52 protein-coding genes and 1 pseudogene (2 of these 53 only partly in view) are annotated in these 57,671 nt (G+C 48.8%); 10 read left to right on the forward strand and 43 right to left on the reverse strand.

What is annotated here, in order from left to right; translation table 11 throughout:
- The 24 genes and pseudogenes from lysA to ACWJJS_RS12060 form a co-directional block, all read right to left on the reverse strand.
- Positions 1-343, reverse strand: partial view of a diaminopimelate decarboxylase gene (gene lysA, locus ACWJJS_RS11945; RefSeq protein ID WP_454023598.1) — the start only. 977 nt of this gene lie to the left of the window's left edge; only the first 343 of its 1,320 coding nucleotides appear in the window; it begins with the start codon at positions 341-343; its stop codon lies beyond the left edge, outside the window.
- Positions 344-467: 124 nt separating this feature from the next.
- Positions 468-1,949 carry a spore germination protein gene (locus ACWJJS_RS11950; RefSeq protein ID WP_003153360.1) on the reverse strand — a complete coding sequence of 494 codons (1,482 nt, stop codon included), beginning with the start codon at positions 1,947-1,949 and terminating at the stop codon, positions 468-470.
- Complete coding sequence (locus ACWJJS_RS11955) at positions 1,903-2,511, reverse strand: stage V sporulation protein AE (protein ID WP_102422741.1); 609 nt, start codon at positions 2,509-2,511, stop codon at positions 1,903-1,905. Before ACWJJS_RS11955 ends, ACWJJS_RS11950 begins: the two co-directional genes overlap by 47 nt.
- 3 nt (positions 2,512-2,514) lie before the next feature.
- Complete coding sequence (spoVAE, locus tag ACWJJS_RS11960; protein ID WP_003153356.1) at positions 2,515-2,865, reverse strand: stage V sporulation protein AE; 351 nt, start codon at positions 2,863-2,865, stop codon at positions 2,515-2,517.
- On the reverse strand, positions 2,866-3,882 hold the full coding sequence (spoVAD, locus tag ACWJJS_RS11965) for a stage V sporulation protein AD (protein ID WP_025649812.1): 1,017 nt from the start codon (positions 3,880-3,882) through the stop codon (positions 2,866-2,868). It lies immediately after the preceding gene.
- A gap of 11 nt (positions 3,883-3,893) precedes the next feature.
- Complete coding sequence (gene spoVAC / locus ACWJJS_RS11970; protein ID WP_003153353.1) at positions 3,894-4,346, reverse strand: stage V sporulation protein AC; 453 nt, start codon at positions 4,344-4,346, stop codon at positions 3,894-3,896.
- A gap of 12 nt (positions 4,347-4,358) precedes the next feature.
- Positions 4,359-4,784: a stage V sporulation protein AB gene (locus ACWJJS_RS11975; RefSeq protein WP_003153350.1), complete on the reverse strand. Its 426-nt coding sequence runs from the start codon at positions 4,782-4,784 to the stop codon at positions 4,359-4,361.
- A complete protein-coding gene (locus ACWJJS_RS11980) occupies positions 4,774-5,394 on the reverse strand; it encodes a stage V sporulation protein AA (protein WP_070082055.1) in 621 nt (206 codons plus the stop codon). Before ACWJJS_RS11980 ends, ACWJJS_RS11975 begins: the two co-directional genes overlap by 11 nt.
- A gap of 126 nt (positions 5,395-5,520) precedes the next feature.
- Positions 5,521-6,288, reverse strand: a complete 768-nt coding sequence (gene sigF, locus ACWJJS_RS11985) for an RNA polymerase sporulation sigma factor SigF (RefSeq protein ID WP_102422740.1) — start codon at positions 6,286-6,288, stop codon at positions 5,521-5,523.
- An 11-nt stretch (positions 6,289-6,299) separates the two neighbouring features.
- Complete coding sequence (gene spoIIAB / locus ACWJJS_RS11990) at positions 6,300-6,740, reverse strand: anti-sigma F factor (RefSeq protein WP_003153347.1); 441 nt, start codon at positions 6,738-6,740, stop codon at positions 6,300-6,302.
- Complete coding sequence (gene spoIIAA / locus ACWJJS_RS11995) at positions 6,737-7,090, reverse strand: anti-sigma F factor antagonist (protein WP_065180567.1); 354 nt, start codon at positions 7,088-7,090, stop codon at positions 6,737-6,739. The genes spoIIAB and spoIIAA overlap by 4 nt, the downstream gene beginning before the upstream one ends.
- Before the next feature lie 95 nt (positions 7,091-7,185).
- Positions 7,186-8,355: a D-alanyl-D-alanine carboxypeptidase family protein gene (locus ACWJJS_RS12000; protein ID WP_003153342.1), complete on the reverse strand. Its 1,170-nt coding sequence runs from the start codon at positions 8,353-8,355 to the stop codon at positions 7,186-7,188.
- A 136-nt stretch (positions 8,356-8,491) separates the two neighbouring features.
- Positions 8,492-9,310, reverse strand: a complete 819-nt coding sequence (locus tag ACWJJS_RS12005) for a purine-nucleoside phosphorylase (protein WP_003153340.1) — start codon at positions 9,308-9,310, stop codon at positions 8,492-8,494.
- An 11-nt stretch (positions 9,311-9,321) separates the two neighbouring features.
- Positions 9,322-10,506 carry a phosphopentomutase gene (deoB, locus tag ACWJJS_RS12010; protein WP_071391665.1) on the reverse strand — a complete coding sequence of 395 codons (1,185 nt, stop codon included), beginning with the start codon at positions 10,504-10,506 and terminating at the stop codon, positions 9,322-9,324.
- Positions 10,507-10,674: 168 nt separating this feature from the next.
- The gene (gene xerD, locus ACWJJS_RS12015) at positions 10,675-11,565 is read right to left on the reverse strand and encodes a site-specific tyrosine recombinase XerD (protein WP_012117897.1); all 891 of its coding nucleotides are present in this window, start codon (positions 11,563-11,565) and stop codon (positions 10,675-10,677) included.
- Between the two features lie 7 nt (positions 11,566-11,572).
- Positions 11,573-11,800, reverse strand: a complete 228-nt coding sequence (locus tag ACWJJS_RS12020; protein WP_003153331.1) for a YqzK family protein — start codon at positions 11,798-11,800, stop codon at positions 11,573-11,575.
- A gap of 114 nt (positions 11,801-11,914) precedes the next feature.
- The gene (fur, locus tag ACWJJS_RS12025) at positions 11,915-12,364 is read right to left on the reverse strand and encodes a ferric iron uptake transcriptional regulator (RefSeq protein ID WP_003153330.1); all 450 of its coding nucleotides are present in this window, start codon (positions 12,362-12,364) and stop codon (positions 11,915-11,917) included.
- 112 nt (positions 12,365-12,476) lie between these two features.
- A complete protein-coding gene (spoIIM, locus tag ACWJJS_RS12030; RefSeq protein WP_007409404.1) occupies positions 12,477-13,121 on the reverse strand; it encodes a stage II sporulation protein M in 645 nt (214 codons plus the stop codon).
- Between the two features lie 76 nt (positions 13,122-13,197).
- Complete coding sequence (locus tag ACWJJS_RS12035; protein ID WP_003153326.1) at positions 13,198-13,425, reverse strand: hypothetical protein; 228 nt, start codon at positions 13,423-13,425, stop codon at positions 13,198-13,200.
- A gap of 58 nt (positions 13,426-13,483) precedes the next feature.
- Complete coding sequence (locus ACWJJS_RS12040; protein ID WP_003153325.1) at positions 13,484-13,774, reverse strand: hypothetical protein; 291 nt, start codon at positions 13,772-13,774, stop codon at positions 13,484-13,486.
- Positions 13,775-13,886: 112 nt separating this feature from the next.
- On the reverse strand, positions 13,887-15,200 hold the full coding sequence (locus tag ACWJJS_RS12045) for an NAD-dependent malic enzyme (protein WP_070082058.1): 1,314 nt from the start codon (positions 15,198-15,200) through the stop codon (positions 13,887-13,889).
- Between the two features lie 12 nt (positions 15,201-15,212).
- Positions 15,213-16,618: pseudogene (nhaC, locus tag ACWJJS_RS12050) on the reverse strand (Na+/H+ antiporter NhaC).
- A gap of 141 nt (positions 16,619-16,759) precedes the next feature.
- Entirely contained in the window at positions 16,760-18,187 is a 1,428-nt protein-coding gene (gene aspA / locus ACWJJS_RS12055; RefSeq protein ID WP_003153322.1) for an aspartate ammonia-lyase, read from the reverse strand.
- Between the two features lie 37 nt (positions 18,188-18,224).
- Positions 18,225-19,214: a type I asparaginase gene (locus ACWJJS_RS12060; protein ID WP_003153321.1), complete on the reverse strand. Its 990-nt coding sequence runs from the start codon at positions 19,212-19,214 to the stop codon at positions 18,225-18,227.
- A 176-nt stretch (positions 19,215-19,390) separates the two neighbouring features.
- Here ACWJJS_RS12060 and ACWJJS_RS12065 point away from each other — a divergent pair, with 176 nt between their 5' ends.
- Positions 19,391-19,744, forward strand: coding sequence for a helix-turn-helix domain-containing protein (locus tag ACWJJS_RS12065; RefSeq protein WP_003153320.1), 354 nt, complete (start codon positions 19,391-19,393; stop codon positions 19,742-19,744).
- A gap of 10 nt (positions 19,745-19,754) precedes the next feature.
- Here the strand turns inward: ACWJJS_RS12065 and ACWJJS_RS12070 are convergent, their stop codons facing one another.
- Positions 19,755-20,918: a TIGR00375 family protein gene (locus ACWJJS_RS12070; protein ID WP_017418076.1), complete on the reverse strand. Its 1,164-nt coding sequence runs from the start codon at positions 20,916-20,918 to the stop codon at positions 19,755-19,757.
- Positions 20,918-21,472, reverse strand: a complete 555-nt coding sequence (locus ACWJJS_RS12075; protein ID WP_003153317.1) for an NUDIX hydrolase — start codon at positions 21,470-21,472, stop codon at positions 20,918-20,920. Before ACWJJS_RS12075 ends, ACWJJS_RS12070 begins: the two co-directional genes overlap by 1 nt.
- A 78-nt stretch (positions 21,473-21,550) precedes the next feature.
- On the opposite strand from ACWJJS_RS12075, the gene mciZ reads away from it, so the two are divergent.
- Together mciZ and ACWJJS_RS12085 are read left to right on the forward strand one after the other, a co-directional pair.
- Positions 21,551-21,673 (forward strand): Z-ring formation inhibitor MciZ, encoded by a 123-nt coding sequence (gene mciZ / locus ACWJJS_RS12080; RefSeq protein ID WP_003153315.1) that lies wholly within the window; start codon positions 21,551-21,553, stop codon positions 21,671-21,673.
- 62 nt (positions 21,674-21,735) lie between these two features.
- Positions 21,736-22,656, forward strand: coding sequence for an aldo/keto reductase (locus ACWJJS_RS12085; RefSeq protein ID WP_077722550.1), 921 nt, complete (start codon positions 21,736-21,738; stop codon positions 22,654-22,656).
- A 32-nt stretch (positions 22,657-22,688) separates the two neighbouring features.
- On the opposite strand, the gene ACWJJS_RS12090 is transcribed toward ACWJJS_RS12085, so the two are convergent.
- The gene (locus ACWJJS_RS12090) at positions 22,689-22,913 is read right to left on the reverse strand and encodes a YqkE family protein (RefSeq protein ID WP_070082061.1); all 225 of its coding nucleotides are present in this window, start codon (positions 22,911-22,913) and stop codon (positions 22,689-22,691) included.
- Positions 22,914-23,035: 122 nt separating this feature from the next.
- On the opposite strand from ACWJJS_RS12090, the gene ACWJJS_RS12095 reads away from it, so the two are divergent.
- Positions 23,036-23,950, forward strand: coding sequence for an alpha/beta hydrolase (locus tag ACWJJS_RS12095; protein ID WP_025649815.1), 915 nt, complete (start codon positions 23,036-23,038; stop codon positions 23,948-23,950).
- A 39-nt stretch (positions 23,951-23,989) separates the two neighbouring features.
- On the opposite strand, the gene ACWJJS_RS12100 is transcribed toward ACWJJS_RS12095, so the two are convergent.
- The 5 genes from ACWJJS_RS12100 to ACWJJS_RS12120 all read right to left on the reverse strand — a co-directional run bounded on the left by ACWJJS_RS12100 (position 23,990) and on the right by ACWJJS_RS12120 (position 26,431).
- A complete protein-coding gene (locus ACWJJS_RS12100; RefSeq protein WP_003153307.1) occupies positions 23,990-24,229 on the reverse strand; it encodes a DUF2552 family protein in 240 nt (79 codons plus the stop codon).
- Positions 24,204-24,566: an iron-sulfur cluster biosynthesis family protein gene (locus ACWJJS_RS12105; protein WP_014305346.1), complete on the reverse strand. Its 363-nt coding sequence runs from the start codon at positions 24,564-24,566 to the stop codon at positions 24,204-24,206. The genes ACWJJS_RS12100 and ACWJJS_RS12105 overlap by 26 nt, the downstream gene beginning before the upstream one ends.
- A gap of 72 nt (positions 24,567-24,638) precedes the next feature.
- Positions 24,639-25,607, reverse strand: coding sequence for a bifunctional GNAT family N-acetyltransferase/GrpB family protein (locus ACWJJS_RS12110; protein ID WP_070082063.1), 969 nt, complete (start codon positions 25,605-25,607; stop codon positions 24,639-24,641).
- Complete coding sequence (locus tag ACWJJS_RS12115) at positions 25,604-25,948, reverse strand: antibiotic biosynthesis monooxygenase family protein (protein ID WP_003153298.1); 345 nt, start codon at positions 25,946-25,948, stop codon at positions 25,604-25,606. The genes ACWJJS_RS12110 and ACWJJS_RS12115 overlap by 4 nt, the downstream gene beginning before the upstream one ends.
- A gap of 12 nt (positions 25,949-25,960) precedes the next feature.
- A complete protein-coding gene (locus ACWJJS_RS12120) occupies positions 25,961-26,431 on the reverse strand; it encodes a GNAT family N-acetyltransferase (RefSeq protein WP_353575116.1) in 471 nt (156 codons plus the stop codon).
- A gap of 215 nt (positions 26,432-26,646) precedes the next feature.
- Here ACWJJS_RS12120 and ACWJJS_RS12125 point away from each other — a divergent pair, with 215 nt between their 5' ends.
- The 5 genes from ACWJJS_RS12125 to ACWJJS_RS12145 all read left to right on the forward strand — a co-directional run bounded on the left by ACWJJS_RS12125 (position 26,647) and on the right by ACWJJS_RS12145 (position 29,941).
- A complete protein-coding gene (locus tag ACWJJS_RS12125) occupies positions 26,647-27,873 on the forward strand; it encodes a DNA polymerase IV (RefSeq protein WP_124692862.1) in 1,227 nt (408 codons plus the stop codon).
- Between the two features lie 14 nt (positions 27,874-27,887).
- On the forward strand, positions 27,888-28,232 hold the full coding sequence (locus tag ACWJJS_RS12130; protein ID WP_071391657.1) for a YolD-like family protein: 345 nt from the start codon (positions 27,888-27,890) through the stop codon (positions 28,230-28,232).
- Between the two features lie 99 nt (positions 28,233-28,331).
- On the forward strand, positions 28,332-28,538 hold the full coding sequence (locus ACWJJS_RS12135; RefSeq protein ID WP_003153294.1) for a YqzH family protein: 207 nt from the start codon (positions 28,332-28,334) through the stop codon (positions 28,536-28,538).
- Between the two features lie 73 nt (positions 28,539-28,611).
- Positions 28,612-29,682, forward strand: a complete 1,071-nt coding sequence (locus ACWJJS_RS12140) for an AI-2E family transporter (protein ID WP_454023599.1) — start codon at positions 28,612-28,614, stop codon at positions 29,680-29,682.
- 91 nt (positions 29,683-29,773) lie between these two features.
- On the forward strand, positions 29,774-29,941 hold the full coding sequence (locus ACWJJS_RS12145) for a DUF4083 family protein (protein ID WP_024085556.1): 168 nt from the start codon (positions 29,774-29,776) through the stop codon (positions 29,939-29,941).
- Position 29,942: 1 nt separating this feature from the next.
- Here ACWJJS_RS12145 and ACWJJS_RS12150 read toward each other — a convergent pair whose 3' ends face one another.
- The 5 genes from ACWJJS_RS12150 to ACWJJS_RS12170 all read right to left on the reverse strand — a co-directional run bounded on the left by ACWJJS_RS12150 (position 29,943) and on the right by ACWJJS_RS12170 (position 34,499).
- Complete coding sequence (locus ACWJJS_RS12150; protein WP_454023684.1) at positions 29,943-30,332, reverse strand: VOC family protein; 390 nt, start codon at positions 30,330-30,332, stop codon at positions 29,943-29,945.
- A 24-nt stretch (positions 30,333-30,356) separates the two neighbouring features.
- Positions 30,357-31,316 carry a type I pantothenate kinase gene (gene coaA / locus ACWJJS_RS12155; protein ID WP_003153290.1) on the reverse strand — a complete coding sequence of 320 codons (960 nt, stop codon included), beginning with the start codon at positions 31,314-31,316 and terminating at the stop codon, positions 30,357-30,359.
- A 75-nt stretch (positions 31,317-31,391) separates the two neighbouring features.
- A complete protein-coding gene (dsdA, locus tag ACWJJS_RS12160; protein WP_454023600.1) occupies positions 31,392-32,741 on the reverse strand; it encodes a D-serine ammonia-lyase in 1,350 nt (449 codons plus the stop codon).
- 16 nt (positions 32,742-32,757) lie between these two features.
- The gene (locus ACWJJS_RS12165) at positions 32,758-33,534 is read right to left on the reverse strand and encodes an SDR family NAD(P)-dependent oxidoreductase (protein ID WP_416405674.1); all 777 of its coding nucleotides are present in this window, start codon (positions 33,532-33,534) and stop codon (positions 32,758-32,760) included.
- Between the two features lie 5 nt (positions 33,535-33,539).
- Positions 33,540-34,499 (reverse strand): MBL fold metallo-hydrolase, encoded by a 960-nt coding sequence (locus ACWJJS_RS12170; protein ID WP_077722556.1) that lies wholly within the window; start codon positions 34,497-34,499, stop codon positions 33,540-33,542.
- 395 nt (positions 34,500-34,894) lie between these two features.
- Between ACWJJS_RS12170 and proC the strand changes: the two genes are divergently transcribed.
- Positions 34,895-35,737, forward strand: a complete 843-nt coding sequence (gene proC, locus ACWJJS_RS12175) for a pyrroline-5-carboxylate reductase (RefSeq protein ID WP_243662220.1) — start codon at positions 34,895-34,897, stop codon at positions 35,735-35,737.
- Positions 35,738-35,770: 33 nt separating this feature from the next.
- Here proC and ACWJJS_RS12180 read toward each other — a convergent pair whose 3' ends face one another.
- The 6 genes from ACWJJS_RS12180 to ACWJJS_RS12205 all read right to left on the reverse strand — a co-directional run.
- The gene (locus ACWJJS_RS12180; RefSeq protein ID WP_077722557.1) at positions 35,771-36,517 is read right to left on the reverse strand and encodes a polyketide synthase; all 747 of its coding nucleotides are present in this window, start codon (positions 36,515-36,517) and stop codon (positions 35,771-35,773) included.
- A gap of 49 nt (positions 36,518-36,566) precedes the next feature.
- Entirely contained in the window at positions 36,567-37,814 is a 1,248-nt protein-coding gene (locus ACWJJS_RS12185; RefSeq protein ID WP_070082069.1) for a hydroxymethylglutaryl-CoA synthase family protein, read from the reverse strand.
- Positions 37,815-37,870: 56 nt separating this feature from the next.
- Positions 37,871-39,025, reverse strand: a complete 1,155-nt coding sequence (locus ACWJJS_RS12190; protein WP_070082070.1) for a cytochrome P450 — start codon at positions 39,023-39,025, stop codon at positions 37,871-37,873.
- 81 nt (positions 39,026-39,106) lie between these two features.
- On the reverse strand, positions 39,107-45,322 hold the full coding sequence (locus ACWJJS_RS12195; protein WP_454023601.1) for a beta-ketoacyl synthase N-terminal-like domain-containing protein: 6,216 nt from the start codon (positions 45,320-45,322) through the stop codon (positions 39,107-39,109).
- The gene (locus tag ACWJJS_RS12200; protein WP_454023602.1) at positions 45,319-51,474 is read right to left on the reverse strand and encodes an SDR family NAD(P)-dependent oxidoreductase; all 6,156 of its coding nucleotides are present in this window, start codon (positions 51,472-51,474) and stop codon (positions 45,319-45,321) included. The genes ACWJJS_RS12195 and ACWJJS_RS12200 overlap by 4 nt, the downstream gene beginning before the upstream one ends.
- Before the next feature lie 22 nt (positions 51,475-51,496).
- Positions 51,497-57,671, reverse strand: the 3' portion of a protein-coding gene (locus tag ACWJJS_RS12205) for an SDR family NAD(P)-dependent oxidoreductase (protein ID WP_454023603.1). Its footprint extends 1,541 nt past the window's final position; only the last 6,175 of its 7,716 coding nucleotides appear in the window; the start codon falls outside the window, past its right edge; the stop codon is at positions 51,497-51,499.

The following is a 57,671-nucleotide window of genomic DNA, read 5'->3' on the forward strand; positions in this document are numbered from 1 at the left end:
CTTTGCTTTTGTTGTTGCCGTGAAAATGAATCCTGTCAGCCGGAAAACCAGCCGCAACCGCCGTGAACAGCTCTCCGCCGGATACAACGTCCAATGAGAGCCCCTCCTGCTCAGCGAGCTGTATCATCGCAACGGAAGAAAACGCCTTGCTCGCGTACGCGACCTGCGCCTTTAAATCCGCGTCAATGAATGCCTGTTTAAAGCTTTTAGCGCGCTCACGTATTAAAGCCACATCGTAAACATAAAGAGGCGTGCCGTAATGCTCCGCTAAATACAGCGCGTCCACACCTCCGATTTCCAAATGACCTAGTTTGTTTTGTCTGCTTGTGCCATGTAAGAACAATGCTCATTCCCTCTTTCTGATCCGCCTATGGGTGAAAAGGACAGCTTCTTTTGAGCTGTCCTTATACAAGTCCCGTATAAGTTAAGACATACAATATCATAATCTTCTGTCGGTTTCAATGCGATTATGAACCGCTTGGCTGTCTTTGACGGTCTTTCGGGTGAACAATGCTCGGTCTGACTTTCGCTCCCGGCACTGTCGTCCGGACGAGCACCTGCCACAGCGCCTTGCCGTTAAACGGTAAAAACGGCCATAAATACGGCGTATGAAACGAGCGGATATTCGCCATTATGATCAGCAGCAATGTAAAGCCTATCACAAAGCCTTTCACTTGGAAAATGGCCACGAGCACCATTAAGATGAGGCGTATCATTTTATTGGCGAGGCTGAGCTCATAGCTCGGCGTGGTAAATGATCCGATGGCGGCGATCGATACGTACAGAATCACTTCTGCTGAAAACAGCCCCACCGCTATGGCGATTTGACCGATCAGCACCGCCGCAATCAGACCCATGGCGGTGGATAAAGCGGTCGGCGTATGGATCGCGGCCATCCTGAGAAACTCAATCCCCAAATCGGCCAAAAAGATTTGCAGAATGATCGGGATATGCGTATTTTTATTTAAACCGATAAAATCCAATCTTTCAGGCAGAAGAGACGGTTCAAGAACAAAGAGGAACCAGATCGGAAGCAGAACCGTTGAAGCGATAATACCGAAAAACCTGATCCATCTTAAAAATGTTCCCACTGAAGGCGCCTGCCTGTATTCTTCCGCATGCTGAACATGGTGAAAAATCGTTGTCGGCGTTATGATCACGCTCGGTGACGTATCAACGACAATGATGACGTGCCCTTCCAAAATGTGATTGGCGGCCACATCCGGCCGCTCCGTGTATCTGACCATCGGAAACGGGTTGTAGCCCTGTTTGACGATGAATTCTTCCACCGTTTTATCAGACATCGTCAATCCGTCAATGTCAATCGCATTCACTTCGTTTTCGACGATGCTGACAAGGTCCGGGTCCGCGATGTCTTCTATATACACAATGGCAAGATCGGTCTTAGAGCGCTCGCCGACTTTCGTAATTTTGACGCGGAGCCTTTCGTCCCTGATTCTTCTTCTGATCAATGCTGTATTAATGACAATATTTTCGATAAAACCGTCTCTTGCCCCGCGGACGACCTTTTCCGTATCCGGTTCTTCAGGTGTGCGTCCGGGGTAACTTCTGACGTCAACGATAAAGGCGAAGCCCGCGTCTTCAACGATAACGGCCACAAGTCCGGAAAGCACTTGATCTGTTGCTTCGTCGAGCGTTTTGACTTTTTGGACCTGCTGATTGACAAGCCTGTTTTCAACAACGTCAATCGCTTCATCCGCATTCTCGTCATAATTATTAACGTCGACGAGCTGTTCCATTAAATGAATGATAAACAAAGTATCGGTTAATCCGTTGACAAAGTAAATCTGGACTTCCCGGTCTAATACTCGAACTTTGCGGACGCCGACATCATAGCTCGTTCCCATACCGACGCGGTCTTTAAAAAATTGTTCATTTTTTCTAGGATCCCGGTATACCTTGATCATATTTTCCGGTTTTTCCGGCATGGCTTTCGCTCCTTTCTAAAATGAATTCGACCGCCTTCATCGTAATCGGCGAGCCTTTGGATATGTCATCTTTTCTCCCCATCTTTCCTATGTCGCCGATGCCCACAATGAGGGGAACGTCCAATTTATCCAGACAATACACCGTATCTCCGTTCATTCTGTGCTCGTCCATTTCTCTCATTCCGGTTTTATCGACGCCGTACTCCGTCACTTCTCCATCACGGTCAATGGAGACATCGACTTTCGTCCATTCAGCCTGATGGGTCTTAGAAGCGACCGCAATCACCCCCAGCACTTCAATGTCCTGATGTGAGGCGACATATTTCAGCGCCGTTTCGCCCGGCCCTTCCCCTTGCAGGCCTGAATCGTCAAACATGACAAACACCGGGTCATTCGGCGCGGCTTTAATCAGCTGAACAAGTTCGGGGCCGCTTCTGGTTGACGGATTGCCCTTTGATTGGGAAATACACCGTCCGCCTGCTTTTTCCGCGGCATATTCAATTGTTTTGGCGGCGTATACGTCCCCGTCTGTCACAAGAATGACCTTCCGTTTCGTCATCAGGCATTATCCTTTCGGTTTAAAAATAATGGCTACAAGAAATGCGAATAAAATCGCTGAAGATATACCGGCGGAAGTAAGTTCAAAAATCCCCATGGCGATCCCGATAAATCCATGCTCGTGAGCTTGATGCATGGCGCCGTGCAATAAGCTGTGACCGAAGCTGACGATGGGAACCGTCGCGCCCGCACCTGCAAATTCGATAAATTTGTCATATATTCCGAACCCATCCAACAAGGCGCCGATGACGACAAAAGTTGTCATCACATGGGCGGGTGTCAGTTTAAAAATGTCAAGCAGCAGCTGACCGATAATGCATATGATTCCCCCGCAAACAAAAGCCAACAGATATTCCATTTATGATGCACCTCCCGCCCGCTCAAATACCACACCGTGCGCGATGGTCGGAATGGTTTCTTTCTGCTGGATCATTGTCGGACTTAAAAGCGCTCCTGTCGCGACAACGAGCACCCTGTTCAGAGCCCCTGATTTTAATTGATTAAAAATATGTGTGTACGTAACAAGCGCGGAGCAGGCGCAGCCGCTTCCGCCCGCAAACACCTGCTGGTCCGGCGTATAGATGAGAAGACCGCAGTCATCGTGTTTCGTTCCGACGGGATAGCCTTCTTCTTTGAGCAAATCTTTCACGATCGGCGAGCCGACGCCTGAAAGGTCTCCCGTTAAAATCAGATCATAATCATCCGCCGTGCGGTTTAAGTCCTGCAGGTGCTGTTTGATTGTGTCGGCGGCAGCTGGCGCCATGGCGGATCCCATATCGAACGGATCTGTTATTCCGAGGTCGCTTACTTTTCCCACTGTTGCGCTTGTAATCTTGATATCAGAAGGGTTTTGGCTGATGATGACCGCCCCGCCCCCCGTGACCGTCGAAGTGGCGGTATCCGGTTTTTGCCCGCCATATTCCGTCGGATTGCGAAATTGCCGTTCTGCGGTCGCGTTATGGCTGCTCGTGGCTGCGATCGCCCGGTTCGCAAAACCGCCGTCAATGAGCGCGGATGCGACGGCAATCGTTTCCATTGATGTCGAACAGGCGCCGAACAGACAGAGGAACGGGATTTTCAGATGTCTGGCGACGTAGTTGGCGGTCACATTTTGATTTAAAAGATCCCCCGCGAGTAACAAATCAATATCGCTCTTTTTCAAATTCTGTTTTTGCAAAGCTGAGTTGATGGCATCTTCCATTAACTGACGTTCCGCCATTTCCCAGTTTTTCTGATTGCAATGCATTTCATCGTATGTCTTATCAAACAGCGAACCGAGCGGGCCGTCTTTTTCTTTCGGTCCGGCTGCCGTCCCCGCCGCATTTACAAATAACGGGTTTTCAAACACCCAGGTTTGCTTTCCGGTTAATTTCATTTTTTCTCCTCCTACGAAAACAGTTTTTCACAAGCAAACCGTATCAGGCCTACGATATAGGCTGCCACGACGCCGAATACAATGACGTTTCCCGCCAATTTAAACATGTTTGTCGCTACTCCGAGCACGAGTCCTTCACTTCTGTGTTCCAGAGCCGCGCTTGTCATACTGTTTGCAAAACCCGTCACCGGCACGGCTGAACCCGCTCCGGCAAACTGCCCGAGTCTGTCATAAATGCCGAATCCGGTCAAAAGAGCGGAAATTAAAATAAGAGTGGCGGCCGTCGGGTTGCCCGCTGTTTTTTCATTAAAATTAAAAAAGTGGATGTAAAAGTCTTGAAGAGCCTGCCCGATCAGACAGATCAAACCGCCGATCAGAAAGGCTTTGACGCAATTCCAAACATATGGCGGTTTCGGCTGATAGTCTTTCACTTTTGTTTTGTAATTTTCTTTTAAGTTTGTCACGTCGGTTCCTCCTTATGAATGATGGATAAAATACAGCCAATGAAATAAAGAGCCGGCTATTTTGCCGAACACAATGGCCATCAGCAATATGATGATTTTGCTGCCGAAGCCGATCCGTTTGGCAAGAATGGGAAGCACATTCAGCACTTCTGTAAGCGCTGCGGCCAGCATGCCGATAAACATGCCGGCCAAAAGCCCGACCGGAACGGCCAGCCATTCAGATAAAAAAAAATGATTCATATTTAAGGTTTCCCAGCCGCCGAACACAGCTCCTGAAATAACAGCTCCTTCGTAGGCCTGTACAAAGCGCATTGTTTTTGTCAGCTGCATAAGGCGGGGGACGATTCCCATAACGGTTAAAAAAGCCACAAAGCCCGCGCCCACGGTCAGCCCTCCGCCAAGCCCGACAAATATAACGAAAAGAATGCTAACGATCATGCAGATCTTTCATCGTCTCTTCATTTTCGTGCATTGCGACATAATGATCGAGATCAATCTGATAATTAAACATCTCGACTTCCAGCGGGCTTGGCTCTTCATTCAGGCGTTTTTTGAAGATGTGATTAAAAAAGACGATCATACCGAGACCGAGGCCGATGCTGTATGGAATTTGAAGCAGATACGGGTATTCATTCCGTTCGCCCGTTATGATTTCATATAAGGCGATATGAACTTCTCTCATACTGACATCTTCATGAAAATTCATAATGGCAAGACATGAACCGATAAAAAGCAGGAGCCAGACACCGACGAATAAAACGGCTGACAGCTGCTTTTTCTGGTAATGGATTTCCACTATCGTTTCAGCGCCGCCGACGGTCTGTACATCAAGCGCGGGAAAAGCGGTATGAATGGTTTTCAGCACTTTTATGATGTCCAGCACGACGATATTTTTGTCTTTTTTCGTGACCTTATACAGCGGCAGTGCCGACAGTTTTTTTTTCAGCTTTTGCTGTCCCGCAATCTGCGCGGCGTCGCCGACTGTGATGATATCTCCGGTATGAGCCTTCACGCGGTGGCGAAGTCTGAGAAATATTCGTCTTTCCATCTTGCATCACCATCTTTCGGGTGGTTATATATGTAGTATGTGGTTCACTTTTGTTCTCATTCATCAGCGGCAAAAGACCATAAATTACCACCGATGCACAAATAAAAAAAGCCGGCCCGTAAAAGGTCAGCTTTCCGTATGATCCATCTGCACTTTAATCTGCTTTAATATTTTTTTCTCCAGCCTCGATACCTGAACTTGGGAAATCCCGAGCCGTTCGGCTACTTCCGACTGTGTCTGATCTTTATAATATCTCAGATAGACAATGAGTTTTTCCCGTTCTTCCAAATCACTGATCGCTTCCTTGAGGGCGATTTTCTCAAACCACTTCTCTTCTGAATGATCAGCGATCTGATCAAGCAGGGTGATCGGGTCTCCGTCATTTTCATACACGGTCTCATGAATGGATGAAGGCGCCCGCACCGCTTCCTGCGCAAGCACCACATCCTCCGCATCAATTTCTAAATGATCCGCGATTTCCTGGACGGTCGGCACTCTTCCGTATGTTTTTGACAGTTCATCTTTCGCCCGGCGTATTTTATTGCCGAGCTCTTTTAAAGATCTTGATACTTTGACGGTTCCGTCATCGCGGATGAAGCGCTGGATTTCCCCGATAATCATCGGCACGGCATAAGTTGAAAAACGGACATCATAGGACAAATCGAATTTATCAACGGATTTTAACAATCCGATACAGCCGATCTGAAACAGATCGTCCGGCTCATAGCCTCTGTTTAAAAACCTTTGAACGACGGACCACACAAGACGCATGTTTTTTTCTATGAGGAGGTCTCTTGCCTGCTGGTCGCCCTCTTGGCTCTTTTTGATTAATTCTTTGACTTCATGGTCCTTGAGCTGCGCGTTTTTGCTGTTTTTCTTAACCTCCACATCCATAACAAATCTCCTTAATTACAAAGCGCTTTGCTTTTTGATAGGTGTTTTGTTAAGCGTATCGTCGTTCCCATCTCCGGCGAGGAATCAATCGTGACATCATCCATAAAGTTTTCCATAATGGTAAAGCCCATTCCGGAGCGCTCAAGCTCGGGTTTTGTCGTAAAGAGCGGCTGGCGCGCTTCCTCAAGATCCGTGATCCCGAGGCCTTCGTCACGTATGGTCAAATAGACGACATGATCCTCCAGTGTAACGGAGATGTACACCTTTCCGTCGCAGTTTTCTTCATAGCCGTGGATGATTGCGTTTGTTACCGCTTCTGATACGACGGTCTTGATTTCCGTCAGCTCATCCATCGTCGGGTCGAGCTGCGCGATAAAAGAAGCAACCGTTACGCGCGCAAACGATTCGTTCTGACTGAGGGCTGAAAATTCAAGATGCATCTCGTTTTTCATGATGCCACCCCCAACGTTAAAAGCGCTTTTTGTTCCGATTGTTCGAATCTGATGATTTTAAACAGGCCGGACATGTCAAACAGGCGTCTCACCGCGGGCGAAATCGCGCACACGACCATTTCTCCGCCGAGCTGTTTAATTTGTTTATAACGCCCTAAAATCACGCCGAGGCCGGAGCTGTCCATGAAGGTAAGATCTTCAAGGTTCAGCACAATGTGACGGATGCCGTCAGCCTCCAGCGATTCAGTAACCCTTTGTTTTAATGATTCTGCCGTATGATGGTCGAGTTCACCTGTTAATCGAATACAAAGCACGGATTCTTTGACATGAAAGTCAATTCCAAGGCTCATGCTCATTCCTCCTTGATATGATCGGATAATGAGTGTTTCGATTTTTGGGAAAGCAATTCCTTCACTATGACAAAACTAGTGCCCGTTCGCCACGATTATTTAAATTTTGTCCAATCTCCCATCGTCCGCTTCAGAAAAGTGAGAAAACCCGCTTTTTCCATGTCGTCTTTTGCCGTGACCGGGCTTTCAACGAGCACCTTTCCGTCTTTTTTCAGAACGAGGCTGCCGAGCACCTCTCCTTTTTTAACCGGAGCGGTTACATTGCCGTTGATTTTCACTTCTTTTTTTACTTTGTCCATGTTCTCTCCCTTTTTGGCCAGAAGAGAAATCGGCTCAGATGTGGTCAGCTTGATCAGTTTCTGTTTTCCTTTTTTTACCTTTACCGTTCCGACGATTTGATTCCGTTTGTACAGCGGGTGTGTTTTGAACTGGCTGAAGGCGTAATCAAGCATTTTGGTCACTTGGGCGTTTCTTTCTTTCGGGGTGCTGGCTCCGAAAACGACAGCGATGACCCTCATATTTCCTTTTTTAGCGGTGGCGGTTAAACAATACTTCGCTTCGCCTGTAAAGCCCGTCTTCACGCCGTCTACACCCGGATAAAATTTGATCAGCCGGTTTGTATTGACGAGCCAGAACTTTTTGTCTGTATTTTCTCTTAAATAATCCTCATACGTTCCCGTAAATTGAGTGATTTTATCATACTTTAATAATTCCTTCGCCATTTTCGCCATGTCATAAGCAGAGCTGTAATGGTCTTTTTCAGGCAGTCCCGTCGGGTTTTTGAAGGAGGTATCTTTCAATCCCAATTCTTTTGCTTTTTTGTTCATCCGGCTGACGAAATCCTCTTCTGAACCGGCGATATACTCCGCCATTGCGACAGATGCGTCATTACCGGAAGCTATCGCAATTCCTTTGAGCATTTCTTTTACCGTCATTTCTTCTCCGGGTTCAAGGAAAATCTGTGATCCGCCCATAGACGCGGCGTGTTCACTCGTCCTGACTTTATCGCTCATCTTTATTTTCCCTTTGTCAAGCGCTTCCATGATTAAAAGCATGGTCATGATTTTTGTCATGCTTGCTGGCGCCAGACGCTCCCGGCTGTTCTTGTTATAAAGAATGCTTCCCGTATCGCGTTCAATCAGCACGGCGCTTTTGGCTTCATGAGCGAGCTCCGATGTATGTTTTCCGTCCGGCTTTGCAAAAGCGGACGGTGCTGATGCCGTTAATAAAATGCCAATCAACAAAGTGGATATAAGACGTTTCATCTCCAAAGCCCTCCATTTCATAATCCTTTTTATTTTTTCCAAATCCGGTGGTTTTATACGCCTCATCTGGAAAATGTTTCGTGTTGAGGGCACAAAAAAACAGCTGCTTCCGAAGAAACAGCTGACTTATGCTGACTTATTTTTGAGATCGTGCGACTACGGCTTTTACAAGCTTCAAAAAGCCGCCTTTTACTTTTTCCGTCATTTCCATTACTTCTTCATGGGATAACGGCTGGTCAAGAATACCCGCCGCCGCGTTGGAAATGCATGAGATGCCGAGCACGCGCATCCCCGCGTGGTTGGCGACGATGACTTCCGGCACGGTCGACATGCCGACAGCGTCAGACCCCATCGTTCTTAAAAACCGAACCTCAGCAGGCGTTTCGTAAGACGGCCCCGTAACAGCTGTATACACACCTTTTTGAACAGGAATGCCCAGCTCATCGGCCGTTTTTTCAGCCAAGCTTGACAGCTCTTTGTCATAGGCTTCTGACATGTCCGGGAATCTCGCTCCGAATTCAGCTTCGTTCGGCCCGATTAACGGGTTGGTGCCTGTAAAGTTGATATGGTCTGTAATAATCATCAGATCGCCGGCGCGGAATTCAGTGTTGATACCGCCGGCTGCATTCGTCACGACGAGAGATTCAACGCCGAGCGCTTTCATCACGCGGACTGGGAATGTGACCTGATCCATTGAGTAGCCTTCATAGTAATGAAAGCGGCCCTGCATCGCGATGACCTGCACGCCTTCAAGCGTTCCCATCACAAGCTGGCCGGCATGGCCTTCTACCGTTGAGACCGGAAAATCAGGGATCGTTTCATATGTAAGCTTGACGGCTCCCTCAATTTCATCGGCCAATACGCCGAGCCCTGATCCTAAAATCAGACCGATCTTTGGTGTTTCTTTCACGTGTTCTTTAATAAATGCAGCAGCACGTTCGATCTTTTGTTTCAAAAAAAGTCCCCCTACTGTAATCTTGATAAAAAGCTTTTTCCGTATTCCGGCTTTTCCGTTTTGAAATTATCCGCAATGGTTGCGCCGATATCGGCAAATGTTTCCGCAAGCGGCAGCTGTTCAGTGTGTTTGTGCTTTTTGCTGTAAACAAGAAGCGGCACATACTCCCGCGTGTGATCCGTGCCGTGATGGACAGGATCATTGCCGTGATCCGCAGTGATGATCAGCAGATCGTCTTCTTTCATTTTTTCAAACACTTCCGGAAGCCTCGCGTCGAATTCCTCAAGCGCTTTTCCGTACCCTTCCGGATCGCGGCGGTGTCCGTACAGCGCGTCAAAATCAACGAGGTTGGCAAAGCTCAGGCCCGTAAATTCTTCACCGAGCGTTTCAATCACTTTGTCCATGCCATCCATATTAGATACCGTGCGGCGGGAAGATGTAATGCCTTCTCCGTCATAAATATCAGAAATTTTGCCGATGGAAATGACGTCTAATCCGCTGTCTTTCATTCCGTTCATTACCGTGCGGCCGAACGGTTTGAGCGCATAATCATGACGGTTCGGCGTGCGTTTGAAGCTGCCCGGTTCTCCGACGAACGGTCTTGCGATAATCCGGCCGACCATGTACTTCGGATCAAGCGTCAGTTCTCTGGCCGTTTCACAGATGCTGTACAGCTCTTCCAGCGGAACGACATCTTCGTGAGCCGCAATCTGCAGCACGGAATCTGCTGATGTATAAACGATCAGCGCACCCGTTTCCATATGTTCTTTTCCGAGCTCGTCCAGAATCGCCGTGCCTGAAGCCGGCTTATTTCCGATGATTTTCCGTCCTGAACGCCGCTCAAGTTCCCGAAGAAGTTCATCCGGAAATCCTTCCGGGAACACTTTAAACGGTTTTTCAATGTAGAGGCCCATAATCTCCCAGTGCCCCGTCATCGTATCTTTCCCGTTTGACGCCTCCTGCATTTTTCCGTAGTACGCAAGAGGGTGCTCCGTTTTTTCCACGCCCTTAATGTCTCCGATCAGTCCGAGACCGAGCTGCGCCATATGGGGCATATGTAAGCCGTTCATGTGCTCTGCGATGTGTCCGAGCGTATTTGCGCCTATATCATTAAAATCGGCAGCGTCCGGCGCTTCACCGATTCCGACAGAATCCATTACGATCAAAAATACCCGGTTATATTTGTATTCAGACATCATAAAAGCCTCCTTTTCTTCCATCTGTCCATTGTAGCTTACAGAGGTCAGACAACTCAAGTATAAACCGTTTACATTCTTGTTGACAATGCCGATTCAAATAATTAGAACCTTCTCTGTATTCCGCCAATCCGGCAAAAAAAGCCGCGGCCCCTCCGGCAGCGGCTCCTAAGCGCGCGGATGATACTGTTTGTACACGTCCTTCAGCCTTGTTTTCGTCACATGCGTATAAATTTGCGTCGTGGAAATATCGGCATGTCCGAGCATCTCCTGCACGGCGCGCAGATCCGCGCCGTTTTCAAGCAGGTGCGTTGCAAAAGAGTGCCGGAGCGTATGCGGTGTCAGCTCTTTTTTAATCCCCGCTTCAAGGGCGATTTTTTTCAGGTTTTTCCAGAATCCCTGACGGCTGATCTGCCTGCCGTGATGATTCAGAAAAAGCGCTTCGGTTACGTTTTTCTTTAATAATTTCCCTCTGGCTTTTTCAATGTATGCTTCTATCGCATGGGAAGCGGCTTCACCAATCGGCACAATCCGCTCTTTCCGCCCTTTTCCGAAGCAGCGGACAAATCCCATCGTCAAATGGACGTCGGATAATTTCAGCTCGATCATCTCGCTGACCCGGATGCCGGTTGCGTACAGCAGTTCAAGCATGGCTTTATCCCTGAGACCGAACGGGCTGTCAAGCTTAGGCGTGTCCAATAACCGCTCAACTTCGTGAAGCGCCAATACTTTCGGAAGCGTCCGCTCTGTTTTTTGTGTTTCAATATGTACCGAAGGATCTTTATCCGCGGCTTTTTCCCTTAACAGAAATTGATGAAAAGACCGGATCGACGCCAAATGCCTGGCAGACGTCTTGCCGGATTTCCCGGAGTCCTTTATATGCTTTAAATATTGAATAATATGAAGACGGGTCACATCATTCCATGAAGTGATCTGAAGGGTTTCAGTTAAGAAGAGAGAATAACTTTTCAGATCACGCTCATAGGACATCATCGTATTTTGGGACAGCCCTCTTTCAACCCTCACATAATGGATGAAATCCTTAATTTGATCCTTCACTCTTGATCTACTCCCCGTTTTGGTAAAAAAAGATCAATCGGCCGAACCAGCCGTCTTTTTCCTCATGTTCCGTTTTGGCCACTTTGACGGCGGAGCCTTCCGGTTTATCGTACCGATGATAGTTTTCATACTCTGAATTCACCCATATCATAGCATAATAGAACAGCGCGGTAAAACCTGTGAACAGAATAAACACTTTGATCGTATCCGCGGCTGTTTTCAGGAATCTGCCCATCTTTCGATCGACCCTTTCTTTGGCGGCTGTTAGTACACCTTATGCCAATTTCAAAGGCTTTTATACATAAAAACAGCAAAAAACCCTTTCCTGGCAGAAAAGGTTCATAGGCTTTTACTCTGTTTCATCCCCGCGGCAGCGGTGGCAGATTCCGTGAAAAGTCAATCTATGATCTTTAATTTTAAATTTCCAATCACGTTCAATCACTTCTTCAACGTCTTCAAGCAGATCTTCTTCAATTTCATCGACGGCTCCGCACTCCATGCAGACCAAATGGTGATGAAAGTGAGCCGCGCCTTCTTTGCGAAGGTCGTAGCGGGATACGCCGTCCCCGAAGTTAATTTTATCAACGACTTTTAATTCTGTTAATAATTCTAATGTACGATATACTGTAGCGAGACCAATTTCAGGAGATTTCTCTTTTACGAGGAGGTATACATCTTCTGCGCTTAAATGGTCTTCTTCGTTTTCAAGCAGCACTCTTACCGTTGCTTCCCGCTGTGGCGTAAGCTTGTAACTTGACGAGTGCAGCTGCTTTTTAATTCGATCAATACGGTTTTCCATGTCTTTCCCTCCTACGCCGCATTCCATGACTCATTATAACAAAATACGCGCAGAGTTCCAACTATAATTATTATAAACTGATAAATAAAAGTATTATTTTGTGATAATCATTCTAAAATATGCGTGAAGACAGCTTTTCCATAAACAGCGGAGACACGTACGCTTCGAGCAGCGAAGCGATGACCGAGAAGAAAACGATGAGAATCAGTACGAAGGCGTAACGTCCGAACCATTGGATCGGCGCGTCATGAAGGCTGCGTTTGACAAACAGCTGCCGGATCAGTTTCAGTGAAAAAGCGATGGAGCATGTCCCCATGATAAGATATGCCGGAATGAGAACGATGTTTTGCGGCAGAACCGAAATAAATGACAGGAAAAACCCGTTCATCCCCATTTGATTCACCAAAAAACCGACCGTGAAGCCGACGACGATTCCTTTTAAAAACACCATAATGAAAATAACCGGAAGACCGATCACGGAAATACCGAGAATCCACATCAGCCCCAAATATTTTACATCATGAAAGACGGCCTGCCAAAACATTTCTGAAGCGCCGGCATGTTTTCCGTCAGACAGCTGTCCGAAAAACTTGCTTAAATAGTAATACAAATCTTCTTTCTGCGTGATGGTCATGCTGTTGACGATGATCGCCCCGAAAATGACTCCCATCAAAAACAAGACGAACACAAATATATAAAGTGACAGATGATCCTTTACATGGCGAAAAAACAGTTCTTTGTACGATTGTTTTCTCATACCGCTTTCCTCCCGCTAATCTATTGACTTGATTTAGTAGATTGTATGAAAGAAAAGAGAAAACATGACAGAGAAATCATAGAAAGGCGCGAGATTCGGGCATAAAAAAAGAACCCCCGTCATCACTCCGGTGATCATAGGGGTTCCTTTTTTTATGCTTTATTCTTTCAAGCCTGTCTTTTTTGGTTTTCGTCACTCTTTCATGGGTGCTGAAAGACGGCGCCGTCCCCCTTGACAAGACTGCGTCACGCATCCCGTTTCTTCTGAGATGCTCCCGCATTTTTTTCGTTTTGCTTTTCGCCATGTGCCAATCGCTCCTTTTTTTGCCTTTTCTTTATCATAACAAAAAAATCCCGATGTGTTCATGAATACGGCTCATGTTTCGACCGGTAAGCGCGCAGAGACGTTTTGGCAGATGAATAGCTCCCCATGGCGGCGTATCCGTAAAAAAATCCCATAAAAATCCCCGCATACACGTGTTCATGGTGACCGAAAACGATAGACACAACATTTCCGGCAGCAAGGGCAATCGTGGGAACGAATATGCCCGGAACCCGGCAGAACACTTTGATCAGCTGTGTAACGCATAAGACGACCGGCACGCCGATCACAGCATCCCAAATATTTGTATGGATCAGCGGAAAATAATCCACATTGACACCTCTTTATTCCGTCTTTTGCTATCTGTTAGCCTGCCTAAGAATTCCGCTTCCTATTCATGATAAAAAAACAGCACCGGCACATGTCCGGTACTGTAAGAGTTGTTTATTTTCCTGCCGCGGCCCGTTCTACGGCTGCTGATACGGCCTGATGCACGTCCGCATCCAAAGGCTGAGGCACGAGATCGCCGTGTTTTGTGCAAGAGGCGATGGCTTCTGCGGCCGCCACAAGCATTTCATGGTCGATTTTCTTGCTTTTGGCGTTCAGCGCGCCGCGGAAAATACCCGGGAAGCCGAGAACATTATTGACCGAACGGCCGTCGGCTGCATAAGCGGCCCCGGCTTGTAATGCCTCTTCCGGTTCAATCTCCGGCTTCGGATTAGATAAGGCCAGAATGACATGTCCTTTTCTGACATCCTCTTTTTTAATGAGACCCGGAACTCCGGTGGTACTGATCACAATGTCACACGTGTCCATTAAATCTTTGATGCTTCCAAGCGGCTGACCTCCGTACTGAGCGAGGCGGTTCATTGCGTCTTCTGACTTGTCCGTTCCGCAGACCGCTTTGACTCCGTATGCCATAAACATGCGGCAGATGGCGACGCCTGCCGCGCCGAGACCGATCTGTCCGACCTTCGCTTCTTTTAAATCAAGACCGGCGCTTTTACAAGCGGAAATGGCGGCGGCGAGCGTGACGACCGCCGTGCCGTGCTGGTCATCGTGCATAACCGGAATATCCAGTTCTTCTTTCAGGCGGTCTTCAATGTCAAAGCAGTGAGGCGAACCGATATCTTCAAGCAGAATTCCGCTGAACCCCGGAGAAATATGTTTTACCGTACGAATGATTTCTTCCGGATCAGAGGTGTCGAGCAAAATCGGAATTCCGCTGATACCCGCCAGCTGGTCAAAAAGCGCGGCTTTCCCTTCCATTACAGGCATTCCCGCGACAGAACCGATATTGCCGAGGCCGAGAATCGCCGTGCCGTCGGTGACAATGGCGACAGAATTGCTGATTGTCGTATAGATGGACGCTTTTTCGGGCTCGTTTTCAATCAGTCGGCACACATCGGCGACGCCCGGCGTATAAACACGGCCAAGCTCAGCCAATGTCCGGATCGGCATTTTGCTTTTCATCTGAATTTTGCCGCCTTCATGAGCAGAGAGCACTTCATCTGAAACTGTATGAAGCCGAATGCCTTCCCCGAGAGCTTCAATGGCTTGAATGATTTCCTGCAGCTGCTCTTCATTTTCGGCCTGCACCGTGATGTTGCGCATTGTGTAGTTCGGGCCGACTTTAACGGTTTCAACTTCCCCGATATCTCCGCCCATCACTCCGATGGCGGTTGCCACTTTTCCGAGATTTCCGGGAACAGTCGGCGTTTCAATCATTAACGTCCGAATCATATGCTTTGTAATCATGAAATGAACCTCCTAACCCAATTTTTGAGATTGCAAGGATTTTTCTTTCGTGTACCAAATGAATTTCCCCGTGTATCCGTACAATATTGCCAGTCCGATAGATACAAAACTGAGCCACATGAACGGCAGATAAGAAAATGTGGATACGCCGAGAATGCCGGCCATATAGATGCCGTTATCAGACCACGGCACCATCCCTGAAGTAAGCGTGCCGCCCACCTCTGCGTTCCGGGATAAAACTCTTCTGTCAAGTTTCAGTTTATCATAACTGTTCTCCATGATTTTCGGCGTCAGAATCAATGACACGTACATCGCACAGCCGAAAATGTTTCCTAAAAGGGCGACGATCAATGTCGAAAGCGTTACATTTCCCGGTGTGGTCAGCTTTTTCTCAAAAGTTGAGACAATCACTTTTAATACGCCAGCTTCTCAAGAATTCCCCCAAAACCGAGACCGAACAGAATAACGACTAACGTATCCAGCATACCGGTAATGCCTCCGCGGTTTAACAGGCCGTTTAAAAATTCGACGTCCGTTTTAATGGAAAAACCATTATAAGCAGTCGCAATGGCATCGGCAAAATTCATTCCCTGAAAGACGGAAGCCCAGATTGCGCCAAGCAAAGCACCGATGACGATAACGGGCATAGACGGCTTTTTCAAAATCAGAAGGACAACGACGACAACAGCCGGGATGAGCATCCATATATGAATGTCAAACGTTTTCTGCAATGAAGACTTTAAAAATTCCACTTTGTCGAGATCAATATTTTTTCCGCCGTATATAAATCCCGTTACGGTAAATAGAATGGCCGTAATAATATAGGACGGAATTGACAGATACATCATCGCTCTGACGTGTGACAGCACATCCACCTTAGAAAGCGTGGAGGCAAGCACCGTACTGTCAGACAGCGGTGAAAGCTTGTCTCCGAAGTAAGCGCCGGACAAAACGGCTCCCGCTACGATCGGAAGCGGTATACCCATTCCCTCTCCGATGGCAATCATGGCGATCCCCGCGGTTCCCACGGTTCCCCACGACGTTCCGGTCGCAACGGACATAACGGAACAAATAACCAGTGTAGCCAGAAGGAAAATATGAGGATTAATAAACTCTAAACCATAATAAATTAACGTCGGCACAACACCGCCGGCAATCCATGTCCCGATGAGCGCACCGACCGAAACGAGAATCAACACCGCTTCAAGACCGTTTGATATCCCGGTGACAATCGAATCCTGCAAGTCTTTATATGAATATCCCAGCCTGACTCCGAGAATAATAGCGAAAAACCAGGATATTAATAGAGCTAGCTGGATCGGCAGGTCTAAAAACACTGTGAACGATAAGACAAGTGCTAAAAACCCGAATAATAAGATAATAATTTCCAATAAATTTGGCAATCTGACCTCTTTCACAAGAAAATCCCCCTAGAAGAAAAAAGCTAAAACGCTTTCATCAAATGATATAACAAATTATACTATACTGCCTCATCCCTTTGTATGGCAACCGCCTTTTCACTGAAAAACGTGAAAAGGCGGCTGTTGTTGCTTTAAAATTTATTTTTCTAATAGATCTTTTCCGGCAATCCCCGGTTTTGTCATTTCATACGGATTCAAAATGATATCCAATTCTTCTTCTGTCAGTACATCATTTTGAAGGCAGAGATCTCTTACAGATTGCCCCGTCATGATGGCTTCACGGGCAATTCGCGCAGCCGCTTCATACCCGAGGTGCGGATTGACCGCTGTAATGACGCCGACGCTCTTTTCCACGTATTGCTTCAGACGTTTTTCGTTGGCTTCAATTCCCGCCAGACAATGATCGGTAAATGAACGGAACCCGTTATTCATGATGCTGATGGATTGAAGCAGGTTAAATACGAGTACCGGCTCCATTACGTTAAGCTCCAGCTGGCCCGCTTCTGAAGCGAGGCAGATCGTATTGTCATTCCCGATGACCTGGAAGGCGATTTGGTTGATCAGCTCTGCCATTACAGGGTTGACTTTCCCTGGCATAATGGATGATCCCGGCTGACGGGCGGGCAGTGAAATTTCCGCAAGTCCCGCGCGCGGGCCTGAAGCCATTAAGCGCAGATCGTTGGCGATTTTAGACATGTTCATCATGCATACTTTCAACGCGGCTGAAACTTCCGTATACGCATCAGTGTTTTGTGTGGCGTCAACCAAATGGCCGGCGCCGACAAGCGGCAGTCCGCTGATGTCAGCCAGGTGCTTTACAACCTGTTCTATGTAGCGCGGATCGGCGTTAAGTCCCGTACCTACGGCCGTTGCCCCCATGTTGACTTCATACAGATGCTGGCGGGATTGTTTAATTCGCTTTATGTCACGCTCGAGCACGCGGCTGTATGCTTCAAATTCCTGTCCGAGACGGATCGGCACAGCGTCCTGAAGGTGTGTGCGCCCCATTTTAATGACAGAATCAAATTGTTTCGCTTTATCCTTAAAGACACTCAGCATATGCGCCATCGTATCAAGGAGCTTATCCAAAAGTTTTAAGGTGGAAATATGGATTGCCGTCGGGAACACGTCGTTCGTCGATTGTGACATGTTGACGTGTGTGTTCGGGCTGAGGTGAATGTATTCACCTTTTTTATGCCCCATGATTTCAAGCGCTCTGTTGCCGATTACTTCGTTGGCATTCATGTTCATGGACGTTCCGGCTCCCCCTTGGATCGGATCGACGATGAATTGGTCATGCCATTTCCCCTCGAGAATTTCATCTGCGGCCTGGACAATCGCATTTCCGATTCCTTCATACAGCCGTTTTACATCCATATTGGCAAGCGCCGCCGCTTTTTTGACGATGGCGAGCGCATTAATCATTTCTTCGTGGATGCGGTATCCGGTAATCGGAAAGTTTTCTTTCGCGCGCAGCGTTTGTATTCCGTAATACACATCAGCTTCAATTTGTTTTTCTCCGAGGAAATCTTTTTCCTGACGATATTCTTTTTGCGCGTTTGTCATGCTAAAACCCTACTTTCTCTTTGTGGTAGTCATGTTTTTACAGTACAACGTCGTCTGCGATCGGTGTCTCCATAATGTTTTTGACTTCAGCCAAGTTGTGAGACTGGCCGAGCGCCCACATTAATTTCGGCACGATGGCTTCCGTGTTCATATTTCTGGAGCGGATAATGAGATCTTGATTGACTCTTCGGCCGACTTCATAGACGCTCATGTCCTCTCCTTCTTCAAGACATTGTGTCGTAATGACGACGACAATGCCGCTTTCAATCATTTCATTGACTTTGGCGAGAATGTCTCTTCCTTCAAACGGCACGCCGCCGCTGCCGTAGCTTTCAATGACGATCCCTTTGTACATGCCCTTTAATGCGTCAAACATTTCCGGTTTCAGCCCCGGGTGGAGCTTGAGCAGGCACACGTCCGTGCAAAGTGAGGTATTGACCGTAAAGGCATCGTCTTTTGGCATGTGCACTTGTTTGTTGTATTCAATTCCGTTTTCGGTAATAAACGCGATATACGGATAGTTAATGCTCTCAAATGCATCATAGCTTTTCGTTCTTAATTTAATGGCGCGTGTGCCTTGAATGACTCTGCCGTCAAATACGACGTATACGCCGCCCACCCCTTCACATGCGAAGCGGATCGCGTCCGTGATATTTTTTTTGGCATCGGTTTTTTGAAATGTAATCGGAATTTGCGAACCCGTAATGACGATCGGTTTATCAGCATGCTGAAGCATATAAGACAGTGCCGCTGATGTATACGCCATTGTGTCTGTCCCGTGCGTAATGACGAACCCGTCATATGCGTCATATTTTTCTTTGACAGCATTTGCGATTTCGGCCCAGTATTCAGGCTGCATATTTGTGCTGTCGATGTTCATTAACGAATGGGTTTCCATCGTGTAATCGTTATCAAGTTTTGATACGTAGGTTAACAATTCGTCTGCTTTCACCCCGGGTGCAAGCCCGTTTTCTCCTTCGACTGAGGCGATTGTTCCTCCGGTTGTTAACAGCAATAATTTTTTCATACCCTGCACCTCTTCATCCATTTCTCAAGATGTGTTAAGCATTCGCTTTTCGCATACTTTTAATCAAATTATAGACAGACGATTGAAATTAATCAAGTGATTATTATTCAATTCGCGTACACTTTTGCATATCGATATGATATAATTTGCTCAAGTGAAAAGGAGCGGTTTTGAATATGAATTTAGATCGTTTAACTGAACTGAGAAAAAAGAAAAATTGGTCTCTTCAATATACGGCTGACCGTCTCGGCATCGCCAAAAGCACGTACGCCGGGTATGAATCAGGATACCGGCGTCCGTCATTCGAGGCGCTGGGCACGCTTGCCGATCTGTTTGACACGACGTGCGACGATTTACTGGGGCGCACTGAAAAAAAGGCGGAGCCGTTTACCCAGACCATCGAATTAACAAACGCCGCACAAGGCCGCGGCACACTGACCGTTGACGGACAGCCGCTGAATCAGGATGAAATCATCGAATTGATTGCGTTTGTCCGCACGAAAAAGAAGGTGCAGGAGGAGCTCCGCTAAAATCCGGCTTTTACGGCTTGATTCTGCCGTACGTCCCTCCGCCCCCGGCCTCAAGGACGAGCTGCCCGGTGCGCGCTTTATGAATGACAGCCGCTATTTTAGGCTGGACGACACGCGCCAATTCCTCTTCTTGCGCCTGATGAAGAATCGCCATCTCCGTCCCGAAAGCCCGCTTCAGTTTGTCTAACGTTTTCGGCCCGACCCCCGGAATGAACTGCAGCGGGATTTGATGAATATACGGCGGCCGCGGCACGCGGCTTTTTTTCGGTCCGCTCAGTTCCTCCAGCCGTTCACTGACCCCTTTTGTCATTGTTTTCCCCCCGCACTCCGGACAGGCGGAAGCTCCTTTTTCCACTGGGCCGCCGCAGCGGTCGCAAGCCGTCCGGTAATACTTCCCGAGCTTCGGGTTCAGCCCGTAATTCGCCGTGATTTTTCTTCCGTCCTTCCCTTTTAAAGCCAGCGAAAATTCCGTGAAATTCGCTTCTTTAAGAAGCATTTCATTATATTCTCTGCCGATTTTTCCTAAGGAATGCGCATCAGAATTTGTTAAAAATGTATACGGATCAAGTTCCGTTACCCGCGAAGCCATGTCGGTGTCACAGCTTAACCCGAGTTCCGCCGCGTCAATGAGCGCCGGGTCGAAAACTTCTGTCAAAGAAGATATGACCCCTTTTCCGTACAGGCTTTTATGCGGGGTGAACATATGGGCGGGAATAAACAGCCCGCCCAATTCCTTTGTTTTCCTTTGAAGATTCAAACCGGTTTCATAAATACGCTGGGAACTGAGATGGATATTTTTAAGCCTTTTTGCGAGCCACTCAGAAAACATCTTCATTTCGGCAAGAGACGGCATAAAGACGAGAACGTGAATCGGCCCGCGGCATGTGTGATCATAGATTTCAAGCTCACTGCCCAATAGAAGCGTCGTATTCCGATACCGGATGCCGCCTTCTTTCAGCTCACGGTATCTGCCTTCATCAATTCCGCGCTCGATTTCTTCTATGACTTCCGGAGAATGGCAGTCGATGATGCCCAATAGTTCAATTCCCTTCCCCTCACTGGCTTCTTCTAAAATCCGGTGCAGCGTCAACGTTTTGGCCCCGGTGATTTTGACCGGTTTTCCCGTATAGGTGCGGCCGATATGAATATGCAGATCGGCATAGATGGTTTTCATCATTTTTCCTTCAGCGCTTCTTTCAGCTGGAGATACTGAATCGCGTACGCCGTTTTTGCGTCATACACCCTGCGGGATTCAATCAGCTTCACGGCCTCTTCAAGCGTGACCTGCATGACTTCGACAAATTCATCCTCATCCAGTTCGCGCTTTTCTTCCAGCGGCGAAAGCCCTTCCGCAAGAAAGAGATGCACGATTTCATCAGCAAACCCGGGTGATGTATAAAAAGCGGTGATTTTCGTCAAGGTTTCCGCCGTATATCCCGTTTCTTCCTCGAGCTCTCTTAACGCCGTATGTTCCGGCTCTTCTCCCTTTTCAAGCTTCCCGGCCGGAATTTCAACGATTGTCCGTTCCAGCGGCTTTCTGAACTGGTTCACCAAAATGATTTTTCCTTCTTCGGTCACCGCAAGTACGGCCACCGCTCCCGGATGTTTGACGATTTCCCGCTTGCTTGTTTTTCCGTTCGGGAGCTCTACATCCTCTAAGTAAAGATCTATGACTTTCCCGTCATACAGCTTTTTTTTCGCAAGTGTTTTTTCTTCTAAATGTTTCATCATGTCATCTCCCGTTCTGTCTCTCTATTATGCCTCATATATTTTATCATACATGCATGAGAGGGAGGTGCTTTTCGATTGAAGGTGTACCGGAAGGATAAAAGTATCGTATTGGTCGGAAAGGCGTGGGAAGTGCGGGCTAAACTGAAAGAATACGGACGGACATTCCGCTATGTCGGAGATTGGATCACCGGGCCTTAACAGTTGAAAACTTCGCGCCTTTATATTACGGTCAATAAAAGACTATAAAAAGGAGCGAAACGATGAGAAAACGCACACTGGGACATTCTGATTTAGAAATAAGCGAAATCGGGCTCGGCTGTATGTCGCTGGGCACGGATAAAGCTGAAGCGCTGTCTATTTTGGATGAAGCGATCGAGCTTGGAATCAATTATTTAGATACCGCTGATCTTTATGATTTCGGCAGAAATGAGGAAATTGTCGGGGAGGCCGTCAAAAACCGCAGGCACGACATCATTTTAGCCACGAAAGCCGGAAACCGCTGGAATGATGATAAAGACGGCTGGCATTGGGATGCTTCCAAAGGATACATAAAAGAAGCGGTCAAAAACAGTCTGCGCCGGCTGAAAACGGACTATATCGACCTTTATCAGCTGCATGGCGGCACGATGGAAGATCATATTGACAAAACGATCGAAGCGTTTGAGGACTTAAAACAGGAAGGCGTCATCCGGTATTACGGCATTTCCTCGATTCGTCCGAATGTCATTAAAGAATATGTGAAAAAATCAAATATCACCAGCGTTATGATGCAATACAGCCTGCTGGACCGGCGTCCCGAGGAGTGGCTTCCCCTTTTAGAGGAGAACGGAATCAGCGTTGTCGCCAGAGGGCCTGTCGCTAAAGGGCTTCTTACGAAAAAACCGCTTGATCAAGCAGCCGCAAGCGTAAAAGAGAACGGCTATTTAACATATTCTTTTGCGGAACTGGAAGAAACCAAAAAAGCGATCAGCGCTGCCGCACCTGACTTGAGCATGACGGAGCTTTCCCTTCAATACTTACTGTCACAGCCGGCCGTCGCTTCTGTCATCACCGGAGCCAGCTCACTTGAGCAGCTGAGAGAAAACTGTTCGGCTGCAGAGGCCCGGCGTTTAAGCAGCCAGGAAATCAAAGCCCTGCAATACCATACAAAACGGGACGTATACGAAGCCCATCGTTCTTAAACAATAAAACCGGCACCTTGTCAGATGCCGGTTTATTTATATTTGTGCCAATCGAGACTGCTTTCATTCAGCAGCTCTTCAAAGCTTTTATTTTTTTCTTTTTCTTTTCGTTTTCTGATTTGTTCCGCTTTTTGCTGCGCCTGTTTTTTCTCGTCTTCTTCCTTCAGCTCACTTTTCATTTGCAAAAGCCTGGCCTTCAGATCTTCCCCCAGATCGTCTTTTAAGCTGTGTTTTTCTTTAGGCAGCTGCTTTTTCATCATTACGCCCCCCGTATCTGAATATGGTGAAGCAAGTGTACCACGGAGCGCCGGAGGCCGGCAACGTTCACGGTCCTGAAAAGCCGGAGGAAGGATTTTTCATATGAAAGGAGGGTGCCTGTGTGAAAAAATGGCTGGCGGTGTTCGGTTCGGCTTGCGCAGTCTTTTTGGCTGCCGGATTCGCTTTTACGAATCTGATTATGTTTATGAAGAAAAAGACGGATGAAGATATCATGAAAAAAGAAACGGCCGACGGGCATGATAGATTTGATTCCTTTCAGGCCATGGAAAAAGAAGAGGCCGTCATCCTGTCACGCCACGGGTATGAGATCAAAGGCTTTTACGTCGCCCCGCATCATACGGCAAACACCATGATTATTTGTCACGGCGTTACCGTAAATTCGTTCAATTCATTGAAATACATGGATTTATTTTTAGATTTAGGCTGGAATGTGCTCGTATATGACCACCGCGGGCACGGAAAAAGCGGCGGCAGAACGACGAGCTACGGCTATTTTGAAAAAGATGATTTGGAAGAAGCCGTGAATTGGGTGAGACACAAAACGGGAGACGGCGGTCAAATCGGCATCCACGGGGAATCGATGGGAGCGGTGACGGCCTTATTATACGCGGGCGGGCATCAGGATGAAAACGGCGCTGATTTTTATATTGCGGACTGTCCGTTCGCAAGCTTTCGCGATCAGCTCGCCTACAGGCTGAAGCGGGAGTTCCGGCTGCCTCCGTGGCCGCTTCTGCCTTTGGCTGATTTCTTTTTGCGGATGAGAGAAGGATACCGTATCCGTGATGTATCGCCTTTATCGGTTATCAGCCGAATCCGGCAGCCCGTGCTGTTTATTCACAGTAAGGAAGATGATTATATACCTCCCGCTTCTTCCGAATTGCTGCACCGCAGAAAACGCGGCCCGAAGATGCTCTATCTGGCCGAATCGGGCGGGCATGCCATGTCGTACACCAAAAATCCGGAGAGCTACCGCAAAGCCGTTCAAACCTTTTTAGATACCATGACGCAAACGTAAAAAAGCGAAAGAACGTATGCTGGTTCTTTCGCTTTCCCGTCATAAAACGTCGGTAATCCCGTCCATATTTTCTCCGATCCAGTCAATGGCGAGGTCGATTGTCGTAAACTCCTGCGCTTTGAAGGTCATCTCATCCTGAAGCAGCCAGACATCCTTCTGAACGGATTCAGCGCCTCCGATGGACCAGTGCAGCAGACTGTACGGGTGGTTGTTGTTCAGAAAGGATACCCACGTTTTATGCTGTGCCGTCTGTTTAATGGCTTTCAGCTTTTGATTCACTTTCCGTTTCTCCCTGCTTTACTAATATGCTCATTCTCGGGCTCAGCATCTCTGCCGGGCTTTTTAAGACGAGCGTTTTTGCCTTTTCATTGTAATCGATTGTCATTTCCTCGTCAAAAAACACTTTTTGTGAGGTCTGGATGTAAAGCGGAAGTCCGTTGGTTTCAATGGCTTCGCATTGTCCCGTTAATTCGTCCGCCAGCCAGATGGTCGGCACGCCGCTCACCGCGCACCCGCAGCCTTCTGCGTCATAGCGGAGCTGCGCTTTTTTCCCCGGGTTGGCGTCCATCGCCTGCTGAAGTGTGTGTTTCGCCGCATCCGTCACATGTATTTGCATAGATGATCCTCCGTTTTTCATTTTCGCCATTGTAGCATACCGGAGCCGCTGTATGCATTGTTTCTGCTTTCTTTACAGCAGCCTGCTCTCCCAGTCCTTTGCCTCTTGTTCAGCCGCCTTGATCCAGTCATTTTTCCCTTCACTATACTTTTCCATATCGTATGGGTATGCCTTTGCGAGCCGCCGTTTCAGTTCCATGTATTGAGCCGCTTTTTCAGGCTTTGCAGTGAGGTAATCCCGGAACAGCAGATGACGCTTCACATCCGGATGGCCTGTTTCGTATATGTGGATGTGGTGTGTGCGCTTGCTGCCGCCTTTTTGAAAGAAACGCCGGCCCTCTATCCCGTTTTCTCCTTTCGCCTCATAGCCGAGTGCTTCCAGCTGCGGACTGAATCGGTCAGCGTCCAAAATATCTTTGACCTCCGCCAGTATATCAATGACGGGTTTTGCGGCCATTCCCGGGATGGAGGTGCTGCCGATATGGCTGACAGAATGAAGAGCGGGGCCGAAGATTCGGATCAAGTCCGCCTTCTCTCTTTCAAACATCTCTTTCCATTCCGGCTTGTACGGAACAACTTCCGCTTTCCTCTTCGGATAAAGATGAAAAAACGAGAGGGTCAGCCCTTCCGGCGTCTCTGTCTGTCCGGCTTCTATGAACCCGGTTTTTAAATAGAGAGAGACTGCCGGAACGTTTTGACTGGCGGTAGCCGCCTCTATTTTTTGGGCGTCCCGGTTTTGATCTATCACAAATTGAATAAGCGCCTGTCCGATTCCTTTCCGAAAGCCGGACGGGTGCACCGTCAGCCTGCATATGACAAGGTCATATCCCTTTTTTTCATACGAAATGACGCCTGCAAGCCGATCTTTTTCCTTGAAACCGGCAAACGTCTCCCGTGACCGCTGTATGTCATCGGGTGTTTCATGCAGGGCTGGAATGCCGAAAAAGCCGATCAGCTCGGCTTCTTTTTGATAAGAGCAGCGTTGAACCGCCGCAATTTCCCGCGCCGTCTGTTCTTGTGTATGCCGTAAAAATGTAATCAATCTTCCGCCCCTTTTGACGCAAACATCCGCTGTGACTCCGTCTTCGTAATGCGGACCGCGTACGCTTCATACCAGGCGCTTTTTCCTTTTTGTTTTGCCGCCCGGTGGTCAGTATGGTCTTTCCACCTTTTAATCGCCTCCAGGCTGTCCCAGTAGGAAACCGTGATGCCGCAGCCGTTTTCCTCCCGAACGCTTTCCGCGCCTAAAAAGCCCGGCTGTCCGCCCGCCAAATTCATCATGCGCTCTGCCGTATGCTCATATTCCTCATCATATTTTCCCTTTATTGATGAAAAAATGACCGCATAATAGGGCGGTTTGGGCGTGTCAGCTAAAAAACCCATATACATCCCCCTCTACATATATTTCACAAACAGAATCCGGTCTTCTCCCGAACCGTCATAATTCGCAAAAACAGGGATTCCGTTTACGGTTTTGGTTCCTTTTTCAACTTCAAAGCCTAATTTTGTATGATAAGCGATTGATACTTTATTGACAGGTGCCGTCACGCAATTGACTTTTGTGCAGCCCCTTTTTTTCACCGTCTCCATAAATCGGTCGTAGAGCTGTTTTCCAATTTGCATTTTTCTGAAATCCGGATGCACACCGGAAAAATGAATGTAGGCTGTCTCAGGGTCTGATTGTGACTGAAAACCGATTAAAAAACCGGTCATTCCCTCCGGCCCGTACGTGATAAAGCTTGTGTCCTGAAAATGTTCAAAAAACAAGCGCGGCAGTTTGTCTTTCATCTGCCTGCCGCCCCACCATTCATTCAAAACAGACGTAACCATTTCATAGTCTTCAGAGGTAATTGTTCGAATATCCATTATCGATTGACTCTCCTTTTCGTCCGGCAAAATGAATGTCAGCTCTTCTCATTGGAATATAAAAAATTATATGTGGGTTGTTTGCAATTGTAAATGATTTCTTTTCAAGCAAACGAATCAGCACGTCTTCCAGCCGGGGAATGATTTACCAGTATAAACGTGATCATTGTTCGGGTACAATGAAAAACAGAACAAATGTTCCCGGAGGTTTTTTTATGGCTGATATTCTTCTTGTTGATATGCAATCGTTTTATGCGTCTGTGGAAAAAGCGGAAGCGCCTCATCTCAAAAGCCGGCCCGTGATTGTCTCGGGAGATCCCGAAAGACGCAGCGGCGTCGTGCTTGCGGCTTGTCCGCTCGCCAAACGATACGGCGTAAAAAATGCCGAACGGCTGTGGGAAGCGCAGGCCAAATGTCCCGACGCCGTTATTGTCCGTCCGCGGATGCAGCGGTATATTGATGTATCCGTCATGATTACCGAACTGTTTGAACGATATACCGATCTTGTAGAACCCTACTCCATCGATGAGCAGTTTCTCGACGTGACCGGAAGCAGGCGGCTGTTCGGTGATCCTTTTACAATTGCCGAAAGCATTCAGCAAGCGATTATGCGTGAATTCGGAATTTATGCCCGTGTCGGCATCGGGCCGAATAAGGCGCTCGCGAAAATGGCTTGCGACCATTTTGCCAAAAAAAACGCATCCGGCATTCACAGATTGGATATGTCAAATATCAGGCAGGATCTGTGGCCGCTGCCGGTCGGAAAATTATTCGGCATCGGAAAACGGATGGAGCATCATTTAAGACGGATGGGCATCAGCACAATCGGCGGGCTTGCCGGGCACCCCGCCGAACTGCTGAAAAAACGCTGGGGCATTAACGGCGAATTGCTTCAGCGGACAGCCCGCGGCATCGATCCCTCTCCGGTCACCGTCAACACGCACAGCCGGCAAAAAGCGATCGGCCATAACATGACCCTCCCGAGAGACTACAGCCGCTTTGAGGATATCAAAGTCGTGCTGCTGGAGTTAAGCGAAGAAGTGGCCCGCCGCGCCCGTTTCAAACAATACATCGGCCATACGGTTTCGGTCAGCATCAGAGGCGCTGATTTTGAATTCCCTTCAGGTTTTCACAGACAGAGAAAGCTGGTCTCTCCGACTAATTTCGGAATGGATATTTTTAAAGCGGCGGTCAAGCTCTTCAAAGAGCATTGGAACGGTGAGCCCGTCCGCAGCGCCGGCGTCTCCCTTTCCCAGCTGGAGCCCTGTGATTATGTTCAGCTGAGCCTGTTTGATGCTCAGGAAAAAAAGATCAGTCTCGGCAAAGTATTGGATGATATTCATGAGCGGTACGGCCCTGCGTCGCTCCTCCATGCCGCTTCGCTGACAGAGGCCGGCCAAGCCTTTCACCGGGCTGAAAAAATCGGCGGGCATTACAAATAATTGAGGTGATATACATGAATCCGAACAAATTAACACCCGGGTATAATGTCATGTGGGAATCAAGCCGGATGATGCTGCCCGAACATCGGGAGCAGCTGCTTGCAAAAAAACGAAAAGAACGGGAATTCCGGCCTCCGGAACTGAGCGAAGAGCAACTGAACGACATGAACCGCATCATTGCGGCGTCGATTGAAGAAGACAGAGCCATCTCGGTCACCTATGCTTCAGCACACGGCCCCCGCCGCTTTTGGGGATGGGTAAAACAAGTGAGGCATGACGAAAAACGTTTAAAAATCATAAACGATGAAGATGCGTTAACGCTGCCGTTTCATCTTATTCTCTCGGCTGAACTGGAATAAGAGCCTAAATCGTCCTGACAGAAAATATGATAGAAGAGTGGGAGGATCACATGATATTTAGTAGAATAAAGATGAATGACAAGAATAGGAGAATATATGATGGATCAATTTATAGAAAAAATGCTGGGACAAGCCCTCCGCCAGTATGGACGGAATGTGTCGACAGATCCGCTGAGCCCCTATGAAAAACAGAGTTTAAAAAAAGCTTTAGAAGAAAGAAGGAATGAAGAACCCGATGAGGATCTCCATGCCCATGTAGAAGATATTATCTACGATTACGTCACCAATCAGGGGCAGTTTTCCTGACACGGACGTTTATGCACTGGGCGATAAGGGAAACGTCCGAGAGTAAACCCTTAAAGATTGCGTGGTGCAGGATATGCCTGTCGGGCCTTATTTCAAGATCGGTTATGCCGTTCTTCTGTTATTTCTCATCATTTATCTCGGAACATTAATAGACTTTTTGTTCCAGCCTGTTGTGATTACGGTTAAAACCTTGTTTCCGCCCATTGTATTATCGGGCGTCCTTTACTATTTGTGCCGCCCGCTCGTCAGACTGCTGCATGCGAAATTAAAGCTGCCCGAAGGAATCGCGATTTTAGCGATTTATGCGGGAGCAGCCGGCCTTTTTGTCCTCTTCCTTTATACGGCGGGCCCTGCCGTTCAAAAACAGTTTACAGCCTTCACAGATCATATTCCGGAGCTTTCCGCAAAAGCTGAAAATTGGATCGGACACCTTCAGGACAGCAAATGGTTTTCCAGGCTTCAGCATGGGGATTCCTTTAAAAAATTAGCGGACAAAGCCGCAAATTATTCCGGTTCAATCGCTGATTCTCTCAGCAGTCTGGCCGGTACGGCTGCCAATGCCGCCATCACCGCAGCCATTATTCCGTTTGCGCTGTATTACATGTTAAAAGAAGGAAATAAAGCCCCCCGGCGACTGCTGCGGCTTCTTCCGGAAAAACATCAAAAAGAAGGAAAACAAATCCTTCGGGACATGGATGAAGCTCTCAGTTCATACATACAAGGACAGCTGCTCGTCAGTTTCTGTGTCGGCGTTCTCGTCACAATCGGCTATTTTATCATCGGGCTCGATTATCCGCTCGTTCTGGGCGCGTTCGCCATGGTGACAAATCTGATTCCGTTTATCGGGCCTTGGATCGGCACATTTCCCGGAGTCATTGTCGGATTGTTCGATTCACCGACCGAGGCGGTGCTGGTGATTACGGTCGTCGTCATTGTCCAGCAGCTTGAAAGCCAGCTGATTTCCCCGCAAATTATGGGACGGAAGCTGGACATTCACCCGCTGACCATTATTTTTCTTCTGCTTGCCGCCGGCAAATTCTCAGGAATTGCCGGGATGCTGCTGGCCATTCCGGGATATGCGGCCGCAAAAGTGGTCATAAGCCACATGCAGAAACTATTCATTCTCAGAAAAACACAAAGCTAAGAGAGAAATGATTCATCCCCCATGTCTTCACATCGGTCAAAATGAAAAAACGGCGGGCTGAAGAAGCCCGCCGCACACGGAGGTAAAAAAGATGAACATCGGTGATGTCATTTTTCAATTGATCTCATTTATTGCAGCCGCATTTTTCCTGTTTGCCGTGATATACGTATTCAGAAGCTTGAAGCAGCGCCGCATACAATTGGACAGAATCGAAAAGAAACTCGACGCGCTGCGCGAAGAAAAAAACGAGAAGTTATAGTTCATTCAGAGGCAGGCGCAGCCAGCTCCACCTTTATCCGATCCGGGTCCTCCGTGTATACAGCGTAATGCGTGCTTCCGCCTGCATATGGATGGCGGTCCCTGTAAAGCACGGGGCATCCTCTGGCAAGCAGCTTTTCCGTCATCTCGTCAACCTGCTCTCTTGATGTAGCATGAAAAGCCAGATGGTTCAGCCCGACCCGGCATCTGTGGTACTCCGGTGTTAAAAAACGCTCCTCTGTCTGTACAAGCACAACATAAAATCCTGCGTTTTTCCAGCTGATGCCGGAGTCCCAATTTTGAAACTCCCTATAACCGAGCTCACCTAAAAACCATCCCCAAAACCGGGCGGAGGCTTTCAAGTCAGATACATACAATTCAATATGATGCATCATAATATTCGCTTCCTCCTCATATCACACCCGCCTTACCAGCACCTCTTCAACTTTATGGCCGTCACCTTTTCTCAAAATCAAATCCGATCTGAATTTTGTCGGCAGGATATTTTCATACAGATTCGGACGGTTGACGCTCTCCCAAATGGAGGCGGCCATGGTATCCGCTTCTGCATCAGACAAATCCTTAAATTTATGAAAATAAGAAGCCGGATCCTGAAAAGCGGTTTCTCTTAAGAGGCGGAAACGCTCCAAATACCACGTGAAAATCCGGCTTTCTTCGGCATCCACATAGATCGAAAAATCAAAGAAATCCGATACAAAAATCCGCGGATCTTCCCTGTCGTCCTCTAAGGTTGGCGACTGCAGGACATTGATTCCTTCGATAATAACGATATCCGCACCTTCGACAACCTCGACGGCGCCCTCTTCCCTGTCATAGGTAAGATGGGAGTATACGGGCGCCTCCACTCTCTCTTTCCCTGACTTTATATCGTTCAGAAACTCAAGCAGCGCTTTCACATCGTAACTTTCCGGAAATCCCTTTCTGGACAGAAGGTTTTTCCTTTTTAATTCCGCCGTCGGATACAAGAAACCGTCGGTTGTCACCAGGCTCACCTTCGGCCTGTCCGGCAGACGGGAAAGAAGCTTTTGCAAAATTCTCGCCGTCGTGCTTTTGCCGACGGCGACGCTGCCCGCGATTCCGATGATAAACGGGATTTTCGCTGAATGCGGATGTTTCAGAAACACGTTGACATGCTGATTCCGTCTTGCGGCAGACGTGACATGAAGATGGAGCAGGCGCACAAGCGGAATGTAAATCGTTTCTACTTCTTCCACCGACAGGTAGTCATTCAGCCCCTCTACGGCCTTGGCTTCTTCCTCTGAAACGGCAATGGAAAGATGGCCGCCGAATCCGGCCCACGACTCGCGGCTGTGCTGCGTATACAATGTATGTAAGTTCAATTCTTTACTTTTCACAATTCACACCAATCTCTCTGTATGGCTTTCCGATTAAAAAACAAACGCTTACAAAGATTGTAACGGAAAACCGCCTCACTGTCTGCCCATTTTTTTCACAAATGAGGAACCGATCCGGCTGTACTCTTCCATTTCCTCCTTGGGAACCATGCTTCCGCCGGTGCTCCACACAAGGTGCACGGCATTTTCCATCTCAAGCCCCCGCTCTTTTATATAACGGTTTCCGGCTTCGGTCTGAACGAACTTGACGGCTCCGGCCATACCGGCAAGTGCAGAGGGTTCAAGGCTCTTATTCTCGGTCGCTCTTAATTGATAAAGCAGCGAAAAAAGCGTGCCGTCATCAGCGGTATAACAGCCGCTGAGTATAGGCTCCATCAGAGGGCCGGCCAGTCCGGACGGCCTTCCTACCGCAAGTCCGTCGGCGGCTGTTTGATTATCAAGGCCGATATCCTGCACGCTGATTCCGTCATGCAAGCCGGAAAACAGTCCTAACAGCATACACGGTGAATGCGTCGGCTCACCGAAAAAAATATGGACATGCCCGCCATAGATCAGCTTTAGCGCAAGCGCGACGCCGCCCGGGCCTCCTCCGACCCCGCACGGCAAATAAACGAAAAGCGGTTCATCTGCACCAGGCTTTATGTTCATTTGATTGAGCTGCTTTTTCACACGGCTTCCCGCAACGGCATACCCCAAAAGCAGATCCCGGGAATGCTCATCATCAATAAAATAACAATAAGGGTCCTGCTTCGCCTGCATGCGCCCCTCTTTGACAGCCAGACTGTAGTCTGCTTCATATTCGATGACGCGAACCCCCTTTTCCCGGAGCAGCTCCTTTTTCCACTGCTTTGCGTCACTGGACATATGAACGGTCACACAAAAGCCGAGCTTCGCGCCGATTATGCCGATACTCAGACCTAAATTGCCCGTAGAACCGACGGCTATAGAGTATTTTGAGAAAAAAGCGGTAAACCGTTCCTCAGTCAATATGCTGTAATCATCGTCTGTTGAGAGCATTCCCGCTTTTACCGCGAGGTCTTCGGCATGCTTCAGCACTTCGTAAATTCCGCCGCGCGCTTTAATGGAACCGGAAATCGGAAGTTCATTGTCGCATTTCAAAAGCAGACGCCCGGGGAAAGCCTGAGCGGCGCTTTGTTCCAGACGCTTTTTCATTTCATTGATGAAGACAAGCGGAGACTCAATGAGGCCTCCCGCCGCTTCCGTCTCCGGAAAAGCCGACGCGATATAAGGCGCAAACCGGCGCAGCCTTTCTTCCGCTTCGGCAATCTCCTTTTTCCATTCAGCGCCATTCTTTACTGGATCATCGGTTTTATGCGGGTTGATCCAAAATACTTCACACGCCTCCGCCATTTGCCTGACTAAAGGCTCTGCCATCAATGCCTTGTGTATATCCCGGTCGGACATTCCTTTCTCCCCCTTGTTACTTTTTCTTTAATGCGCGGCCGGCCAGTTTTTCTGTAAACGAAGGGAAAAGCTGATACAGCTTCGTCCCGAGACTCATCCATCGCGGAAGATTCATTTCCCGTTTATCCGTCAGAATTACGGATGTAATACGCTCTGCCACACGGTCGGCATCAAGCATCCATCTGCCGACGCTTTTCACATAACCGCCCTCTTTATCTGCAATTGTAAAGAAGTCTGTTTTGATCGGACCGGGATTAACCGTTGTCACAGCTACACCCGTACCGGCCAGCTCAAGCCGCAGCGCATTGGAATACCCTAAAACGGCGTGTTTCGTTGCGGAATAAAGGCTTGATTTCGGCGTCGCCAATTTGCCGGCCTGTGAGGCGATATTGATAATATGGCCGCTTTTCGCATGAAGCATCACCGGAAGACAGGCCTTCGTACAGGCGATTAATCCGAAGACGTTGACTTCAAACATTGCCTTCATATCCTCCAAAGATGAATCAGCGGCCGTTTCAAAAATGCCGAAGCCGGCGTTGTTGATTAATACGTCAACATGACCGATCAAACGCCTTACGTTTTCAGCCTCTTCTGCATGCCGGACGTCAAACGGAATGACATCACACTGTCCGCCGCGCGCGGTAATGGTTTTTTTCACTTCCTGCAAGCGGTACTCCCGCCTGGCGGATAAAAAAACATGAGCCCCTTCTGCCGCGCAGGAATATGCAAGCCGTTCTCCGAGTCCGCCGGATGCTCCGGTGATCCAAATCCGCTTATCCGTTAATCTGCCCATTTCCTTCACCCCTTCACAGCTTTAAACATCAGAGTGCTTCCCGACTGAAAGGATTCGGCCTTCCCTTTTGCAGCCAGTACGTCAAGATGGCCGATCGTTTCTGACATCGTTAAAAATAATTCATTTTCGTACACAGCCGGAAACAGCCGCCGGCATACCTGGAAAGCCGTCAGCGTTTCCTCTGACAACAGGCGCAGCACATATTCCGACCGATTTCTCTGTTTTTCAAGCCGCCTGTCAAAAGCAGGCTTTACGTCTGTCAGCAGATCGCCGTGTCCCGGATATAAAAAGGACGGGTTTACGTCATACAGCCGCTTCATTGAGTTCAAGTAGTCGAGCATCGGGGCCGCGCGCACGCCCCCCTTTTCCGGAGCTTCCAGAATCGGATTGGTGGAGCTGTTGGACAAAAGCAGATCGCCGCTGAACATTTCACCGCTTTTTTCATGGTAGAGCGCAATGTGAGAAGCGGCATGACCCGGGATTTCGAGCACCGTCCAGCCGTTAAGCCCGTCGATTTTCCCGCCTTCTTCCACTGTTTTCGTTAACGGACGGTTTGCTGAAAATAAGTATGACAGCTTAACTGTTTTATGTATGTCTTCAGGCGTCAGGGGAACGCCCATTTCAGTCATAAGCGACAGAAAAAAGTCCTCCTGCCGGGCGATATACGACTGATCCTGAGTAATGTACCTGTCATTCAGCGGATGCCCGATCACTTCCGTATCCTCGGAAAAAAGGTGCAGCAGACCTGAATGATCTGCGTGATGATGAGTGAGCACCACCTGTTCTATATCCGCCGCAGAAACGCCGTGTTCCTTAAGCTGAAATGAGAGCGATTCAGCCGCTTCCTTTGTATTCGGGCCGCAGTCAATAAGGGTTAAGGCTTCATCTTTTATTAAATAAACGATAACGTCGCCGACTGCAAACGGAGTCGGCACACGTATCGGAATGATCTTTCTCGCTGCCATGTTTACGCTCCTTCGTTCTTTTCATTCCTGAATAATCATATTTTAGCGTTTTCTTTTCACTGTGTCATTATTGCCGCATATCTGAAAAAAAGATTGACATCCCGCTCTTTCGCATAGCATAATGAACAACAAACTAGAAAACACGGAACGCGATGACGAGGAACTAGTATATAAACAACGGCAGCAGAGAGCAATGTCCCCGGCTGAAAGACATTGCGGCCCTCTTGTTTACAGAACCTGCCCTCAGAGCGGTTAGGAAAACCTAAACGTATCCCCTCGTTACGGGATTTGAGCTGAGCACGGCTGATTCGTGCTAATGTAAGGTGGTACCGCGAAACCTTTTCGTCCTTTTTGACGGAAAGGTTTTTTTGTGTTTTAGAAGAAGGAGGATTTATATGAAGAAAATCGGTTTTATCGGGGCCGGATCAATGGCGGAAGCAATGGTGAACGGACTGCTGCAAAGCGGAATGACAGCCCCCGGACATATATATATGACAAACCGGTCAAATGACAGCCGGCTTGAAGAGCTCCAAAAAACGTACGGAGTGAAACCGTGCCGGGATAAAGAAGAGTTTTTCAGCAATACCGACATTATTGTTCTCGCCTTTAAACCGAAAGATGCGGCAGAAAGCATTGAGAACATTCGCGAATACGTGAAAGATCAGCTTGTGATTTCTGTCATTGCGGGGCTGACGATTCACACGATTCAGCAATATTTCGGCAGAAAGCTCACCATCATCCGGGCGATGCCGAATACATCCGCGGCCATTCAGCAATCGGCGACCGGTTTTTCCGCAAGCTCCGAGGCGAGTGAAGCTGAAATCCGGACGGCAAAAGAGCTCCTGGAAACAATCGGAGAAGCGACGCTCTTTGAAGAAAAACACCTTGATGCCGTCACAGCCATTGCCGGAAGCGGTCCCGCCTATGTGTACCGGTATGTGGAAGCGATGGAAAAGGCCGCCCTTCAAGCCGGCCTGCCGGAAGAAACGGCAAAAGAGCTGATTTTACAAACCATGGCCGGGGCGACGGAAATGCTCAGAAAAAGCAGCAAACGGCCTGAACGCCTGCGCAAGGAAATCACAAGCCCCGGCGGCACGACTGAAGCAGGCCTTCGCGCATTAGACGAGCGCCGCTTTGAAGAAGCCATCATGCACTGCATCGCAGAAACCGCAGCCCGGAGCGCCGAAATTAAAGAACAATTCGCAGGCTCCGTTCTGCAAAAGACGGACCAGTCATAAAGCATGGGGCATCCCATGCTTTTTTCATTCTGTTTAACTGCCGTATAAACGGCTGATTCTCTCTTTTACTTCAGGAAGATGGAATGTGGCTTCGTGCATGTTTACCTCTTCCTCAACCGCTTTTGCCAGCTCTCTTTTGATCCGTGCGGTGACATTGGTTTTCAGCGCAACCAGTGAGGCTCTCGGTTTATCCGCCAGCAGCCGGGCCAATTCGCGGCCTCTTTGAAGGACGTCTTTTTTCGGAAGCACTTCAAACGGAACACCCCGTTTTTCCAGAGCGGCGCCGCTGAAATTCGCGGCCGTAAACAGCATTTCTTCCCCGAGGACAATTCCCAGTTTTTCAGGCACAATATACGTCGCGCCCATTCCCGGTGTAAATCCGTACTTCATATAATTACAAGAATAAAAACTCTCTCTGCTTAAAATGACGAAATCCGAGCTCAGACCGATCGTAAAGCCGGCTCCGATCGCATGCCCCTGCATGACGGAAATCACAGGGATCCTGCAATCCAATAAAAGACTGTGAAGCTTTAAATCTGTAAATTGAAGCTTTCCGCTCTGAATGGTCAAAAGCCCCTCCTGCGTTCCTCCCGTGCAGAAATAATTTCCGTAACCCGTCAGAAGAACGGTTTTATAGGACGGATGGGCATTGATGTCTTGGAATACCCGGTGCAGCTCTCTTACAAACTCTTCTGACAGCCCGTTTTTCCCGGCCGTATCCTGCATTGTGACCTGCACAATGCCCGGTTCTGTTTCCTGTACATCAATCATTGGATTCATGTTTATTCTCCGTTTCTTTAAAAATACTTAAGCCTTTCCGGCTCTTATACTAGGTCGTCCATTCATACTTTCTGTGAAACTCTTTTATTTCAGTCAGCACTAATCGCGTTTTTCCTTGATGCGCATTCGGGATGTCTGCTGCGGGCGCGGCATTTCTTGTGCCGAATTTTACGATGCCGCTGTCTTGGAGCAGCCGGTCATAATCAGCCATCGATAAACGGACGCGTTCATCCAAATGCCGGCTGATCTGAAATTGATTCTGCCGGGCACGGCTTTGCGGCATAACGACACCGCTGTAAAATTCAGAGCAGCAGCCCGAACCGTATGAAAAACAGCCGACGCGTTTCGGCGTTTCAAAAGAGCCGTTATCAATCGTGCTGGCAAGAGATAAAAATACGGTGGCCCCCATGATGTTGCCGACGCGCTGACAGTATTGAATCCCAGGCAGCACGCGTTGCTGAAAATCCGCTTCAATGTCTTGCGGCTTAGCCTTTGCCAATTTTCTCATCATCGTCCGATGCGCTCCTTTTACCATTCCGCCAAACGGAGTATGAAAAGAAAGGTATTGAAATGTATTCTTATAATCCGCCCCGCTCACACGCTTTCGGTATTCCTGAAATGAATTTTCACAGCAATCCAAATAAGACATGAGCGACAGATCAGCATCCCCCGCTTCACTATCCGGAATCGGGCGGCAGGTATCCATGACTTCATACCCGTAATACCCGCTTGCACCTTGATCAAGCAAAAAGACATGAGGGGTGCTGCTGACTAAAAGCGCGACAGCCCCCGCCCCCGCACTCGGTTCGGCATAGGACCATTCCTCCGTCAACGCGTCACCGCCTTCAGCCACTAAAAAGCGGGAAATATCCGTTCCGATGATGAGCGCTTTCGCTCCCGGCGATGTTTGCGACAAGATGAAATTCACGCCCATTTGGAACCCGGCCGTTAAGGAATAGCAAGCCTGTTTCACCTCAAATAACCGGCAATTCCGCTTCAGCTGCAAATAATCATGGACATATGTACTGATGGATTTGCCAAAATCAATCCCGGATTCCGTACAGGTGATCACCATTTCAATCTGATTCCGTTCCTCTTCTGAAAGAGAATCGATAATCGGTTTTGCGGCATTTACGGCGAACGTAATCGGATCTTCAAACGGAAGCGCCACCACTTTTTCTTTCATCAGCAGGTTCTCAAACCTTTTTTTATCCAGGTTCCGATGTTCCGCAAGCTCCATGACGTCTACATACGCGGTTCCGCCAAACACGTTCATTGCTTCGATTCCTACATTCATTTCTCCAAGCCCCCAGAGTAAAGAGGCTTCCCGTGAAGCCTCTTTTATTTTTTCGTTCAAAACTCAACAAGCAGCCGGTCAACGCCGTGAAATACAGGGCTCGGAACCAGATTCGGCTCTTGATCCTCAGTAAAACGCCATGCGGGCACCTGTTCAAAAAAGTGGGAAAGCGCGATTTTCGCTTCAAGCCGGGCCAGCGGCGCTCCTAAGCAATAATGGCTGCCCTGACCGAATGACAGATGCTGATTCGGCTTTCGTCCCAAGTCAATCTGATCGGCATTATCAAACTTCTTTTCATCTCTGTTCGCCGATCCAATCCACGCATATACTTTTTCTCCGGCCGGAATCGTTTTTCCGCCAATCTCGCTCTCAACCGCGGTGTAGCGGGTTACCCGCTGAATGGAAGGTCTGAGGCGGATGACTTCCTCAATAAAGTCAGGAAGGAGCGCCTTATTTTCAAGCAGCCGGGGCAGAATATGCGGAAACTCCTTGAGACTGAGAAATGAATTTCCGATCACATTTTCCGTCGTTACGTGCCCCGCGACGATCAACAAGCCGCAAAAACCGATTAATTGCTTGTCTGACAGCGGCTCTCCGTCTAAATCAGCTGCAATTAAATGGCTGATTAAATCATTTTGCGGCTGTTTTCTCCGCTGTAAAATAAACTGCATGAAGTATCCGATCATCTGCTTTTGCACTTCATTCATTTTCTTTTCATCTTTTACATTCTGGCTTTGGTCGACCCAGCTTTTAAAGATATCCCTGTCTTTCGGAGGAAATCCTAAAAGCTCTGCGATCACGATAATCGGAAGCGGAAATGCGTAATCTTCGATAATGTCCATCCTGCCTTTTGAACGGACGGCCTGAAGCAGGTCATCAGCGATAGCGGCTATACGCGGTGCAAGAGACTCAACCGATTTCGGCATGAAAGGCTGATTGACCAATTTTCTGAAGACGGTGTGTTCAGGCGGGTCCATTTTCAAAAGGCTGTCTTTGTTAATATGCCGGATCATTTTTTCCTGCTTGTCCGCACTTAAGTATTTATGATCGGAAGAAAAATGACTGTAGTCAGAAATCACCCGCTTCACTTCATCATAGGTGAAGATTTCCCAGCAATCTTCCTTTTCATTGTAATGAACGGGAGAGGTTTCTCTCATCGTTTGGTACCACTTGTACGGCTGCTGCTGTCTGATTTTTGTTAAACTGGTCATTTTCATTCCTCCAAGATGTGTTCAAGATTTGAAATGACCCGCCAAAGCTTACGAGTAAACCCGGCGGGCGGATATGTGAATTTACGGTCTTGTTTTGGCGGGCTGCTTCAGCATCTCACCATGCACATTCAGTATCTTTTCCTGCAGCTGCAGAAAGCTGTGTTCTGTCATTCCGTCTGCCGAATATAAAACGCCGCAAAATTCAGAAATCGTTTCGGCTGCGCTGTCTTCAGCCAATAACGTCATATGGTTGGATACCGCCACATCCATGATGGCGATGTTTGTCATATGCTCTTGCCACTGGCTCCAGTAGTTGACGAAATCAGCGGATAAAATATCGGCCCTGATCGTAAAATACGGATCAAGCTCACCCAAGAAAATACCGTTTTTATTTCGGAAATAATAGCATGTCACCCCGTTCGGATCCGGAAGCGGCAGGAGTTCGTAATCAGTGATTTCGTAAGCGTCCTGAACGTTTATATTCTGCCTGATCAGATTTTTCACCAACGCGTCCGTCTTCGTTAACCCCCGCTGTTTGGCTTTTGCTATTAATTGCTCTAAAAATATGTCTTCATGAAGATCGGCATCTAGTTCATCACGGTGAATCAAGGTTTCAGAAATGCGTTCCGGATGTTGATAGATTGGTGCAAATAAAGCCATGTTCACCGTCTGCAGCATCATATTTTTATCAAATAATTCATCAGGAATGTTTATTTCCCGCGCACCCGCCGAGTCAAAGGAGTCGAGCATGACGATTGACTCAACGGTTTCTCCAGCCAGCTGCAATTGCCGGGTGACTTCATAAGCGAGCATGCCCCCTAATGAATAGCCGCCTACATCGTAAGGACCCCGGGGCTGCACGGTACGTATGAGCTTAACGTAATATTCCGCCATGTTTTTAATGCCGCGGATCGGTTCCCGGTCTGTCATCCATCCTCTTGCCTGAATTCCGTAAAAAGGACGCCCGGTCCGTTCGGCAACAGGCTGGTACAGCTCCACTGCCCCCAGCGCGGAATGAAACCAGAAAATCGGTCTTCCCTTTCCCCCCGGGTTAAGACAGATCAGTTCGGGCGGTTCTTGATCATCTGTCTCTTCTGATATATCGTTTTGTTTCGTATGTTCCTCATGTACTTCCTCAGTGTCTTTTTGAACGGAACCGGTCAGATACCCGGCTAATTTTGCGATTGTCGGATATTCATAGACCAGATTTGCCGTAATAGACGCTTGATACGTTTTATTAATAGACTGAACCCATTCCACACCGATAATAGAATCCAGCCCCATGTCAATGAATGCCTCATGCTCATCAATATCTTCCGGCTTCAGAAACAGGATGTCCGCAAGGCTTTCTTTAAGCTCTTTGCGCAAAGTGCCGTCAGAGATGCCGGCAAGGGGAGTTTCTGCTTCCGGGATTTGCGGACGTACCGCTGTTTCCTCCGCTTCAGCATACTCGGGTTTCTTTATTTGCCCCGCTATATATTCCGCAAGCTCCTCAAGCGTCGGGTGTTCATACACCTTATTGGCAGTAATCTCAGTGTGGTACGTTTTATTTACTGTTTGTATCCATTCAACCCCGATAATGGAGTCAAGCCCCATGTCGATGAAAGGCTCATCAGCATCAATATCTTCCGGCGACAAAAATAAAATATCTGCCAGGCTTATCCTCAATTCTTCAAGCAATGTTCTATTGTCTTCGGAAACGGCGTTTTCCGGCTGCTGGACAGGAACAGTACAATCCAAAGGCTGTAAGACGATCGGTTTTTGCAATGTCTCCGGTTCAAACGCTGTCATTTCGATCTCAGTTAAAGGACTCAGAGAAATCAGACCTTCATGTTCAGGCTGTGGCGGAGACGGGGGAACGGTTTGCGTTTCAGACTTTTTCATGGCTTGGCCTGGTAAAGAACTGTTTACATCAGCCGCCCAATACCTTTCTTTTAAAAACGGATAGGCAGGAAGCGGCGTTTTATAATATTGCCCTCCGTCAAAAAGCCGTGTGAAAGGAAGATCATATCCTCTGCAAAAAAGGTCAGCGATATGTGCCAGGCTTTCTCTGTACTGTGCGGGTGAAGCCGCCGAGCAGCACTGTTCAATGCATTCCATTCCGAATGTTTTCATTCCGGCTTCGTCTGCCGGCTTCTGGTCCTTCAAATTGGACACAAACACACCCGGAAGCTCTCTTTTTACAAGCCACTCCGATAATACCCGCTTCAGTTCGTCCGCACTGCTTACGATACAGGCAAACCGGTGATGCAGATGCTTTCTGCCGAGCAGGAGCGTATAACTTATATTTCCCAGATCGCTGTCTTTGTTCTTGCTGAGTGAATCCAGCAGGCGTTCTGCCTGAATTTCCAGCTGACGCTCCGTCCGCGCAGATAAAGGAATGAGGCAGGCCGGTTTTGCCGGTGACCGGCGCACGGTTTGCGGCGCCTCTTCAATCACAAGATGGGCATTTGTTCCGCTGAATCCGAATGAACTGATGGCGGCTCTGCGCGGTGCATCCGAATTCCGTTCCCACGGTATCAGCTTTTCATTCACAAAAAACGGGCTGTCCGCAAATTGAATATGCTGATTGGCTTGATGAAAATGCAGGGAAGCCGGAATCTGCCGATGCTTCAGCGACAGCAGGATTTTAAACAGTCCGGCCATCCCCGCGGCCGCAGCGGCATGTCCGAGATTGGTTTTCACAGAGCCGATGGCGCAATATCCTTTTTTATCCGTATAACGGCGGAAAGCGCGCGTTAAGGCGCTGAATTCGATCGGGTCTCCCAGTGCAGTGCCCGTTCCGTGAGCTTCCACCATTTGAATGGTTTCCGGATTAATGTGAAAAGTATCATAGACATGCCGTTCCAATCGTTCTTGAGAAAGCGCGCTTGGAGCGGTTATTCCGTTTGTAGCGCCGTCCTGATTCATTGCAGAGCCTTTTATGACGCCGTACACATGATCTCCGTCACTGACGGCGTCGCTAAGACGTTTCAGCACCACGGCTCCCACGCCTTCACCCGGCACGAAGCCGTCCGCGCTTTGATCAAACGTATGGCAGCGCCCGGTCGGTGACAGCATATTCGCCTTATTTGACGACTGATAAAAAGCGGGAGTGGATTGAATGAAAACCCCGCCCGCCACCGCCATTTCCGTTTCTTTCGTCCAGAGCCCCTGACATGCCAAATGAATGGCTGTCAGCGAACTGGAACATGCTGTATCAACAGTGATCGCCGGACCTTGTAAATTAAGGTGATAGGCGATCCTTGCCGGAGTGACGGAATTATGATTGCCCCAAAAAGCCTGCGCGGGCCCCTGCTGTTTAAAAATAGCCTGGTAATCTCCGCCGCAGGAGCCGGCATACACGCCGCATTCCCGGCCTCTTACCGAGTCTCCCGCATATCCCGCATCTTCAAGCGCTTTCCATGATTCTTCCAAAAACAGCCTCTGCTGCGGGTCCATATAGGTCGCTTCACGTCCTGATATATGAAAGAAAACGGGGTCAAAACATTCAATGCCCTCTATAAAACTGCCATACTGGCATTGGCTGTCAGAGACATCCCATCTGTCTGCTTTTTTAATCAGATCCCGTCCGGCGGCTAAGTTTTCCCAAAACTCATGGACATTCTCCGATTCAGCAAACCGCCCGCTCATCCCGATAATCGCGATCGGTTCTTTTTCAGGTAACACAGCTGCTGATTTTACCGTATCGGCCGGATCCTTTTGTTCGGGGCGGTACGTCATTTGATACGGCTCAGAAACGCTGATGACGATTTTCCCGATATTTCCGCGGTCATCCAGACAGTGATACGCTTCTTTTATGTCTTCAAAGGAAAAGATTTTTGAGATGACAGGCTGAATGACTCCCTCTTCCGCCAGCCGCTGCAGTTCCAATTGATAGTCCTTGACCTGATCCGGATTTTGAAGGGAGAGCTTCCGCAAATCCACGCTGTGAAACGATTGATTGTTATGAAGGACGGACAAGTCGACTGATTTAGCGGATTTCAGCGCAGTCATAGCAATTTCGATATATCTTCCGCCCGGCGCCAGGCAATTCATTCCTTTTTGCATGGCATCACCGGCCAGGGTATTAATGACAACATCCACCCCACGGCCGCCGGTCATTCGCATGATTTCCGTTTCAAAGTCTTCTTCTAAATAGCAAATGGTATTGTGGATCCCGAGCGAATGCAGATACTCAATTTTTTTCTGTGATCCGGCCGTGGCATATATTTCCGCGCCGATATGCCGGGCCATTTGCACCGCGATCAGCCCCGTTCCTCCCGTCGCGGTCTGAATTAATATTTTTTCGCCTTTTTTAAGTCCGGCTTTCCGGAAGGCGTCTATCATTGTCACCGCCACGGTGGGAAGAGCGCATGCTTCTTCAAAGGTCAGCCGGGCCGGTTTATGATAGACTTGATGTTCTTTACATGTGATGATATTCGCCTGAGAGCCAAATTCCTCTCCCATGCCGACAATCACTTCATCACCCGGAATGACGGATGTTACATGCCTCCCCGTCTTGATCACGACGCCGCTTGCTTCGAATCCCGGAGTGAACGGATAAGGCGGCATCGTCGGATACAGCCCTCTGACACAAAGCAAGTCTCCGAAGTTTAAAGAAAAGGCGCGGACGGCTATTTGAACTTCGTCATCTTTTGTCTCGGGCACTTCACTGCGGGCAATCGTCAGATCTTCAATGCCGCCCGGACGGTCAATCACAACCCGGAACATTTCCGAGTCATCGGACTTTGCGAAAGAAAGCGGCATACGTTCTTGTTTCGGTTTCTGATAACCGTTTTCCTTTCTTTCCGTCTGCAAAGGTTTTTCAGCAGGCCGTTCTTCCTGAAGCGCCGGGCGGATTTTCGCTCTTTCGGTCTCCAGAGATGAGGCTATGGCGGTTTCATATTCTGCCGAGATATAACCGGTCAGCAGTTTCACATGGTAGTAATCAAATAAAATCGTTGTCTGCAGTGTAAGATTCAATCGCTTATTAATCTCGTTAATCACATTGACGGCCAAAATGGAATCAATGCCGTATTCAGAGAAATTCAGTTCTTCCTGAATATCCTCTTCTTTCATTTTTAATACATCGGCAATACTTGTTTTGATGACAGAGCGGACATGGGAAGCGACCGATTCCCCATCAGCCTTAACAGCTTGATGCTCCTCTGGCGCGCGGCTGCGGGAAACAGGCTGTGCGGGCTTTCGGAAAACTTCGGCCGGGGCGGCGTATGGCTTTCTGCCGTCTCTGATCCCTTGCATCCGGACGAGTCCGTCACTCTCAGCTGCGATAATCTGCTGACCTAAATCATGAGCCGTTTCAGCAGGGAAACAAACCGCTCTGTATCCTTCCGAATGCAGCACACGCTCCCACGATTTTGGATATAGGCCGGGACTTCCCGGAATCCGAAGCTCAGCATCCTCATAGGACCACCAGCCGTCAAGCAGCCCGAAGGTTAAATGGGTAAAAACAGAACGATCGCTGATTTCGTTTATCAAAATCATCCCGTTGTATTTCAGGAGCGCTTTCAGACAGCGCAATGTCAAACCGATATTTTTTGTGGCGTGAAGCACATTGGCGGCGATGACAATATCGTAAACACCCGTTTTGATATTTTGTGATTCGCAAGGCTCCTCTGCATTAAACAAGGCTGTTGTCAAATACGGCACATCAGGTCCGTATTCCTGTTCGGCATGCATTAAAAAAGCTTTAGAAACATCCGTATAACAATATTCCGCAATCTGTTTTGCAAATGGTTTCAGTTTTGTAAACAGCATGGCGCTCGTTCCGCCCGTCCCGGCCCCTACTTCTATCAGCCTGATACGGGCATCGGGATGTTCTGTAAGATAGGCTTTCAGGTAAGCGGCCGCGGAATCTGCTAACACTTCATTAAAATAATCCGCAACGGGATTATGCTTATAAACACCTTCAACGAGCCGCATTGATGAATCGGGAAATACGATATCCGTAGCCGGACGTTCTCCTTTTAAAATTGAAGGCATCGCTTTTATCGTCGCCTCGGCCAATTCAGCTTGCGCAAGCTCCCCCTTGGGAAGCAGGCGTTTATGGGCATTCCACTCATTCCAGACTGTGCGGCCGTCCGGGCGCTGATCCGCGAGAAGAGTGATCGTGTATCCGTCATACGCGATATATCCGTTTTCTTTTAATAGATTCAGGCTTTCTTCCAGCCATCTGCCGTATGTGCCGATCACGCCGGCGCTCCCCATGGATGCTGCAGGTGTGGTGACAGGCTCGCTGAAAAACCCGATTGACTGTAATTGGTAAAAGAGCAGTTTGCAAAGAAGGCTGTTCATATGCGCAACTCCATTTCTCGTTTTAAAGTCTCAAGCCGTTCATTCCGATCCGGATTTTGCCGCTTGACGCTTTCCATAAATGAAGGCTCCGGGCCGGATACAACCGATATTGCATCTTGATCCGTCAGTGCGGCTAAGCCGTGCGGAGCAGCTTTGATGAATGCCGCTTGGCTGAACGGTTCTGATAGTAAGACTTCCAGCGCCTCCATTGCTTCATCGGGTTCAATAGAACCGATCCCTGACGCCTCCATCCGTTTTCTGTAAGACGGGTCTGATACAACGCCCAGACTGCCCCAATATCCCCAATTCATGACTTTCACTTCACAATCAAGCAAGGAAGCGATATGGCGGGCAAAGGCGTCTTGAAATGTACATCCTGCCGCATAGTTGCTTTGCCCGGCATTTTTTGTGAAAGAATTAACGGATGAGAAAAACAGCACAAAATCAAGCGGCTCTCCCTTAAAAGCTTCGATCATTCGGACGCTCGTATTCACCTTAGCTGAAAAAGCGTTTCTGAAAGAAGCTTCATCCATATTCGCCATACTTTTGTCGGCAAGCGTTATCGCGGAATGGATGACTCCCGTTATATTGCCGTATTGCTCTTTTACGGAACGGACGGCCGCTTTAAGCGCTGCGGCATCTTGAGCATCAGCCTGTATATAATGCGGCGCGGGGCCTGATAGCGCCAGCCTGTCTATTTTGCTCTGAATCTCCTGATCCTTCGGCCGCCTGCCGATCCATATCATCCGTGCCTTGTAACGGGTGATCATGTATTTGCTCCATGCTTCTCCGATGCCGCCCGCTCCGCCGATGACAGCATAAACGCCGCCTTCTCTGTACGACATACGCGGAGCGGAACTTGTCAGCACCCGGACTGTTTTTTGCTTGTGCCAAGCTCCGTTACGGTACGCGGCAGCATTTCCGTCCGGATCTGGAGGAAGGCGCCAGATGTTTTTCATCTCAGACGAATCACTGCCTTCTTCTGCATCAATCAGCCTGATGTCCCAGTTCGGATATTCTTTTGCCAATGAGCCGATCAAACCGTGTACGCCTGCATGCTCAGGCTGCGGCAGATCACCCGGATACACGGACTGTGTCTGCCGGGTGACCGCTGTAAAGCTGATGTTTCGGTTTCCATACCCGAGTGACAGCAGCGCTTTGATGAAACGGAAACATTGAATCACCCCATTCTCCTGCTCATCAAGCATTTCCTGACTGACAGATGCGGGTGCGAAACGATCCGGCGCAATCCATAAGAAATGGCGGATATCTTGATACCCGGCTGTCAATTCACGTAATGTTTGCTCGTTTGAATGATCCGGCGTCTCCGCCAGATGGGCGCGGGGCCACATTTTTGCCGCGGCCTTTATGGTATTTCCCGGCTTTCCGATGATCAGCAATTGTTCCTGATCAACCGCTCGATTTTCTTCCAGGGAAAAGAAAGTTTTGTCCCAAACAGGGGCTAGCATCGCCGTCTGAACTTCCTGCCGTTTGCTTTCGGTTTGGTTTGTCTGCCGGATAGCCCGGCAGGAGAACCCTGTCAATCTCATACAAACAGCGCCGTTTTCATCACATAAATCAATATCCAGCGTCAGCGCTCCGTTATCTGACCGATCGCTCTGTTTGCGGACAAGCGCCCACATCGTTTTCTGAGTCGGCTGAAATATTTCTGCCTGCCGCAGGGAAAACGGCAGCATCGGAGTGTCTCCGGCAGTATCTGAACCGGCCCCCAGTGACGCCTGAAACGCGGCATCCAGAAGGCTCGGATGGATGACAAACTGATCGGCGGTACTGTCTGACGTTTCCGGCAGCGACAGCCGGGCTGCAGCCCCCCTCTCTCCGATCATCAGCTGATCAATGCCTTGATGGCTCGGCCCGTATATCATACCCGCATGCCGGAAAGCCTGATAAACCTCATCAGACGTCATAACCGATTGGCTGCAGCCGGACAGCCAGCCCTCTAAATGAACAGACGGAACCGCTGCTATCTCTCCTGATACCGCGGTGCCTTTACTGTATAAAATCCGTTCTCCCCCAGGTTCTTCCGATAGACTGTAAATCGTAAATTCAATGTCTTCATTTTCCTTAAGAATAAGGCTGATATGGACTTCTACATCCGTCCCCTTATGAACAACGGGCCTCATCCATATGAGATCTTTCAAATACATTCCTTTACGTCCGTCCGGCACAGCGTATGCGGCACGCTCAACGGCCGCTCTGGCCATTTCGATCACGGCGGCTCCCGGGAGCACCTTCTGTCCATTGACTGTGTGATCAGTGAAAAAGAATTCCCGTCCGGTAAAAACAGAGGTGAATTTCAGCTCCCAAAGATCGGATGTGTTTTCATGAAGGAGCGGATGGATCACCGTTTTGCCGTCATCCCTTTTTGAAACCGCCTCGGCTTCATCTTGAATCCAGCATCTGACCTTTGCAAACGGATAGGCGGGAAGACTGATTCTCCGGGGTTTTTGTCCCGAATATAGCAAGTTCCAGTCCACATCGACTCCCTGCACCCACATTTTCAGCAAATGACCGTACTTTCTCTTTTTCAGCCATTTGACCATGGCTTCCTGCAGATCTTCATCAGATTCAAACACAGCCACTGTCTCATGGTTTCGCTTCGCCCGCCCCCTGTAAAGATGCGGTGCGTTTTCATTTCCCAAGTACGATCTGAGCTTGTCCTCCAGCTCCTTAAGGGAGCCCGCAATAAGAGCCAGCCGCTCATCCATCGCTTCCCGCCCCGCTTGTAAAGTGTACGCGACATCAAATAAGTCCGGCTTATCAATATGCTTCTTTTGAAGAAAAGCAAGAAGGCGCTCCGCATATTCTGTCAGACGCTCCCCATTTTTTGCAGACAGCAGAATGACCGCCGGCTCTTGGCTGCTGATTGCTTGTTTGACAGGAGCCTCATATTCTTCAATAATGATATGCGCGTTAGAACCGCCCGCACCAAAGCTGCTGATCCCCGCCCTGAGCGGCTGTTCTTCTCCGTCTGCTGAAATCCGTTTCCAATCTGTTAATTCACGGCAGACGGAAAACGGCCCTTCATCAAATTGGATATTCGGATTTAAAACATCTGCATGCAAGGATGGGGCGATTTGTCTGTGCTTCATCTGCAGCAGCACTTTTGTGACAGCGGCGATGCCTGCTGCCGATTCCCCATGTCCGATATTTGATTTGACAGACCCGACAAGACATGTTTCAGAAACATCACCGAATGCCTCGGTTAAAGCCCGGATTTCAATCGGATCGCCTAATTTCGTCCCTGTCCCGTGCGCTTCCACATAGCTGATCCGGCCCGGAGATACCCCCGCTTCCTGTAAAGCTTGAGAAATGACTTCGCTTTGCGCCTTGGGGTTCGGTACGGTGTAACCGCTCGCTCTCCCGCCGTGATTAATGGCAGCTCCTTTAATGACGCCGTAAATCCGATCTCCGTCTTGTACGGCGTCTTCTAAACGTTTAAGAAGCAGCACCCCGACCCCTTCTGCCGGAATATAGCCGTCACCCCCGGCGCCGAAACTCCCGCAGTGTCCTTTAGATGAGATGAACTGCCCCTGGCTCAGCATGAAGTACTTGTTAGGATGAACGGTGAGATTCACTCCGCCGGCAAGCGCCGCGCGAATCCGATGATCCCGCAGATCCCGGCACGCCATGTACAATGAAGTCAGCGAACCCGAACACATCGTATCGACCGAAATGCTCGGCCCTTGAAAGTCACAAAAATAGGAGACACGGTTAGCAATGGATGAAATCCCGCCGGGGAGCCCGATATGCCGTCCTTTCACTCCCGCTTCAGCCGCGAATAGCGGGTATTCCTGATACATGACACCGGCATACACGCCTACCTGACGGCCCAGTTCAGGGGATGTCCTCGTATATCCCGCATCCTCCATGGCCATCCAAGCATGCATTAAAAACAGCCGCTCCTGGGGATCAAGGTGTTCCGCTTCCCGGGGGGAAATCTTAAAAAACTCAGGATCAAAATCGGCGATCCCGTCAATGAACCCGCCCCATTTGCTGTAGATCGCTCCCGGCGCCGTCCGGTCCTCGGAAAAGTAATGTTCCCATTTCCAGCGGTCTTTCGGAATTTCGGTAATACAATCCTTTCCTTGTTTGAGATTATCCCAAAACGCATCGATATCATCGGCCTGCGGATACTTGCCGGAAATCCCGACAACGGCAATATCCAGCGGTTTTCCTTTCGTTTCCTGACGGCTTTGATTCCCGGACGGGGCAAAAGACGCATTTTCAAGCCGATTTGGCTGAAGCACTTCTTTCACAGACGCATTTTTCAATTCCGCCAGCTGTTCCCCGGTATGACTGAGGATTGCGGCATCAAATGAGAGAAACCCGTCTTTTTTATGTTTGATTGTATTCACCACATAGACGGTATCAGACATGACAGGTCCGTAAAGCGTCAGCCTCTCAATCATGAGCGGGACGTGAATCCGCTTTTTCAGCTGCAATTCTTCTTCACCGAGCGACATATAACATGAATTCAATATAAGCGGGTCAAATGCAAAGTGATGCAGATCGCCTTTTTCTTTTTTTCCTGATAAGTCCAGCTGCAATAAAAAGGAACTCTCACTCATTTTGTATCCCGCCGTTACCGTTTTCAGCATCGGGCCTATCGTGAAGTCGGCAACCGAATCGTACAGACGGGAAATGACATCCGGCCCCACCTTTTGTGCATGCGACTTCATTTGTTCAACGTCATATGATTTTTTTATGGGTGCCTCTGTATATCTGCTTATTTCTCCTTCGGCACATGTCTTTCGGCTTTCTTTACCGGAGACAGTCCAGCTTGCGGTAAAGCGTTCGGCACTCTTTTCTGCCGCAAATGAAATGTCAATCTGCGCGGCCTCACCAGGCTCCAGCGTGACGGGCCCGCCCGTAAAGCGGATATCTTTCAGCTCGGCGGGACACGTGCCGGGACGAGACGCTCCGGAGGCTTCAAGCACCAGACACGGATACACTACACCCATCAGTGCCGGTTTGCCGAAAACCAGATGATCCTGAAGGAATGCTTCATGTTCATAGAAAGTAAATGTCTGACTGCCTGATTGTGTTTCAGAGACCGGTGCTGCATCCGCGACAAGACCGGAAGATTCATCTGTTCCTTTTGTTTTTATGTCTTCAAGCAGTTCGGATATGCTGCTGCACTCAAATAAAAGAGTCGGATTCAGACGCAGATCAAACGCCCCTTCGATGTCTTTAATAATGGCCAGAAGCTGTGACGATTCAAGACCTAATTCAAAAAACACGGTGTGTGCATCATTTCTTGTGACAGGACGGCCTACGTATGTCGAGAAAATGCGGTATAAGGTTTCTTCCATCTGCTGAACGCCTGGTATCAGCTGCCGGTCCGTCCGCACCTTTTTGGCTGTCAGGCCGAGCAGTGAAGCAATATGCACGCCGCTGGGGTTGTAAAAGTCAATATCCATTTTCACCATTTCAGAAGGCGTGCCGGACTTTTTCGAAATCACCGCGTAACAGCGCTCCGTAACGGTCTCAGCGGCAATAAACGAATCATAATAAATCGGTAAAAATAACTCGGCGCCTGCAGCTGTCTGCAATACGCCGGAGGCCATGGCGGCACCGTCCATCAGCGCGGGATGAAAGAGAGCGCCGGGGAGATTTTCCCGGCATGAATCAGACTGCCGAATATCAAGGAAACATTCCTCTTCATAAGCATAGATCTCTCCCTCCGGCTTCATCAGCCCGTCATGCGACAGTCCGCGGCTTCTCGCGTCTTCGTAAACCGTATGCAAAGAGACTGATGGAAGTGCGGCTTGTTGTTTTTTCTCCCCTGCGTCAAGACGCCTGTCTGATGAGAAGACTCCTTCATGCATCTCCGCGGATAAGAAAACCGTCCCGGAATCCGCCCCGCAAATCGAGGCAGTCCAGAACTCCTTTTCTTTACTGAATATGACACTCACATCAAGCCGCTCTGACCGCTTCACTGATAAAGGATGATAAATGGTCACCCGTTTCAGACAGATGGAACGGAATGAAAGATCAAGGCTTTGCTTTGCCAGCTGATACAGCATATCAATATAGGCCAGACCGGGCATGACAGATTCTCCGTGAACAAGATGGTTTTTCATAATGGGATGTTCTGCCGTCAGGCGCAGATTCACTGTTTTTTTCATGGTTAGTCCCCTTTTAAAAACGTCACGTTGTCACCTGCCAAAACGAGTCTGCAGGTGCAGTGCTTGTCTCTGCTTTTTTCTCATATTTCTTTAAAAGATCCGCAATGTCCGTTTTTTCATTACTTGTTTTTTCCGGTTCACTTTCCGTGCTGTTCCAGCCGCCCAAAAGCGGGTAGTGTTTTTTTCTGAATTCCGGCGGCTGAGGCGACCGGTGATGTTCCCGCTGCCTTGCACCTCTGTATTCTTCAACGAGGATATGAGCATTTGTCCCGCCGTCAGGAAATGAACTCTGAGCTGCGACGCGGGGTTTCTTCTCTGAATGCCAATCAACGGGTTCACGATTAAAATGAATACGCGACGCTTCAAAGTCATAATGTTCAAATGGCTCACGCGCTGATAAGAAAGGCGGAATCCGCTTATGATAGACGCTCAGCACACATCGGATGAAGCCCGCAAGACCTGAAGACAGAAGCAAATGCCCTACATTCGGTTTCACCGATCCGATCCGGCAGGGCAGAAGCGTTTTCCGGTTCAGCTGATAGACATCTGAGAGCGCCTTGATTTCCACCGAATCAACGATTGGGGAACCGCCTCCGTTCACTTCTATATATCCGATGTCTTCGGGCGACTTTTCCGCCATATTAAGCGCAGTTTGAATGACGTCTCTCTGCGCCCTTATATTCGGTGAACCGGGACCGAGCGTCCGGCCGTCATTGTTTACCGAGACGGCTTTTATGACGCCGTAAATACGGTCTCCGTCCCGCACCGCATCGCTCAATCGCTTGATAAAAACCGCCCCCGCTCCTTCTCCGAGCACTTCTCCCGCTGATTCACGGTCGAATATATGAAACACGCCGTTCTCATTTAAAATATGGCGCGCTCCGAATAACCGGTGCGCGGACGGAGATAAGAGCAGACTCACCGAACCGACTAAGGCCGCGTCAATCCTTCCGGCCAAAAGGGCGTCTTTTGCAAAGGACAGCCCGATCAGCCCTGAGGAACATGCTGTATCCACGACAAGGCTCGGCCCTGTGACATTAAAAAATCGTGAAATGTTGGCCGCCAAATAGTTTTGCCCCGCCCCCAAAATCGGATTAGGCGCCTGCAGGATATGTTCCATACCGGCTGAAGGCTGCGCCCTGCCGCCGATGTATACGCCGACTTTCCGGCCCGACAAATCCTTTTGTCCGTACCCGGCATCATAAACGGAATGAACCGCTTCTTCTAATATGATCCGCGCCTGCGGGTCCATAATTGCCGCGTCTTTTTCAGAGATGCCGAAAAAGCCCGCATCAAACATGTCGATATCATCAATCCACCCCGCATAATCCTTTGCATGTGCTGTTGCATGCCAGCGCGATGCGGGGACAGGCCGGATGGCGGTGTTCCCTTTCATCAGCAGCTCCCAAAAAGCATCCGTTCCGCCCGCCCCCGGAAAACGGCAGGACATGCCGACGACGGCAATATCGTCTTCGGTATCCGCTTTCGGCTTCATGGATGTTCTCTCTTCAGCGGCGGTTACATCAGGCTGGACGTCCATGTCTTGAACGAAACCATTTTCTTTTGTCATAAAATCGGTTTCATGATGCGCTGCGAAATAGTCAACCATTTCTGTAATCGTTTGATATTGAAGCATTAAGGACGGTGTTAACTTTATGCTGATCCGTTTTTGCAATGATTGAACCAATTCCGCAAAGAGTATTGAGTCAATCCCGTATTCATCAAACGGCATATCATCTTTTATCTGCTCATCCGTCATTTTCAGTTCTTCGCTGAAAACGGTGCGCACCCATTGACGAATCATATCCTTCACCTTTTGGTCACCGGCAGTGCTTTTTTTCATGGGCGCTTCAGTTTTCTTCACCTTCAGAAGATCACCAAAATCAGCCTCACTGTCTTCGGGAACACAAGGAATTCCGCAGCTTTGTCCGTTTAATATGATGTAATCTAAAAACTTCAGTCCGTCTTCGGCAGACAGCCTGGAAAGTCCTGATTTTTGATAAGCAGGTGTTTCCGGCAGGCCTTCAGCCATGCCGGTTTCTTTCCAGACGGGCCATTGAACGGCTTTAACAAACACGTTTCCTTTACCTGCCTGATGATTTGCAAAAGAGTCCATAAATGAATTAGCCATCGCGTAGTCACTTTGCCCCGCAGCAAGCGAAGGGATCAGACCAGAAACGGATGAGAACAAAATAAAAAACGACAGCGGCTCATTCTGAACGGCTTCATAGAGACCGCCAAGCCCTGTTACTTTCGGCGTGCAAACGCTTTCGATCTCAGTTTCGGTTTTGTTATAAAAAGCGGGGTGTTCTCCCATTGCACCCGCGCAATGAAAAACGCCGGTAATCGGTCCCAACGTGCCGCGGATGCTGTCCGTCATGTTCCGGAGCCCCTTTTGATCCGTAAGGGAAACGCTGTAATAACGGATCTCCGCGCCCCGCTCGGCTAACCTCTGCATCCGCTCGGCTTTTTCCGGGAGAATGCCGTCCTTTTTCATGTCTGCCCACTCCGAGGAATCGGGAAGCGGCTCCCGCCCCATGATGACCAGTTTTCTGCACCCGCGTGAAACGGCATGCTCCGCCGCAATTGCGCCGATCCCGCGCGATCCGCCCGTTATTAACAGCACATCATCAGACGAATAGGAAAGCTCAGGCACCGCAGACACATTCGTACCCGGCTTCAGAAACGGCACATAACGGCGATTCAGCCTGTAGCAGCATTCACTGCCGCTTTTGGCCCGCGGCTGTAAAAATTCAGTTTCAATCTGTCTGCTTAATTCTTCTGTATGCTCAATCGCACAATCGCTATCTATCGTAAAAGAATGAATGTTGGCATACTCAGCGCCCAGCATCCGGTACAGCCCCGCCGTTTTCGCCCCCTGCATCAGAGGTTTACTTTCCTTGAAAGGCTGGAGGCGGTGTGTCACTTGGCTGAGCACAGCGCCGCTATGACGGAATGATTCCAGAACCTGCTGTAAAAAGGCAAGCTTTCCGTATTCTATATCTTCCCGCCGTTCATATTCCGCATCATATGCGGTTATGTCGACGACCCCGAGTATCTGTTTGTTTTGAAGAGACTCCCGCACTCTGCCGTAAAGGTTTCGCCCCGATGCGGCAACGTAATAATCGGCGCCGTCTTTTGCCTGATGGATGAAACAGATCGTTTCAATATGGTCGTTTCCTTTAAATAGAGCATCGGCCAATCGGCTCGTCTTATCAGTTGCAAGTATCATTACTGTTCCTGATAATGCTTCAGACTCCGCCGGATCTTGCTGCTTCCAGTCTTTTTGAAGAATGATCTTTTGGTTTTCCGCCGGTTCGTCTGTCTGTTTCCGGATATCCGCAGGCACAGGCACCCAATACCGCTCCTTCGCGAACGGATATACAGGAAGGCTGACCCGTTTCGGCTTCTCTCCTTCGTATAACTGGTTCCAGTCAACGGCGGCTCCTTTTGCCCACTCCGTGAGCAATCTGGAATATTGCTTGTCTTTCAAAAGTTCGGCCATTCCACTTGTTGAAATATCATCTTGAGCACGTCCGCGGAAACACCCTTCAATTTCCGTTTTCCGTTCAAGCACATCCTTCAGTTTCGCTTGCAGGCCGCAAACGGATGTAACGATCAATGCCAGCCGTTCAGGCATCGCTTCTCTGCCCGCTTGAAGCGTGTAGGCCAGGTCTTTAAGGTTGACTTCTTTTTCCCGTAAAAAGCGGTCATACCGTTTGACATATTCCAATAGCCGTTCTTCATTTTTTGCCGAAAGCAGAAACAGAACCGGCTCGTCTTCCCGTATATTCACCGATTTCTTTTCAGCCTGCGGCGGCAGATATTCTTCTATGACAAAATGGGCATTGCTCCCGCTGGCGCCAAAAGAACTTAAACCCGCTCTTCTCGGCTGGTCAGGATGTGACGGCCGTTCCCATTCTTCCAGCCGGTCCGCCACATAAAACGGCGTATCCGGAAATGGAATATGGGGATTCAGCGTGTCCGCGTGCAATGACGGAAAGATTTCTCCATGCTTCAGCTGCAAAAGCACCTTTGTTAATCCGGCGATTCCGGCGGCTCCTTCTAAATGGCCGATATTTGATTTGGCAGAGCCGATGGCGCAAAACCGCTTCTTGTTTGTCCATTTACGGAAAGCGCGGCTCAGCCCTTCAATTTCAATCGGATCACCCAGAGACGTCCCCGTTCCGTGAGCTTCAATATAACTCAATGTCTCCGGATCAATGCCGGCACTCTGAAAGGAATCTGTAATGACTTCCGCCTGTGATGCCGGATCAGGCACGGTCAAACCGGATGTTTTTCCGACATGGTTTAAAGCGGAGCCTTTTATGACGCCATATATCGGACAGCCCATCTTTTCCGCTTCTTGAACAGTTGTCAGCAACACCGCGCCGACGCCTTCTCCCGGCACATAGCCGTCACCGCCGTCGGCGAAGCTTTTGCAGACGCCTTCTGAAGACAGAAATCCGGCATTCGCCAAAAACGCATATTTATGCGGATGTGTGACCGCATTAACACCGCCGGCAATGGCGAATTCGCACTCCCCCCTTTTAATGCTTTCACATGCCAAATGTATGGATGTGAGCGAAGAAGAGCACATCGTATCAACAGCCATTGACGGCCCTGTAAAGTTCAGGCAGTGAGACACGATATTCGGAACAGAGGCAGGCGTCACGCCCATAGACAGCGGTGTGCCCCGCTGTGTGATCTCAGCGCCGAACAGCTCATAATGGCTCCAAAACACACCTGCGAATACCCCGACGCGTTTTCTTTTTTGTGAAGATGGCCCGCGCGCCGTTCTGTCCTGATAAAAACCGGCATCTTCACAAGCTTCCCAAGCCGTCTCTAAAAACAGCCGCGCCTGCGGGTCCATCATTTCAGCCTGGCGCGGAGTCAGATTGAAAAACAGCGGATCAAAGCTGTCTATGCGATCTAAAAATCCTCCGTAACGGTAGAACTGATCTGCTTCATATGAGAAAGGATAACCTTTCCATCTGTCTTTCGGCATTGTTGTGATGCAGTCTTTACCTGAGCGCAGATTTTGGTAAAATTCATCGATGCTTCCCGCCTGCGGATATCTTCCCGCCAATCCGATTACCGCAATATCGTGCTCTTCTGTGTGTCTCTCTTGTTTTCGGCTTCTTCTCTTGACAGCTGCATGGGATAATGAAGAGCGGTTCTTGTCTGCCATCGGAACCAATCTGGCCATGCTTTCAGTTACAGCAGGCTCCTTCCCGTATAAAATAACGGATTGCAGCTTGCCGAGACGCAGCATATATTCAAGTGAAGCCATCCCTTCCCCGGCCGGAAGCGGGCTGGTGCCGGTTGCATCATTCATGATCTCTTTCATCAAGCTGTCAACCTGCATGCCGCCATCTTCCCAAAGCGGCCAGTTGATCGTCATAGAAGCCCCTGTCCGTTCGCCTTTTTCCGCTTTGCAATCGCGATATTTCATATATTCATCCATAAAAGCGTTCGCTGCGGCATAATCTGTCTGGCCCGCATTTCCGGTCAACGCCGAGAATGAGGAAAATGCGGCGAAAAATTCAAGCGGTTCATGCCGTGAAGCTTCGTCCGCATGAATCAGGCCGCTGATTTTCGGCAGGAACACCCGCTTCAAGTCAGAACTGTCTTTTTGGATGATAAATTGATCTTTTAATACACCGGCGCAATGAAAAATGCCCGTCAGCCGGCCGAAAGTTTCTGTAATCTGAGCAAATGCCCGCTCTGTTTCGGCTTTGCTGCCGATGTCCGCTTGAACATAAAGAACTTCTGCTCCCAATGCTTTCAGTCTGCTGATCTTCTCAGACTGTTCCGGCGAACGGCCGATGAGTGCGAGCTTCACCTTTTCTTTTTCTGCAAGGTGACGGGCAAGCAGAAATCCAAGACCGCCGAGACCTCCTGTAATGACATATACGCCGTTTTGTTTCCAAGGAGACTGTGTCTGTCCGCCCGGTTTCTCAATACGTTCGAACAATCTGATCTGCCGCATATCGTCTTTATATCGAATGTCTGTGCAGCCTGCATGAGAGCAGTCTGCTTCTGTTCTAATGATTGCGGCCGTCTCACTTGGCAATCTCTCATTCTTGTCACAGAAGGTGATCACCTGAGTGCGAAGAGCCGGATTTTCCAGATGTGCCGTTTTCAGCATAGCCCCGAGAGCGGAAGACAATGCCGCTCCATTCTCAACGGCGCAT

The organism is Bacillus sp. JK106 (assembly GCF_053663355.1).

Bases quoted from the DNA above. Each gene is read 5' to 3' on its own strand.
- ACWJJS_RS11950 (WP_003153360.1), bottom strand. From the start codon at position 1,949: ATGCCGGAAAAACCGGAAAATATGATCAAGGTATACCGGGATCCTAGA.
- spoVAE (WP_003153356.1), bottom strand. From the start codon at position 2,865: ATGGAATATCTGTTGGCTTTTGTTTGCGGGGGAATCATATGCATTATC.
- spoVAD (WP_025649812.1), bottom strand. From the start codon at position 3,882: ATGAAATTAACCGGAAAGCAAACCTGGGTGTTTGAAAACCCGTTATTT.
- ACWJJS_RS11975 (WP_003153350.1), bottom strand. From the start codon at position 4,784: ATGATCGTTAGCATTCTTTTCGTTATATTTGTCGGGCTTGGCGGAGGG.
- ACWJJS_RS11980 (WP_070082055.1), bottom strand. From the start codon at position 5,394: ATGGAAAGACGAATATTTCTCAGACTTCGCCACCGCGTGAAGGCTCAT.
- sigF (WP_102422740.1), bottom strand. From the start codon at position 6,288: ATGGATGTGGAGGTTAAGAAAAACAGCAAAAACGCGCAGCTCAAGGAC.
- spoIIAB (WP_003153347.1), bottom strand. From the start codon at position 6,740: ATGAAAAACGAGATGCATCTTGAATTTTCAGCCCTCAGTCAGAACGAA.
- spoIIAA (WP_065180567.1), bottom strand. From the start codon at position 7,090: ATGAGCCTTGGAATTGACTTTCATGTCAAAGAATCCGTGCTTTGTATT.
- ACWJJS_RS12000 (WP_003153342.1), bottom strand. From the start codon at position 8,355: ATGAAACGTCTTATATCCACTTTGTTGATTGGCATTTTATTAACGGCA.
- deoB (WP_071391665.1), bottom strand. From the start codon at position 10,506: ATGTCTGAATACAAATATAACCGGGTATTTTTGATCGTAATGGATTCT.
- ACWJJS_RS12020 (WP_003153331.1), bottom strand. From the start codon at position 11,800: ATGGGCAGATTCCTGAAAACAGCCGCGGATACGATCAAAGTGTTTATT.
- fur (WP_003153330.1), bottom strand. From the start codon at position 12,364: ATGGAAAACCGTATTGATCGAATTAAAAAGCAGCTGCACTCGTCAAGT.
- spoIIM (WP_007409404.1), bottom strand. From the start codon at position 13,121: ATGAGAAAACAATCGTACAAAGAACTGTTTTTTCGCCATGTAAAGGAT.
- ACWJJS_RS12035 (WP_003153326.1), bottom strand. From the start codon at position 13,425: ATGGCGAAAAGCAAAACGAAAAAAATGCGGGAGCATCTCAGAAGAAAC.
- ACWJJS_RS12045 (WP_070082058.1), bottom strand. From the start codon at position 15,200: ATGATTACAAAGCATATGATTCGGACGTTAATGATTGAAACGCCGACT.
- aspA (WP_003153322.1), bottom strand. From the start codon at position 18,187: ATGACAAACGCGCAAAAAGAATATCGTCAGGAAAAAGATTTCCTCGGA.
- ACWJJS_RS12060 (WP_003153321.1), bottom strand. From the start codon at position 19,214: ATGAAAAAATTATTGCTGTTAACAACCGGAGGAACAATCGCCTCAGTC.
- ACWJJS_RS12065 (WP_003153320.1), top strand. From the start codon at position 19,391: ATGAATTTAGATCGTTTAACTGAACTGAGAAAAAAGAAAAATTGGTCT.
- ACWJJS_RS12070 (WP_017418076.1), bottom strand. From the start codon at position 20,918: ATGAAAACCATCTATGCCGATCTGCATATTCATATCGGCCGCACCTAT.
- ACWJJS_RS12075 (WP_003153317.1), bottom strand. From the start codon at position 21,472: ATGAAACATTTAGAAGAAAAAACACTTGCGAAAAAAAAGCTGTATGAC.
- ACWJJS_RS12085 (WP_077722550.1), top strand. From the start codon at position 21,736: ATGAGAAAACGCACACTGGGACATTCTGATTTAGAAATAAGCGAAATC.
- ACWJJS_RS12090 (WP_070082061.1), bottom strand. From the start codon at position 22,913: ATGAAAAAGCAGCTGCCTAAAGAAAAACACAGCTTAAAAGACGATCTG.
- ACWJJS_RS12105 (WP_014305346.1), bottom strand. From the start codon at position 24,566: ATGCAAATACATGTGACGGATGCGGCGAAACACACACTTCAGCAGGCG.
- ACWJJS_RS12115 (WP_003153298.1), bottom strand. From the start codon at position 25,948: ATGGGTTTTTTAGCTGACACGCCCAAACCGCCCTATTATGCGGTCATT.
- ACWJJS_RS12120 (WP_353575116.1), bottom strand. From the start codon at position 26,431: ATGGATATTCGAACAATTACCTCTGAAGACTATGAAATGGTTACGTCT.
- ACWJJS_RS12125 (WP_124692862.1), top strand. From the start codon at position 26,647: ATGGCTGATATTCTTCTTGTTGATATGCAATCGTTTTATGCGTCTGTG.
- ACWJJS_RS12130 (WP_071391657.1), top strand. From the start codon at position 27,888: ATGAATCCGAACAAATTAACACCCGGGTATAATGTCATGTGGGAATCA.
- ACWJJS_RS12135 (WP_003153294.1), top strand. From the start codon at position 28,332: ATGGATCAATTTATAGAAAAAATGCTGGGACAAGCCCTCCGCCAGTAT.
- ACWJJS_RS12140 (WP_454023599.1), top strand. From the start codon at position 28,612: ATGCCTGTCGGGCCTTATTTCAAGATCGGTTATGCCGTTCTTCTGTTA.
- ACWJJS_RS12145 (WP_024085556.1), top strand. From the start codon at position 29,774: ATGAACATCGGTGATGTCATTTTTCAATTGATCTCATTTATTGCAGCC.
- ACWJJS_RS12150 (WP_454023684.1), bottom strand. From the start codon at position 30,332: ATGCATCATATTGAATTGTATGTATCTGACTTGAAAGCCTCCGCCCGG.
- dsdA (WP_454023600.1), bottom strand. From the start codon at position 32,741: ATGTCCGACCGGGATATACACAAGGCATTGATGGCAGAGCCTTTAGTC.
- ACWJJS_RS12165 (WP_416405674.1), bottom strand. From the start codon at position 33,534: ATGGGCAGATTAACGGATAAGCGGATTTGGATCACCGGAGCATCCGGC.
- ACWJJS_RS12170 (WP_077722556.1), bottom strand. From the start codon at position 34,499: ATGGCAGCGAGAAAGATCATTCCGATACGTGTGCCGACTCCGTTTGCA.
- proC (WP_243662220.1), top strand. From the start codon at position 34,895: ATGAAGAAAATCGGTTTTATCGGGGCCGGATCAATGGCGGAAGCAATG.
- ACWJJS_RS12180 (WP_077722557.1), bottom strand. From the start codon at position 36,517: ATGAATCCAATGATTGATGTACAGGAAACAGAACCGGGCATTGTGCAG.
- ACWJJS_RS12185 (WP_070082069.1), bottom strand. From the start codon at position 37,814: ATGAATGTAGGAATCGAAGCAATGAACGTGTTTGGCGGAACCGCGTAT.
- ACWJJS_RS12190 (WP_070082070.1), bottom strand. From the start codon at position 39,025: ATGACCAGTTTAACAAAAATCAGACAGCAGCAGCCGTACAAGTGGTAC.
- ACWJJS_RS12195 (WP_454023601.1), bottom strand. From the start codon at position 45,322: ATGAACAGCCTTCTTTGCAAACTGCTCTTTTACCAATTACAGTCAATC.
- ACWJJS_RS12200 (WP_454023602.1), bottom strand. From the start codon at position 51,474: ATGAAAAAAACAGTGAATCTGCGCCTGACGGCAGAACATCCCATTATG.